Consider the following 57,081-nt stretch of genomic DNA (forward strand, 5'->3'; position numbering starts at 1 on the left):
CGGTAGCTACGTTCGGAACTGATAAGCGCTGAAAGCATCTAAGCGCGAAGCAGGCCTCGAGATGAGTTCTCACTAGACTTTTAAAGTCTCTGAAGGGCCGTTGAAGACTACAACGTTGATAGGCAAGATGTGGAAGCATAGTGATATGTTAAGCTAACTTGTACTAATTACCCGTGAGGCTTAACCATACAACGCCAAACGCGTTTTATGCGACAGTTTAAGCGAAGAAGTTAATATAACTAAAGTAGATTACTGAAGACTTTTTATTATCAGAAATTCCAAATTTTAGTAAGTTTGATTAAATCGAACTTACACCAAATTTGCTTGGTGACAATAGCGTTTTGGACCCACCTGACCCCATGCCGAACTCAGTAGTGAAACGAAACAGCGCCGATGATAGTGTAGCATTTGTTATGTGAAAGTAGGACATCGCCAGGCTCCAAATTAAAGAAACTCGTTACAGCGATGTGACGGGTTTTTTGTATTCTAAGCCGTCAGCTTTTAGTCGTACAGCGTCAACCTAGACACCGTAGCGTGGGTTGAGTATCTGACACCCACGGATAAAAGAACGCCACGAACTCCTCAGAGCGTAGTCATACAGGTTGCCCTTTTAACTCTCCCGCATTTTAATCTTGAAAAACCCGAAACCCGAAACCCGAAACCCGAAACCCGAAACCCGAAACCCGAAACCCGAAACCCGAAACCCGAAACCCGAAACTCGCACTTTTTATCAGACATAAGCAAACTCATTATAACACTTGCGTTTACTAGGCTATTTATGCGATAAACCATTTTTATTTATAATACAAATAGGCGGGGTTCACGTGGGTCGTAAAAAAACAACCAAATCAAAAGGCTCTTCAGGGCTCAATCGTAAAAACAGTGAAAGTTTTATTGCTAAGTTTAGTGCTCACCCTGATACTCAACTATGTGATTCAGGTTTAATGTATAAGGTTATTGATGAAGTGTCAGGCGAACGGGTAACTGACCTAGATACAGTTGTTATCAATCAACGTATTATGCTGGCAGATGGAAGTGTGATTGCAGACAGTTATAAAGCAGGCATGCCTGAAGTGTTTGCATTAGCTGAGGCAATTGAAGGGTTACGACAAGGCATTCTACTTATGTCGGTAGGATCTCGTTATGAATTTGTTATTCCAGCTGAACTGGCCTGGGGCCGTAAAGGTAATGGTGGTAAAATTGGGGCTAATGCGGTGCTGCATTTTGATGTTCGTTTGATACGTTTAGCCTAATAATTACTTAATTAGATCTGTGATTGAGCATTTACTCATCGATTGATTATCAAGCGTTCAGGTTAATTACATCCCCGGATAATTACTACTCATGTAAAGGATATTATGAAACCATTCTCTAGCCGTGTTTATTTATTGCGCCATGGAGAGCTTGCCGAGCAGGGAGTGTTGGCTGGACATACCGACTTTGCTTTAAGCGATATTGGAGTCGAGCAGCTAAATATTGCCTGTGCTGAACTTGTGAATATTGAGCGCATTATTAGCTCTACACTGAAGCGTTGCAGCGTATTTGCTACAGAGCTTGCCAATCGCCAACAAATTCCACTTATCCTAACGGATCAAATCAGAGAGTTTAACTTTGGCGACTGGGATGGTTGTAAATATGAATATTTATGGCAACAAACACATAGCCCAAGTATTGGTGATTTTTGGCAAGACCCATGGCATGTAACTCCACCCAGTGGAGAGTCTATGGCTGATTTCCATGAACGTGTTGCGACATGGTGGCAAACCCTATTAGTTGATATTGCTAAAACTGAGACTCAAGCGCAGTTGGTGATAACACATGCAGGAGTGATCAAGCAGCTGCTGGCTATAATTTGCCAGTTGCCTAAACAGTCTCAGCAGCAAGATATATTTTCTATCGGCTATGGCAAACTGGTTTGTATTGATATTTTTATTGATGAAAATGCTGTCTCGTGGCCAAAAATTGTATTCTAATCACCCCTATTGTAGCCGTCTAGAAAGATATTCATTGAAATATTTACTCACCTGCCCATAATAGGGCCTTATGTATTTTGGAATGAGGTGAAAGTCCTCAACTGTACCCGCAACTGTAAGTCACATGAGTGATAAGTCAGATACAAAATACGTTAATTTGAATCAATGAGCGGGTTAACTCTTCTATTATCACCATGAACATCATGGTTTGTAGTGCTGTGGGTTTGCTATCGCGAGAGAGAACAACACATTGCATACACCTGACGCAACAGCGCCTCCTTTACTAAAAGTCACTAACTTATCCTGGTCTGTAGCCAGTACTGCCATTTTGCAAGATATCGATTTTGCGATAAAAGCAGGACAATTTATAGGTCTGCTTGGCCCTAATGGTGCTGGAAAATCAAGTTTGTTGCGTTGCCTATATCGTTATAGCAAACCACAAAGTGGTGAGGTGCAATTTGCTGGGCGTAATATTTGGCAATTGAGCGCAGATGATTATGCCAAGCAAGTTGCCGTTGTACTGCAAGAGGCTCCCTCGCAATTTAATTTGTCAGTGTATGATGTTGTCAGTCTTGGCCTTACGCCACACAAAAGTTTATTTAGTGCTACCACAAAAGCAGATCAGCAAGTTGTTTTACAAGCGATAGAACAAGTGGGTTTAAGCCATCACTTAACACAAAATTTTGATTCACTCTCAGGGGGCGAAAAACAACGGGCATTAATTGCACGGTCAATTGTTCAAGGCCCTAAGTTATTAATAATGGATGAGCCAACCAGCCATTTAGATATCAAGTATCAAATCCAATTAATGGAACTTGCCAAGTCACTTAATCTGACCATTTTGGCGTCGTTTCATGATCTTAACCTTGCCGCAAGTATGTGTGATCAACTATTGGTACTTAAACAAGGCCAGTTAGTAGCATCAGGTACGCCAGAGCAAGTGATCACAGAAAAAATGCTCAGCGATGTATTTGGTGTCTGCGCTGAAGTATCGCAGCACCCGCAAAGCCAGCAATTACAGAAAGCGATTCCGCGTATTACCTATTTTTATGGTTATCAGGCGGGAGTGAATAATGGCAAGTAAGCACACTTTGGCAGTTATTGCGGCGCTGATAATAGCTGTTGTGAGTATTTTTGTGGCGTTGAGCTTTGGGGCTGCGCCGAGTAAGTTTATTGATGTATACCACAGTATTAGTGGCCAAGGACATGACTCGTTTATTGAACGGATCATCTGGCAATTACGCATGCCACGCACGTTACTCGCTTTTTTAGCTGGTTCGGGTTTAGCAATTGCGGGGTTAATTTTGCAAACCGTCACCCGCAACCCCTTAGCTGACCCTTATTTATTCGGCATCTCATCAGGTGCATCATTTGGGGTGGTGTGTTTTATTACAATCACAGGCGTAAGTGCTGGGATTACTATGTCTGCGGCCGCTTTTGTTGGCAGCTTAGTTACTATGCTATTACTGGTTTTTATTGCCGGACGTACTGGGCGCGGGCAAGTTGAAACCATGCTCTTGGCAGGGGTTGCTTTATCCTTTTTATTCAGCGCGTTTACCAGTTTGCTGTTGTATTTTAGTGATCCACAGGCGATCACGGCTATTTTGTTTTGGACTCTAGGCAGCTTTGCTCGCGCTCAGTGGACTACGCTCTGGCTACCTGCTTTAGTGATTTTAAGTTGTACAGCTGTAATGATGGGCTTTCGCCGTCAGCTCAATGCCATGTTACTAGGTGATGAAAGTGCCGTGACACTCGGTATCCCAGTGCAACGGTTTCGACTGTTAATGCTGATACTCAGCTCATTGATCACCGCAGTATTGGTAGCCATGTGTGGCGGCATTGGCTTTGTTGGTTTGATGATCCCGCATATTGTGCGCTTTTTTGTCTCTCAAGGTACGCCTAGTGGCTTAATGATGACTGCACTCGTTGGCGGCACATTTATGGTATGGGTCGATGTGTTATCGCGTATTTTGTTAGCGAATCAAGAGTTACCTATTGGGGTGATCACTTCTGCAATCGGCAGCGTGTTCTTTTTATCGTTACTTTATTTTCGCAAGCGAGAGAGTTAGTCAGATGTTTAATATACCTACAGTCACCAATCAATATAGCAACTTAATTGTGGATAAGATTAATCATAAAACCAAACCCCTTGGCGCACTAGGGAAATTGGAGCAATGTGCCAAACAATTGGTTACTTTATTTAGCCAAAACGTGGCTGACGAAGACGCCTTTAAAACATTTACTCCTAGTATCACTAAGCCTACTTTGTTGGTTTTTGCAGGGGATCATGGTGTGGCAGCACAAGGTGTATCGATAGCGCCAAGTGATGTAACTTCACAAATGGTTGCTAATTTTGTCAGCGGTGGTGCCGCTATTAATGTATTTTGCCAACAACTTGGCTGGCAATTAGAAGTGGTTGATTGTGGCATTTTGCATCCAGTCACAGCACCGAGTGTGCACAACTGCCGTTTAGGTAGCATCACTAAGCCATTAAATACTGAGATGGCGATGAATACTATGCAGGTTCAGCAAGGTTTTGATAACGCTAAGCAGCTTATACAGCAGCTTAGCCATAATGGCTGTAATACCATTGCCTTTGGCGAAATGGGCATAGGTAACACCACCAGTGCTGCAGCACTTATGGCAGCCATGCTTGATTTACCGGCGCAGCAGTGTGTAGGCAAAGGTACTGGAGTGAGCGATGATATTGTTAAGCGCAAAATAACGGTCGTAGAGCAGGCGCTGGCATTACATAAATCACAATTTGCCGATGCTATCACTTTGCTTGCTGCGTTAGGCGGTTTTGAAATTGTACATATTACCGGTGCTATGCTTGCTGCCGCTGAGCAGGGCATGGCGGTAGTCGTTGATGGCTTTATTTGTAGCGCCGCCGCTATGGTTGCTATCGCGATTAACCCAGCCGTGAAAGATTATTTAATTTTTGCGCATTGCTCAAACGAGCAAGGGCATCGACTGATGTTAGACGCGCTAAATGTTACGCCACTGCTGCAACTTGATTTACGTTTAGGTGAAGGCACGGGCGCGGCGTTGAGCCTTCCGCTATTGCAAGCCGCACTTGGTTTTTATAATCAGATGGCCAGCTTTGCTGATGCCGGTGTTGAGCAGGTTGTAAGTTGATGCAGCCAAGCTCTGTGCAAAACACGGTAACGCAAGGGCAGCTGCTGTTACTAGCAATTAGTTTTTTAACCCGTGTACCAGTGCCACTAAACTTTACAGTAACGGGCGCTCATTTAAATCAAGCAAGCCGCTACTTTGCCTTAGTAGGGTTATTACTTGGCGTACTATTAGCACTGCTATATAGTATTTTTCAGCTGTTATTACCTCCTTCAATTAGTGTATTACTAATGATGGCTGTGGGGTTATTATTAACTGGTGCTTTCCACGAAGATGGGTGGGCTGATGTATGGGATGGTTTCGGCGGTGGTTGGCAGGTAGAGCAGAAGCTTGCCATTATGAAAGACAGTCGTCTTGGCACCTATGGTGCGGCAGCATTATTTATCATACTGCTAGTGAAATTTCAAAGTCTCCTTTTTCTCAGTGGCTCATTATTAAATGTGCTAAGTGCAATAGTGATTGGGCAATGCCTAAGCCGTGCAATCGCAACTAGCTTAATATTCAGTATGAATTATGTAAGCGCTGATGCCACTGCAAAAGTAAAACCACTCGCGATGCATTTATCCGTCACTAGTTTAGCTATTTTGCTGTTAACAGCTGGCTTTGTACTGAGCTGTTTAATTGTATTTGGTGTATTGCTATGGCAAACCGCCATAGTGATGATCGTTGTGTTATTGATACTCAGACAGCTCTTAATTTACTGGTTTAAGCAGCAATTAGGTGGCTACACCGGCGATTGTTTAGGTGCGGCGCAGCAGCTAAGTGAAGTGACTATTTACCTTACTTTAGTGAGTCTATTATGAGCCGTAACTACACATTGATTTTGGGCGGCGCGCGCAGTGGTAAAAGTCGTTTTGCTGAACAGTTAGCGCTAAATAGTAATAAAGCGGTTATTTACCTCGCCACAGGGCAAGCCCATGATAGTGAAATGCAAGCACGTATTGCCCATCATCAACAACAGCGCCCCACCGATTGGCCGTTGGTTGAAGAGCCAATAACATTAGCCGATGCGCTACAAACATACAGTACTAAAGACAACTGTATTTTAGTTGATTGCTTAACCTTGTGGCTCAGTAACTGTTTATGCCATGCCAGAGCTGACTGCTGGAATGAGCAAAAAGCAGCGCTGTTAGCGGCCCTTGAACACTTACCTGGGCAAGTTATTTTTGTCAGCAATGAAGTGGGCCACGGTATTGTGCCGCTTGGTGAATTAAGTCGTGAGTTTGTGGATGAATCGGGTTGGTTGCATCAAGCCATTGCAGCTAACGCAGAGCGTGTTGAATTTATAATGGCAGGTCTTGCCTTAACATTAAAAGAGCAATCATGATGAAAACATTAATGGTGCAGGGCACAACATCAGACGCCGGTAAAAGCACCTTAGTGGCGGCGCTATGTCGGGTGTTTGTCGAGCAAGGCATTAAAGTTGCGCCATTCAAACCACAAAATATGGCTTTAAATAGCGCTGTAACCGAAGATGGCGGCGAGATTGGTCGTGCGCAAGCATTACAAGCAATTGCCGCTAAAGTAGCGTCACGGGTTGATTTTAACCCTATTTTACTCAAACCAAACAGTGATACTGGCGCACAAGTTATTATTCATGGTAAAGCAATTAGCAATATGGAAGCACAGGCCTATCACGATTATAAAAAAGTTGCGATGGATGCGGTGCTTACTTCACAGCAGCGTTTAAGTGAAGAGTTTGAGTTGTTAGTGGTTGAAGGGGCGGGCAGTCCCGCTGAAATCAATCTGCGTGCCGGTGATATTGCCAACATGGGTTACGCTGAAGCGGTTGATTGCCCTGTTATTATTATTGCCGATATCGACAAAGGCGGTGTGTTTGCGCATCTGGTCGGTACTCTTGCATTGTTAAGCGAGTCAGAACAAGCACGAGTAAAAGGCTTTGTGATCAACCGTTTTCGTGGCGATATAGGCTTATTGCAAGGTGGCCTTGATTGGCTTGAAGAGTACACCGCTAAACCTGTATTAGGTGTATTACCTTATTTGCATGATCTCGCCCTAGATGCCGAAGATGCGGTCGCGATAGATAACCAAGTCAGCCAAGCGAAAATTAAAATAGCCATTTTACTGTTGCCACATATTAGTAATCATACTGATTTTGATGCACTGCGATTAAACCCACACATTGATACTAATTACGTACGCCATACCCAAGCAATTCCAGATGTTGATCTTATTATTATCCCTGGTAGCAAAAATGTGATCAGTGATTTGACCTTTTTAAACAATGAAGGCTGGGGTGAACAAATTAAGCGCCACCTACGTTACGGCGGTAAACTACTCGGTATTTGTGGTGGGTTGCAAATGCTGGGAACCGATATTTTTGACCCTGATGGAGTTGAATCCAAGCAAACTCAATGTAAAGGCTTAGGTTTTGCTGATCTTGTTACTCATCTCGGGCAGCAAAAAGTACTAACCCAAGCCGAGGGAGTGATCACTTTACAGGGCCAGCAAGCCAAAGTGAGCGGTTATGAAATTCATGCCGGTAGCAGCCAAGGCCCCGCATTGGAACAGCCATTTTTAAAATTTACGCAACATCCTAATAATGTTGCGCAAGACGGTTTTATATCAAAAGATAATTGTATAGCAGGTACTTACTTACATGGCTTGTTTGATAGCAGCGCAGCCACGCAATTGATACTCGATTGGGTATTGCCAAATAGTGGGATTAGTCAATTAATCGATATCGACACGCACCGCGAACAGCAATTAACACGGCTAGCAACAATGTGTAAAGAACATTTAGATCTAGACAAAATCACACAAATTTACCAGAACTGGGAAGGAGTTAAACATGAGCGATAAAAATAACGATAAACACCAACAACGCCAACAAAAAGTAAAAGATAAAGTGGATGAACGTATCGCTGCTGCACAAACTGAAAAGGGGGTTTTTCAGGTTATCACCGGTAATGGTAAAGGTAAATCAACCTCTGGCTTTGGTACGGTAACTCGCTGTGTAGGCCATGGTATGAAAGCCGCTGTATGCCAGTTTATTAAAGGAACTTGGCCTTGTGGGGAGCGCAACATCTTGCAAGGCGCAGGCGTTGAATTTGCAATTATGAACACAGGTTTTACCTGGGAGACACAAAATAAAGAATCAGATACTGCCGCTGCTCAAACGACGTGGCAAGAAGCGAAACGCATGCTAGCTGATGAATCAATTAACTTAGTATTACTAGATGAAATAACTTACATGATCACCTACGGGTATATAGATTTAGACGAAGCGCTAGATGTTATTGCTAATCGTCCGCCAATGCAGTCTGTGATTGTAACAGGGCGCGGTGCACACCGTAAGTTAACTGATTTAGCTGATACCGTAAGTGAAGTACGTAATGTTAAGCATGCGTTTGATGCGGGCGTTAAAGCGCAAATAGGGTTTGACTACTAATGGTTAAGTTTAGGTTTATACTCGTTTTATCGCTGGCTTTGTGCTGCTTTAAGCTCGTGGCTGATCCTAAAAAACAGCAATTAAGGATCGTTGCACTTGCTCCACATATTGTTGAAAACCTCTATACCATCGGTGCAGGGGAGCAAATCGTTGGCACTGTTGAATATGCTGATTTTCCTGATGCTGCAAACGATATTGTCCGTATTGGTGGTCATCAAGGTATCCAGCTTGAGAAGCTATTAGCACTTAAACCAGACTTAGTGTTAGCTTGGAAAACTGGCAGCAAAGCGGAAGATTTAGCCCGTATAGAAGACTTTGGTATTGAGATTTCATACAGTGATGCCAGTGATGTAAATAAAGTGCCAACTGAACTGCGCCGTTTAGGTACACTCACAGGGCGAGAGCAAGCGGCTGAGCAAGCGGCAGTTGAATTTGAAAATAAAATTGCAGTCATTAAAGCCAAATATAGCGACAAGAGCACTGTTGCGGTGTTTTATCAATTGTGGCCAGAGCCGATGATGACGGTAGGGAAAAATACTTGGATCAATCAATTAATTGATATTTGCCAAGGGCGTAATGTATTTGCAAACAGCCGCACGGATTACCCGCAGATCAGCATTGAAAATGTGGTAGTAGCCAAGCCAGAAGTAATAATATTACCAGATGAAAAATCACAGCAGCAACAAGCGGTGATTGATTGGTCGCCATGGCCTGAAGTGCCAGCGGTAAAAAATAGCCAATTTTTGCATGTAAATGCCGATTTATTACATCGTTTTACTATGCGAATGCTGGATGGGCTTGATGATATGTGCATGAAAATTGATGCTTCGCGCGCCGTAATTAAGGAGCCACAATGAGCAATTGGCAAGACTTTTTAAACATCGAATGTGCAAAACCTTATATGCAGCAGACGCTTGATACAGTTACGCAAAAGCGTAGTCAGGGTATTGCTGTATATCCAGCACAATCGCAGGTGTTTAGCGCATTTGAAGCAACACCGCTGGAGAACATAAAAGTAGTGATCCTCGGGCAAGACCCTTATCACGGCGAAGGGCAAGCGCATGGTTTGTGTTTTTCAGTATTGCCAGAAGTCGCTAAACTACCGCCGTCATTAAAGAATATTTATAAAGAGCTGGCTACAGATATTGCAGGCTTTAGTATCCCTGAGCATGGTTACTTACAACGCTGGGCAGAGCAGGGCGTATTCTTACTCAATACAGTGCTGACTGTTGAGCAAGGCCAAGCACATTCACACAAGCACTTAGGTTGGGAGCAGTTTACTGATCAGGTGATTGCCCATATTAATCAACACTGTGAAGGTGTGGTGTTTATTTTATGGGGGGCGCACGCACAAAAGAAAGGTAAAGGTATTGATAGCTCAAGGCATCATGTTTTAAATGGCCCACACCCGTCGCCGCTGTCTGCGCATCGTGGCTTTTTTGGTTGTCAGCACTTTTCCAAAACTAATCAGCTACTAACGCAGCAAGGTAAGAGTGCGATTGATTGGCAAGTTTAACAATCGTAGGCGGGGTTTATCCCGCGCAGATTTGAGGCTTTGTCGCGATGTAAAATCGCTGCTACACAAATTGTAATTCAATGCATGTAGGTGAGCCTGCGAAAAATGTAGCTCATTTAATAAAAAACAAAGGCCCTTACAGCTAAGTAAGGGCCTTTTAGTTGGTTAGTTTTACTGCGCTGTGTAAATTAAAAATCTAATTCATCAATCGCAATATTGTCTGCAAAAAAATCTAATTCCTGTAGTTCTTTACGTAAACGATGCTTATCTTTTAAAGCTTCGATTTCGCGCCATTTTCTCTTTTTATTCTTCTGAGAGGTCTTTCTTGTTGTATCAGGACCTTCTAATATTTCTAAAATATCGTCTAGGCTATCCATGAACTTCTCCTATTGAATTTTTGAACCTCGGAAATACCTATACCACAGGCCAAACTAAAATAGAATAAAAAAGTGACGGTTATGTTACAGATAAGTGATAAATTAATGAATTGGGATTATTTTTTGGCATAAAAAAACGCCGTAAAAACGGCGTTTAATTTAATCAATGAAAGCGATTACATTGCTTTAAAACGTGCTTCTAGTTGTTCTTGGGCATCAGCAAATGAGCGAATACCTTCGGCTAGTTTTTCAGTCGCCATAGCGTCTTGATTGTGCAACCAGCGGAACTGTGCTTCAGTTAAAGGAGCTGGTTTTGGCTCTTTAGCAATATCACTTTCAAGTAAGTATTCTTGCGCACCTTCAAGGTTGCCTAAGTCTTCTAAAAGGTTAGGGCTGATCGTTAGCTTGTCACAACCAGTTAAGGCAATGATTTCACCGGTATTTCGGAAGCTTGCGCCCATAACCACGGTTTTATAATCATGGCGTTTGTAAAATTCAAAAATACTGCGTACAGATTGCACACCAGGATCTTGTAATGGATCGGTTGGTTTTTCCATACCGTTGGCTACGTGCCAATCTAAAATACGGCCAACAAATGGTGAGATTAAAAATACGTTAGCATCGGCACAAGCACGGGCTTGGGCATCACTAAATAGCAAGGTTAAGTTACATTTAGTGCCTTCTTTTTCTAGTTGCTCAGCAGCTTTAATACCTTCCCATGTTGAAGCAACCTTGATTAAGATTTTATCTTTGCTTACGCCTTCTTTCTCGTACAGGCTTAACAAGGTATGGGCTTTATTGATTGTTGCTTGTGTATCAAACGATAAACGTGCATCAACTTCGGTAGAAATATAGCCAGGTACAATCTCGCTTATCTCTTTACCTAGTAATACCGCAAAGTAATCACAGGCCAATTCTAATTGCTTAGCAGGGTCTTGCTCGGTTTCTTTAGCGTAACTCCACGCTTTATCTAAATATGGCTTGTAGGCTTCAATTTCGCTGGCTTTTAAGAGCAATGAAGGGTTAGTTGTTGCATCTTCCGGTTGGTGTTTTTTAATCGCTTCAATATCACCAGTGTCAGCCACGATAGATGAATGTTGTTTGAGCCTTTGTAGAGCTGAAGTCATTTGCTTTCCTCATTCCAAGCAAGTTAAAAGAAAAATCTACTGTAACTACCTTATACTGCAGCACTGTGACAGTGCTTTATAGGTCTTATGTCCGTATCAGTAAAGAACGAAGGTGCATTGCTTAATCTGCGATGCGAATAAGGTAGGTATCATACCAATCAATGCTGGCAGATTGATATAAACAAAACGTGCTTTTCGTTCCATTTAATGTTGAAATTGACATTAAATAATTTCCAAGTCAATAGCTAACTATGATCACTGTTATTTCACCTGCAAAAAATTTAGATTACGAGAGCCAAGCAAGTACCGATAAATTCACGCAACCTGAGTTACTTGAACACAGCGAAGAGTTAATGGCTGTATGTCGCGAGTTAACACCAGCACAAATTAGCAGTTTAATGAAAATTAGCGATAAGCTTGCAGGCCTTAATGCTGCGCGCTTTAGTGAATGGTCGCAGCCGTTTACAACAGATAACGCTAAACAAGCTGTGATGGCCTTTAATGGCGATGTATATGGCGGTTTAGATGCCAACAACTTAACTGCTGGGCAACTTGATTATGCACAAAGCCACTTACGTATTTTGTCAGGTTTGTATGGGTTATTAAAACCACTAGATTTAATGCAAGCGTATCGCTTAGAAATGGGCACAAAGCTCGATAATAGTCGTGGTAAAAACCTGTATGAGTTTTGGGGCAGTATTATTGCAGACAAACTTAATACTGTACTTGCAGAGCAAGATAGCAAATATTTAGTTAACCTAGCGTCAAACGAATATTTTAAAGCGGTTGATAAAAAAACCTTAAACGCGCAAATCATTACTCCGCACTTTAAAGACTGCAAAAATGGTCAATATAAAATTATCAGCTTTTACGCGAAAAAAGCCCGCGGCTTGATGGCTCGCTACATTATTGAGAATAAAGTTACCCAATTAAGCGATTTAAAAAAGTTTACTGTTGATGGTTACTACTATAGCAGTGAAGCAAGCCAAAAAGAGCTTGAGCCGGTATTTTTGCGTGATGAGCAAAACTAATTTCTACCAGCATTAAACGCTTAAAAAGCCATGCATTGCATGGCTTTTTAGTTTTGGCGCTGATTTTGCACGAACCTGATCCTATATGTAGAACAATCAGGGTTTAATAATGTTAAAAATACCTTCTATCAGTGAAGCTGAAAAATTAATAGAAGAAAAACTCGGTGGTTGGTTTGATGTTGTCATAAGCCATATCCCTAACTTCATTGTGGCAGTGATGATTGCCATTGTATTTTCCATCCTAGCGCGTTTTTTAGGTTCGATGATGCGTAATTTATTGCGCCGCTCTTTGGATTCCAAACAAATCGCTGATTTAATGGCCTCAATATTTAAGGTGCTGATACTGTGTGTGGGTTTATTTATCGCACTCGATTTTATGGGGCTAAAAGGCACAGTAACCTCACTGCTTGCAGGTGCCGGTATTGTGGGGCTAGCGATTGGTTTTGCCTTTCAGGATATGACCGAAAACCTTATAGCAGGTATTGCCATGGGTATTCGAAAGCCTTTTAAAACCGGCGATGTGATTAAAACCGATGATGTATTTGGTACTGTTAAGTCAATAAATTTGCGTAATACGCTGGTTGAGAACTTCTATGGACAATTAATTTTAGTGCCTAACAAAATACTGTTTCGCAATGTATTACGTAATTACAGCACCTTAGGTGTGCGCCGCATTGAAGTGCCAGTAGGAATTTCATACGCAGATGATCCAGAGCAGGCAGCCGAAGTGATCGTTAAAAAAATTAATGAATTTGATTTTGTCATTAAACAAGAGGAAACGGCCGTTTATGCCGACAGTTTTGGCGACAGCAGTGTCAATTTGCTGGTGTGGTTTTGGATCAAATACCCCGGCGAAGCTGATTTTATGACGGTCCGCCATAAAGCAATCGTGGCCGTTAAGCAGGCGCTTAATGACGCTGATATTAGCATTCCATTCCCAATTCGCACGCTTGACTTTGCTATTAAAGGCGGTGAAAAACTCGATGCGATGATCAGTGATAAACAACAGCAGACAGAGCAATAGACTGCTTTATTTAATAACTAACCTGAACTGTGGTGAACTATCAGCAGGTAAAAGTTACCTGCTGATAGGTCTGATTTACATAACGGTGTTAGATAATCATGAAGGCTTTAATAACTTTATGGATAATTAACTGCAACTTTTTAAAGACAGTTAGCACTAATAGGGTAAGATTGCTAAATTCTCGTTTATTAATCTATAAGGAAATTACGATGAAAAAGCTCATCGCAACGTGCACGCTATCATTATTAATATTAACCAACACCAGTTATGCAAAAGAGCAGCAAATAAGCTCAGTTGAAAGAATGTTTGCAGTAATGGGCATGGATAAGCAGATGACTGGCGGTTTTGAAGCCATGTTGCCAGTCATTGAGCAAATGGCATCACAGTTACAATTGGATGATGCGGCGAAAGAGGAGCTGAAAAATATTTATCGAGATTGGTTTAAATACGACTTTGACCAACAAGCAATTTTAACTAAATTGGTTGCAGTGTACTCAGAAAGTTTTACTGATAAAGAAATTCATGAGTTAATCGCATTTTATGAAACACCTACAGGGCAAAAATTTCTCGCTAAATCACCGCAACTAATGCAGATCGGTGCACAACTTGGTATGCAAGAAGGTCAGTTAAAACAAGCTCTACTGCTTGAAAGGCTACAACCTTTCTTAGCAAAGCATCAAGGTAAGTAAGAAACTACCGCCGTGATTGCGGCTGCTTTTTAAGCACTTATTAGACACAGCTTCAAACACACGCTAGTGTCTAGTAAGTGATAATAAAGCAGGCTTTAGTAATGGCTAGTCAAACACAGGGTACTGAACAGCCCGAAAATCCATGTATTCGCCACTGCTGTTTAGATGATAATGATATATGTCTTGGTTGCTTTAGAACACTCGCTGACATTTTAGCGTGGCATAGTGCTACTTTAGAGCAAAAACAGCAGATCCTTAATGAATGTCAAAATCGCAAAAGCGCTAAGCAAAAATAACCACTGCGTAGAACATCTTTGAGTCTGAAAAAGCGATTCCAAACTTCAATCTAATTAGCACGATTTAAGCAGCACCACTTACTCTCATAACGTAATCAATTGTATTTTGATTGCATACGTATTCAATTTTTATTCTGTTAGAACCATTCTATTGTTAATCGCTTGTAAATATAAAAGCACCTAAATGACAACATAATGGAAAACACAATGAAAATTAAAAAAATAGCAACCACGATAGGGCTAAGCGTTGGCCTAAGTACTGCATCGATTGCAAATGCTGCCCCCACCACATTCGTCCATTTATTTGAATGGAATTGGCAAGATGTCGCCCTAGAATGTGAACAATACCTAGGACCTAAAGGCTATGCCGCGGTTCAGGTATCGCCTCCTAATGAACATATCCAAGGCAGTCAATGGTGGACGCGTTATCAACCTGTCAGTTACCTGTTACAAAGCCGAGGCGGTAGCCGTGAGCAGTTTATTGATATGGTTAATCGTTGTGATGCCGCTGGCGTTGATATTTATGTAGATACCTTGATCAATCATATGGCGGCAGGCAGTGGAACAGGCACCGCTGGTAATACCTATGGTAATAAACAATACCCAATTTATAGCCCACAAGACTTTCATGCTAGTTGCACTATTAATGGCTCTGATTATGGAAACGATCGTTACCGAGTACAAAACTGTGAGCTAGTCGGCTTGGCCGACTTAGACACAGCTGCAACGTATGTTCAAAACACATTAGCGGCTTACATTAATGAATTACAAGCCATTGGTGTTAAGGGATTTCGGTTTGATGCAGCTAAACACGTTGCTGCCAGCGATATTCAAAGTTTAATGGCGAAAATAAATGGTTCGCCAGTAGTGTTTCAAGAAGTGATAGATCAAGGTGGCGAAGCAGTAACAGCTTCAGAATACTTAGCCACTGGTTTAGTCACTGAGTTTAAATACAGCACAGAGCTTGGCAATACCTTTAGAAATGGCTCGCTTGCATGGTTAAGTAATTTTGGTGAAGGCTGGGGATTTATGCCAAGTGCATCAGCTGTGGTATTTGTAGATAATCACGATAATCAACGTGGTCATGGTGGCGCTGGCAATGTAATTACCTTTGCCGATGGCCGTTTGTACGACTTAGCAAATGTATTTATGTTGGCTTACCCGTATGGTTATCCAAAAGTAATGTCTAGTTATGACTTTCATGGTGATACAGATGCCGGTGGCCCTAGCGTGCCAGTGCATAACAATGGGAACTTAGAATGCTTTGCAAGTAATTGGCAATGTGAACATCGTTGGTCATACATTGCCGGTGGCGTAGATTTTAGAAATAACACGACAGATAACTGGGCCACAACTAATTGGTGGGATAATACACATAACCAAATTGCGTTTGGTAGAGGAAGTTCAGGCCATGTCGCAATTAATAAAGAAGATTCAACACTTAATGCTACAGTACAAACAGATATGGCTCCAGGGCAGTACTGCAATGTGTTAAAGGGAGAATTAGCGAATGATGCAACAAGTTGTACTGGTGAAGTTATAACGGTTAATGCAAATGGCACTATTAACTTAAATGTAGCAGCGTGGGATGCAATGGCTATTCATAAAAATGCCAAAATAACCACAAGTACAACTCCAGATCCTACCAGTGATTGGCAACGCACCGTGGTATTTATTAAAGCGCAAACGCAAAGTGGCCAAGATATGTTTATCCGCGGCGGGATTGACCATGTTTATGCAAATACAAATCTTGGCCGTAACTGCCAAACAAGTAATTTTGCATGTGCGATGCCAATTCGCCACAATAATTTAAAAAATGCCACTACCAGTCCTTGGAAAGCAAACGACAACTACCTAGATTGGTACGGTGCTGAAAGTGGCCAAAGTAGTGAAGCGCAAGGCACGGCAACCGATTGGACCACTAATATTTGGCCCGCAGCTTGGGGAGCAGAAAAAACCGTTGCTAACGATGGCTTTGGTGTTACACCGCTAAATATTTGGGGAGAGCATTATTGGCTGCTCGATGTTGATATGGATTGCAGCAAAGCGGTTAATGGCTGGTTTGAAGTAAAAGCCTTTATTAAAAATGGCCAAGGTTGGGAAGGGGATATAACTCAAGAAAACGCTCCTTACGCCACTACTAATCATCTGGCGCAATGCGGCAAAATTAATATGTTCGAGTTTAATAATTCAACGGTAGAAATACGCAATTTCTAATTTTATTACAGATAAATCCCAGCTAAACCATAAGTATGCGTTTAGCTGGGATTTTACTTTGTAAGTCATGTTCTGGATATTTGCGTTTTCTGTGTTTTAAGTACACCTAAGTTGAACCATCAGAAAATCAGTTGCTTTAACTCTTTAATCTTTCACCTGCATTTTATTTTCTATTATGGCGATACCTTGAGTATTTTCTAAAAACTTTTGTGCCAACGCGCGTTCAAAGCCGGTTTCTGCTTGGCCGTATAAGGCTACTTTGTTGCCATCAACGTGGACTTGCAGTTGTGATAAGTTGAGGTTTGGATTGCTGCGCAGTTTATTAACAAGTGTTTGCTGTAGCGTTGGTTGAGGGGAAACGCTACTGATCATAATTGTGCTGGTGGCTGCACTGACTTGTGTTGCACAGGCGAGTAAAAATACACAGCAAAGTGATACCAAAGATATGGTTAATTTAAAGCGGTTCATGTTTCCCTCACAACGTTTATTGTATTTGCTTAGTAAATAGTAATCCTACTCTCTCAAAAACTGTTCCAATAACAAGTTATTGAAATTAAAAGTTATTAATTTTATAAAAACATGCAGCTGAGAATTTTTTACATTCCACTGGGTAAAAAAGTAAGGTGCTATGCAATCTGCTGCTTCGGAGTCACAGTCGATTACTAAGATTGGGGCTGTTGTGAAGCTTATCAGAGGTATCTCAATGAATTGGCTGGTATGAAAGGTTTAAAAGTTATTAGTATAAGGCAGCACAAAAACTAAAAAGCCGAGCTTAGGTAGTTGCTCGGCTTTGTTAATTATCCAAAATTTAGGTTAATTACTGTTATTTTTTCTTTTTGACTTTCGTTTTTGCTTTTTTACGGGCTTTTATTTTAGCCGGATCTTTAAGCTTTTTGATCGGTAATTTAGCTTCTTTATGTTGTGGCTCAAGACCTTTGATAACACGACGTTTCAGCTTTTGCTCTGTGTAACGCTCAACTTTGGCAACAATTGCAATATCGTGGGCTTCCACTAATGAAATCGCGATGCCTTTTTTACCGGCGCGGCCAGTACGGCCAATACGATGCACATACACATCTGCGGTACGCGGCATATCAAAGTTAATTACATGGCTGATGTCTGCAACATCAATACCACGGGCGGCAACATCGGTTGCGACTAAAATTTTAGTACGACCAGAATGGAAGTTTTCCATCGCTTTCATGCGCTTGTCTTGCGGCATTTCACCACGCAGCCATGCAGCTTTAACACCGTTGTTAGTTAACTCACCAATTAAGGTTTCAAGGCGCTCACGGGTTTTTACAAACACAATCGCTTTGCTAACATCTGGGCCATTCAGGGTATTAACCAGTAATTCCAGTTTATGATGGTAGTCATCAGCCAAATGGATCCACTGGTGAATTTTAGCTTTTTCTTTACGTGATGACTCAGCTTCAAGCAGTGCAGGGTCATTTAATATTTGTTCTGCAAAACGTTCAACACTGTCGCCTTCAAGAGTGGCTGAGAACAAAAAGCATTGGCGACGGTTTTTAGCTTCTTCACAAATGCGCATCATTTCTTTACGAAAGCCCATGTCTAGCATGCGGTCGGCTTCGTCTAAAATAAGCATTTCGACATTTTCTGCGTGGAAGTTTTCGGTTTCTAGGTATTCCATTAACCGCCCTGGTGTGGCAATTAAAATGTCGTTATTTTTTTCAAAAATTTCTTTGTGCGTACCATAGTTAATACCGCCGGTTACGACACCAATTTTAAGGTGCGTGCCTTTAGCAAGTAGTTCACACTGTTCATGAATTTGATAAGCTAACTCGCGCGTTGGGGTCATTATTAACACGCGGGCAAAACCAGGTTCACGACGCGGAAAATCAAGTAAGTATTGAATCGCTGGGATCAAAAATGCCGCTGTTTTACCTGTACCGGTTGGTGCAGAGGCTAAAATATCACGCCCTTGCAGCGCTTCAGGAATTGCTTGTTGTTGAATGCTGGTAGGGGTTTCATAACCCATTTTAGCAACGGCTTGTAGTAGCTTGTTATCAATATCAAAATCAGAAAATTGCATAGAGTGTCAAAAATAGAGGACAATTGCCGTTAATTATACGCGCTATCCGCCAGTTGGTGAATGAAAAGGTGAAAAAATGTCAGGCTTTGTGTTTAAACAATTTAAAGTAGCGCAAACTCGCAGCGCGATGAAAGTCTCAACGGATGGCATTTTACTGGGGGCATGGGCTGACTTAGCCACTGCACAGCGGTTGCTTGATATTGGCACGGGAACTGGCTTATTGGCACTTATGTGCAAGCAACGTAAGTCCAGTATGGCCGTTAGCGCCGTTGAAATTGATGGCAATGCATGTGCTGATGCACAGCAAAATTTTGCTAATAGCCCATGGCCAGATATTAGGTTGATGCAAAAAGCTATTCAGCAAGTAACCAGTGAGGTTAAATTTGATGTGCTGATCAGCAACCCACCGTATTTTAACGCCAGTTTAAAAGGGGAGGACTTAGCCCGTAATACCGCACGTCATACAGATAGCTTAAGTTTTAGTGAGTTACTCAGCGCATTTAAAAATTTGAGTCATCAAAATAGTTTTTTTAATGTTATTTTGCCGTGTCCTGAGGCGCAGTTATTTATCGCTCAAGCACAACGACAAGGGCTGCATTTAGTGCGTCATTGTTTGGTGAACACGACGAAAGCAAAAGTGCCAAGTCGCAGCTTAATGTGTTTTGCTTATCAGGCAGAGCCATGCGAGCAAACTAGTTTAACGATTCATGCTGAAGGTGGGCAATATAGCGATGAGTATATTGCCCTATGTAAGGATTTTTATTTAAAGATGTAGTTACTAGGCTATAACGTTGGGTTACAGTCTTGTTTTGATGCGATTAACGATCGTTTAACTGCTGGCTTATTTCGCTAAAAATACTGGCATCATCAATGGTTGATGGGATCTGCAGTTCATCCCCATCAATGAGCTGACGGAGGTTTTTACGTAAAATTTTACCTGAGCGTGTTTTTGGTAAACGTTCAACACTGACGATATTTTTTAAACAGGCGATAGCACCAATTTGATTACGAACGGCGAGGATCAATTGTTGCTCAACGTCAGTGGGGTTACCAATAAAATCGTTTTTTAATACGATCATCGCCATTGGCAATTGCCCTTTGAGTGAGTCATTTACGCCAAATACAGCACACTCTGCTACTGCGGGATGGGCGGCCACAATCTCTTCCATTTCACCGGTTGAAAGCCGATGACCTGCCACATTGATCACATCGTCGGTTCTACCCATAATAAACAGGTAACCGTCGTCATCTAAGTAACCGCCGTCACCCGTTAAATAATACCCAGGATATTCGCTTAAATAGCCTGCTTTATAGCGTTTTGTGTTTTGCCAAATAGTTGGTAAACACCCAGGTGGTAATGGCAATTTGATCACTACCGCGCCTTGTTCGTTTGCTGCACATTGGCTGCCATCGACATTTAGAATTTGCACATCAAAACCTGGAGTGGGGACAGTTGCACTACCGGGCTTTGTATTTAGTTGCTCAATGCCGATAGGGTTGCATGCAATTGCCCAGCCTGTTTCTGTTTGCCACCAATGGTCAAGCACAGGTAACTGAGTGTGTTCGGTTAACCATGCATAGGTTGCGGGATCTAACCGCTCACCAGCTAAAAATAATCGTTTTAAACTCGTGGTATCGTACTTTTTAAAGCCCTCAGCGGTGGGATCTTCTTTTTTGATCGCTCTAAAAGCGGTTGGCGCACTGAATAAAGCGTTTACTTGATACTCTTCAACTACTCGCCAAAATGCGCTGGCATCAGGTGTGCGTACGGGTTTTCCTTCATAAAGTACTGTGGTGCATCGAAACATTAATGGCGCATAGACAATATAAGAATGGCCCACCACCCAGCCAATATCAGACGCTGCCCAAAATACTTCTCCAGGTTGCATGCCATAGACTGTTTCCATACTGTAATGCATAGCAACAGCATGGCCTGCGTTTTCGCGTATTACGCCTTTTGGCGTGCCGGTTGTGCCTGATGTATATAGAATATAAAGCGGGTGATCACCTGCAACGGGAACTACATCGGCGGGTTCAGCTGTTTGCATAGCCTGCTCCCAATCGATGTCCGTAGCATTGAGCTTTGCTGTAATATGTTTGCGTTGATAAATAATACTGTGCGCAATTTTATGCTCGGCAAGCTTTATTGCATTATCAATAAGTGGTTTGTAAGCAATGACTGAATTCACCTCAACCCCACATGAGGCACTGAGGATTAATTTGGGTTTAGCATCATCAATGCGTACCGCTAATTCATGGGCGGCAAATCCACCAAATACCACAGAATGAATCGCTCCTAAGCGAGCGCATGCCAACATACCAATAACAGCCTGCGGGATCATTGGCATATAAATGACGACACGATCCCCTTTTACAACACCTAATGATTGCATTACACCGGCAAATTTAGCGACTTCTTGTTGGAGTTGTAAATAGCTATATGTGCACTTACTGTCAGTGACGGGGGAATCATAAATTAGCGCTGTTTGCTCACCAAACCCAGCTGCAACATGTTGGTCTAATGCCAGATAACAGCTATTGAGCTGGCTATCTGCATACCAATGATAAAGGCCGTCATTATCTTGTGTGTAAGCGTGTTGCGGGGCTTTGAACCAAGGGATGCGTTTTGCTTGTGTTAACCAAAATTCGCCTGGATCGTGAATAAACGACTGATATTGTTGTTGATAGTTGCCTTGCATAGCAGGATCCTGTGTATAAATGTGTGAGAGACCCTACAAAATGTAAGCCCTTTTCTATAAACCCGATATGCGACCATAGTCTGTTAGCTGTAATATTCACAGGGTTAAATACTACTGCCGTTAGCTGACATTCTCAGGCTTTATACTACGCTTTTAAAGCAGCTATATATTAGGAGAACAATAATGACAGTTTCAGCAATTCCAAAGGGGTATCATGCAATTACTCCTTACTTGATAATTAACGGTGCAGCAAAAGCAATAGACTATTACTGCAAGGTATTTAACGCGCAGCTTATTATGCAAATGCCTTTACCTGATGGTGGTATTGCCCATGCGGAGATTAAAATTGGTGATTCGCATATTATGCTTTCAGATATGTGCCCCGAAGTGCATTTTAAAAGCCCCGATGAGCTGGGCGGCACACCGGTTAGTTTAATGCTGTACGTTGCGGATGTGGATGCTGTATTTGCTCAAGCAATTGCAGAAGGTGCAACAGAAGTTCGCCCAGTGCACGACCAATTTTACGGTGATCGAGCAGGCACTTTACAAGACCCATTTGGCCATGTTTGGACAATCGGCACTCATAAGGAAGATCTCAACGATGATGAAATTAGTCAACGTATGGCCGATTTAATTAGCAAAGAAGAAGACGCATAAATTATTAACACGCATAAATTATGGGGCTCATATCTGATCTTACAGGTTTGAAAAATAGGTTTATATTTCATCTGACAGACAGCTATGAGCGATATATAGTCATTCAGGAGAGTTGTCATTAGCTTAGCAATAATAAGAGGAAGCTTTCCCCTTTGTCACATATTTAAATAAGCTACAGTAGGTATAATATATATAGCTGTCAATAATTTACAGTATTTGCTATTAATATAAGTTCATAAAACAAGGACGTTTTCACGCTAAAATAGAGAAAGTGTCCTCTGATAAAGTTGTTAGCCATAAATAGGATTTAGCATGAAAGCAAGGTTTCTACCTCCTAGAGAAAACTACTCTGGTAACTTACTTTGGAATAAAGAAAGTTTTTTGAGTAAGAAAGATGAAATAGATAAATCACTTAATAAGTTAAGAGAAATGGGATATTGGGCGAGTCCCTTTCCTGAAGGAGATGGTGTCACCTTTAATATTTATGATAAAAAAATAATTAGAAATAATGAACAGATGCTAGATGATTTTGTTTTATCTTTCGATTGGGTAGATATTGAAAAAGGGGTTTCATCTGATTCAAATAGTGAATTAGCAGACTTAGAAAGTGATGATCGTATGTTAAAGTGTATTGTAGTAGTTCCTTTGGATAAAATTTACATTCAAAAAACAATTCACCTAGATAAATACACTTTTGTCTGTAGAAAAGAATTTGACGAAGAACCTTACGAACGATTTGGAAATTTTGACTGTGAATACGTTCAATTTGAAGTTGAGCTAAATTATAAAGATTTGCTAAGACTCGATAAAACAATGGATCACAATGATTACGTTATAAATAAATGTTTAGCTCTCGCTGAACATGCATTAGATATCGTAAGATATTCTCATAGTTCTTTTAAAGTTAAAGAGTTCACTCCTAATCCAGCTGGTCAAATGAACAATGGTTTTTATTCAGTAAATATTATTCCCATGGAACAAACCCACATGAAAGCATTCGAATTAAGTGGGATTTCAAGGCCTATTTCTGTAAGTAATAATTGGCTTGGCCCTCAAGTGGATGGCTTCTATGTCCCTGGTGTGCAATACCTCTCTTTTATATATAGCAATGATATCAATAATGAAATTGCACAAGCCGTAATTTCAGCTTTGAGATCATGCCGTCAATCATTTTATTCAATTGGGGCTGAGTCGCAATTTTTGAACTTGGTCTTTACGCTAGATGGACTAACTGATCCTGCTGGTAATGGATGGAAGCATAGAACTTTTATTGCTGCATTATTATCTAAAGGCTCTGTAAATGTGTTTGCAAGAAAGCTAGAGAAATACGATTCATTATACACAGATGTCAGAAATAAACTGGTGCACGAGGGGAAGGACTTTTATGAACTGAATGTGGATCCTGATGACTGCTGTGAGGAGATGTTTACCTACATAAAAGATGTAATTGAGTTAATTGCTGATAAAGTTTTTAATCATAGAAATGAAATGGAAACTTATGCCATAGCCTTACTGAGAGATCCTGCTTATGTCGCTAATTATACTGCAGTAATTAATCGCGTATCGACAGCTCGGGGGAAAAGGCCACATATACCTACGTGGTAAATGGCTAGAAAGGCATTTAAAATAAACTAAAACAATGGGTTATACGCAGTATGAGCTACTATTTTAGTCCGTTTAATGCGGCGTTACTAATGACCGCTCATGGCGCTTTGCCGATATTGCGGCTGTGAGCGATAACCCTCAAGATTTCAAAAATGCTGTTTATATTTCATAGTGCCCATAACTGGAAAGCAGTGAATTATATTGAGAGTGTGACTACTTAAAAGATTTAGTTATTAAAATATTTTCAAATAAACTTTCTTGGAACATGTACAAGGCGTTTTTCACAATAGATGTTTTTCAATAACGTGATCCAAAGCACTGTCGCTTTTATAACCTTGCTAGGGTTATTGATTGTAGCCAATCCATAAAGACAGTTAGGCGTTTAGTTGGTTGTCTGCGTGATGAATAGAGTAAAGATACCGGCATTGGCTCTGCTTCAAATTGAGGTAAGACAGAAATGAGTAAGCCTTTCTTGATGAGGTGTTCTGCGCCAATTGCGGGGAGTTGGGCAATGCCAAGTCCTGCTAAACAAGCATCTAAATAAGCATCTGTGCCATTAACTGCGAGGCTACTTGGCATGGATTGTTGTTTTACCTTGTCGCCTTGCATGTATTCAAATTGGGCGTCGAGATTACCGAGCGTATGAGAATATTCGATCAGTTTATGATTGGCTAATTCTGCAAGACTCTGTGGAATACCATATTTTTCAACATAGCTTGGTGATACACAGTTTACGCTTCGGTACAGCGTTAATGGGCGAGCGATAAGGCTACTATCGTCAAGATTACCCACTCGAATGACGCAATCAATGCCTTCTTTAATCATATCTACTCGATAATCTGCGCTGCTGATCTTTAAGCGTATGTTCGGGTATTTTTCAAGGAAGTCGGATAAATGCGGAATGACAACCGTAGTGGCAAAACGACTCGGCATGTCGACTCTGAGTACCCCGCGCACATCATCAGAGTTGCGTTGGAACTGACTTGCCAAAGCGTCTAACTCGGCGAGCAGTACTTGACACTGTGGCAAGTAAGTCTCGCCGTCTTGAGTTAAGGTTACGCTGCGCGTGCTGCGATGAAAAAGTCGCGTGCCTAATTCACTTTCAAGCCCTTGAATAGCACTTGATATGCTTGATTTTGGCAGGCCGAGGGCGTCTGCCGCTTTGGTAAAACTGCCGAATTGAGCAACCAAAACAAAGCGCTGCATGGCTTCAAACTTATCCACATCTTCTACCTTTGTTTGTTTTATCCGAACAATGTTATCACTTTTGTCATGTATATCGAACACAATAAATTATCTACTCTGTTCTACGTGGCCAGAGCCGCTGTGGTTTAAGGTTTTAAAGTTCTTACAGAATAGATTGGAGAGAGTGATGAATAAATTAGCAATTATTACTGGTGCTAGCCGTGGGTTAGGAAGAAACAGTGCTTTAGCGTTAGCTGACAAAGGCATAGACGTTATTTTTACTTATCACAATAATGTTCAAGCGGCACAAAATGTGATTGAAGAGATTCAACAAAAAGGCCAAAAAGCCTTTGCCTTGCAATTAGATACACGCGATTTTGCTGCTGTTCCTGAATTTGTTAGTCAGATACAAAGCTTGTTAGTCAATGAATTCGTTAGAAGCGATTTTGATTATTTGTTAAATAACGCCGGCACAGGTTTACACACCAGCTTAGAAGAAACCACTTATGATGAGTTAGAAAACATGCTAGCTACTCATGTAAAAGGACCTTTCTTTTTAACTCAAGCTTTATTGCCAAGTATTAAAAATGGTGGTCATATTCTGAACGTTTCTTCTGGGTTAGCGCGTTTTAGCTTTCCGGGATACGGTGCTTATGCGATGGCTAAAGGTGCTGTCGAAGTGATGACACGCTATATGGCAAAAGAGTTCGCAAATCGACAAATTCGCGTAAATACCTTGGCACCCGGTGCTATTGCGACAGACTTTGGTGGGGGTAATGTGCGTGACAATCAACAAGTGAACCAAATGGTGGCATCTGTTACCGCTTTAGGTCGGGCTGGGGAGGCTGACGATATTGGTAAAGCTGTTGCCATGTTGCTTAGTGAAGACAGCGGCTGGATTACGGGACAGCGCATTGAAGCATCTGGTGGTATGTTTCTTTAATTTACCGCTAATCTTAGTGCTCTGCCGCATTATTTTCATAAGGATTCAAAGCCCTCTTCGTGAGGGCTTTCATCACTACTATAAAGCTCTTAATATATTGTCAGAATTAGTTAAACTCGAGCAGTGTTTACTGGCTCAGACTTGCTTTGACAGTTCAAGTTAAGATTTATTCACATAAATTACAGTGGTTTTTTTAACCTGAATTTTGCTTTAGCTTTTTGCATTAACCCAGCCCTATGATTACAGGCTGGGCAGAAGATAATTAAGGAAAGGTAATTTCAACTGTTGAGGTTTTATTCAATAGTGGTAATAAGGACTTTTCGCGTCTTAAGTCCTTTAACTCTCGTTCTAATTGGCGTTGCTGTGTATTTAACTCTTTGCGCTGCGTTTGCGTGATGTTATTGCTGTTTAACTGCTGGTTAATTTCAGAGAGTTGTTGTTTTAGCTCGGTTATACGGTTATCAACTGCTATGCGACGTTGTTGGATTTGTCCTTCATTAAGTTTAATTGCCACAGAGCGCATCTTAACTAGTGGTGCTTTTTACTGCGCGGAGCGCCAAGTATAATCGCCACTTGGCAAATACATACCGATAAGAATGCACTCACGCCCAAGGCGCCCCCAAAATTATTAAAGTAAGGGATTAAATTTTCAAACATTACAGCAAATATAATACTGGATGAAAATAGCGTATAGATACCAAAGCGTTTTGGCGCACTCATGCCAATAAAGGAGCCACCAAAAAAAATGCTGCTGTATAGCTCTGCGTTAAATTCAGTGGGGAGTAAAATAAGATAAGCAAGGATAGATAAAATAGCAGAGGCCCGAATAGCATCAAGACGATGGTGCTTAGCTAAATAAAAGGTCGAGAATGCGCCCAGTAACGCCAATAAGATTGATACTATGCTCATAATACAATCCCTTTAGCTAAGACAAATAAAGCCACGCTGATGAAGGCAATACTGCCTAACTTCCCGCCAAAACCAGTAAACATCTTCGCAGTCAGCACATATAACAAAGCACCAATGAAAGAAATAATGGCAAGTTCCCAATAACTAGTGATCAAACCTTCAGAGCACATACCGGCAAAACTGCCAGCATAAATAGCAGCGTAAGGGTGGTTTTCATACTGTTTTGGAAAAGGAATAAAACTACCCACAAGTCCGGTGATACATGACGCGATAACAGCGGGAATGGCAAATTGAGTATGCAAAATAAAACAACTCATACAACCGATAAAAAATGTGACGTACTTTAGGAGAAAAAATTTGCTCATGAGGGCAGCGGTTTCTTTAATGAGTTTAGTAATTGAGGGTGTGGCAGTGCTTAGCTATGTTACTAAACACTGTGCTGAAGTTATACGAGTTTTTCGTTAAAAAATGCGACCGTTCGTTGCCAAGCAAGTTCGGCGTTTTCTTTATCGTAGCGTCCGGTTGAGTCGTTATGAAAGCCATGATTGGTTTTCGGATACATATGCATTTTATAGTCAACACCGAGGCTTTTTAAGTCACGCTCATAATCGGGCCATGTTGCATTGACGCGCTCATCGAGCTCGGCAAGTTGGATAACTAAGGGGGCTTTAATATTTTTACGCAGCGCTTCGCTGGCAGGAGTGCCGTAAAAGGGCACGCCAGCATTTAACAGTGTTGAGTCAACAGCCGCTAAGTAATTAACAATGTAGCCGCCAAAACAAAAACCAACGGCGCCAAGTTTACCGTTACTTTGCGGGTGCGATTTTAAGAATCTAGCCGCAGCGATGAAATCGTTTTGGATTTTTTCTTGATCCATAGAGCGCTGCATTGCTCGTCCCTCGTCATCACTGCCTGGGTAGCCGCCAAGTGGAAATAGCGCATCTGGCGCAAAAGCAATAAAGCCTGCTTTTGCTAAACGACGGGCAACATCTTTAATATACGGATTTAAACCACGGTTTTCATGGATCACTAAGACCACTGGGCGTGTGCCAGTTAACCCAGTTGGAACGACCAAATAACCTTGGCCTTTACTGTGGCCATCGGGTGAATCAAAGGTTTGGTAAGTGGCTTTGATTGCTTCGTCATTAAACGAAACTTGTTCGGCCAGGGCATAATTTGGTAATAATGCAGATGTTAAAACGGCCATTGAATAACCAAGCGCGACTAAGCCACCCAGTTTTTTCATAAAGGTACGTCGGTCCATTTTGCCATGAGCGTATTCATCGTACCAATCAAACGCTTCTTGAGGAATGTGATCTGAGTGTGGGTTTTGCATGCCAGCGCCTATATGTTTATGAGAAACTGTTCATAACATAGCTGAGAGAATTTAAAATGTATATTATTGTCTGCTTAGTAACCAATAATGAGCGCGGACAATTTATTTTGCAAAAAATAATTAGCTCACTTCTTGGCCTTGATGCTTTGCGGCTAGTTCATCAAGTTCGGCACAAGTGTAGTCAAATCCTTCACCATCAAATTGATAACTTACTTTTACATCAAAACCACCATTGAGCAGTTTTGTTTTTACGCGAGCGATAGGCCAATGCTTTAATTCGTTTAAAAAACGATTCGCTATTTGAGCGGATTGAAAGTGGTAGCGTATTTCTGAATTCATATAAAGTAAGTATAATTTAGATAATTAACCTCGCAGTTTGTGGATTTAGCTGATTTAGTCAAGTTTTTTGTGCTTTTTGCTGTTTGAATAACTCGATTGTGCGGTTATTAGCATTGGTTTTCGTGTGCTTTTGCTTTAACGTAAGGGCCTGTCAAATAAAATAGTTTGCGAGAAGATTAAAAGGTATGCCTAAGTACGGTATAAACGTGTTATGAAAACGCCAAAACAGATTTTACCGTTGATCGAAGACGGTATCGTTGATGAAGTCATCAGCCAGTTAATGAGTGGAAAAGAAGCTTCGGTTTATGTTGTTCGTTGTGGCAATGATATTCGTTGTGCGAAAGTCTATAAAGATGTGCAACACCGAAGTTTTAAACAAGCTGTAAAATACCAAGAAGGACGCAAAGTACGTAATAGTCGTCGTGGTCGCGCGATGGAGAAAGGGTCGAAGTTTGGCCGTAAAGAACAAGAAAACGTGTGGCAAAATGCAGAAGTTGACGCACTTTTTACGCTGTCTCGGGTTGGTGTAAAAGTACCACAGCCACATGGTTGTTACGATGGTGTGCTGATCATGGATTTAGTCACTGATAATGACGGCGATGTTGCGCCGCGTTTAAACGATGTTAGTTTAACCGCTGAGCAGGCGATTGAAGATCACGCCACTATGGTGCATTACATTCGTTTAATGTTATGTGCGGGGATTGTGCATGGCGATTTATCTGAATTTAATGTGTTAGTTGACAGCTACGGCCCTGTTGTTATTGATTTACCGCAAGCGGTGAACGCTGCGGCGAATAATAATGCCCAAGAAATGTTTTTACGCGACGTACGCAATATGCGCTTGTATTACGGGCAGTATGCTCCAGAAATACTCGACACCCGTTTTGGTGAAGAGATGTGGGCTTTGTACCAAGCGGGTGAATTAACGCCTGAAACGGTGCTTTACGGTGAGATTGCTGATGATCATGCTGCAGCTGATGTAGATTCAGTACTTGATGAAATTAAAGCTGCGTTTGAACAAATGCAGGAGAATCAAGAGCGAATAAAGGCCGCACAAGCGCCTGACGAAGATTAGACCTACACTGTAGTCATGAGATATTAAAGTGGGCGCGCTAACAGCTTAAAACTCTGTTAGACTGCGCAGCCTTTAGCGACTCGCAGTGAGTTGCTGTAAACGACAGTTAGGAACGCCGGTGTCAAAATTTTTCTATCGTGGTAAGCCCGATATCATGGGCAAGCACAATCAAGGTACGTATCAACCTAAACCAAAAGTAAAGCCAGGCAGTGAAGAAAACCCACTGCAATTGTGCGTACCAAGCCATGAGCGTGAAAGTGAAATTATCGCTATCTTAACTGCCAATGAGCTGTTCGCAGAGATCACTATTGATAGTGAGCTTGCTGAAAACATCGCGCCATTAGAGATAGTGTTGAATAAACCCGTTACCCAAGTTTTTGCAAAAACGCCACAACGTAACGATCCTTGTCTATGTGGTAGCAATAAAAAATACAAAAAATGTTGTGGTTAACTAATTTAACGCTATGACTGCACCCCATTATGTATTTTTCTCACAACAATAGTGTTTACTATTTATCCCGCCTTGCAGCATATGTTCATATATTTGTGCTAAGGTTTGCCATTAAAGATGATAATTTAAGCACTGATAATTGCATATGGCATACTGTGAAAATGAGTTTAATCAACAAGTAGAAAGAAAGTGGATACAACGGGCATTTTCGTCGGTGTTTATACTGTCATTACTGCTGATTGTTGTTTTGTATTACACTTTTTTACCTGATCTTGATGAGCATATATTTTTAAACGGCGTACTCACCGATGCTATAAACTTTTTAATTGTTGTCGCTATTTTTGTGATCGTGCAAAAAGCCAATCTGTCGACGACGGCTTATGTCTACTTAAGCATCGGCTTGACGTTTTGGACTGCAGGATTAACGTTTGACCTACTTGATGAAATTTTAACTCAGCCGTTATTTATCGGTATTTATGTTGAAGATATTCTACGTACTGCGGGAATGCTACTTACCTGCTACGGGCTAAAGTTAACAATGGCTGATTTAAAGCGCATTCAGCAATGTTTATCAAAAGAGTTGACCACTGATTACTTAACGAAAATAGCAAATCGACGCTTTTTTTATCAACATATACAACAGCTAACAGACCAGCGGTTTACTCTGATTATTATAGATATCGACTTTTTTAAATCGATCAATGATGAATTTGGTCATGACGTTGGCGACAAAGTGCTAACTGAGTTGGCAGCGTTATATGCAAAAACACTGAGTCAAGACTGCGTATTTGCGCGCCTTGGCGGTGAAGAATTTGCCGTGTATGTGCCTGATGATAATCAGCAATATGCTATCGACCTCAGTCAGCAATTATTATCAATTGCGCGGACCATTGAATTGACTAAACAGCGCAATGTTACTGTGAGTATTGGGGTGTCCTTTAAGGCTGCTGATGAATCACTTGCTGCAGTACTTAAGCGTGCCGACCTAGCGTTGTATAAAGCTAAAAACAACGGGCGCAACCAATATAGCCTAGCTTAATATCTAAGCGATTGATTATAGTAAAATTTACAATTTTGACTGGGGTTTTTACAGCCTCAGCCATATTAGCTCTGCTGTTAATTGTCTTTTATAAAGAATAAGCTTTATGAAACAATGTGTTAATCTAACAGGTAGAACTGGTACTGAGTTTGCAAAGTATCGATAAGATCAACTTTTCCCCAAGGTAATACGATGGCTGTTATGCAACGTTTAAAGCAAAAAACGCGACAATTGATAGATTCAAAACACATGCTAACCAGCATAACAGCGGCCTCATTTTTAGAATCAACAATCGTTCCTATCCCTCTTGAGGCTGTGCTAGTGCCTTTGATGCAAGCTCGTCGTGATAAGCTTTGGCTGATAGCCCTAATGGCTACCATAGGCTGTGTAATTGGTGCGTTATTTGGTTATGCGTTAGGGTACTATTTGTTTGATGCGGTAGGTGATTGGGTGATCAATAGTTTTTCATCACCAGCGCAGTTTGAACAAGTAACAGAGCAAATGCAGCAACAGGGCTTTTGGTTTGTAATAACCCTTGGCATTGTGCCCATTCCATTTCAAATTGCGATGCTAGCTGCCGGTGCGACTAAATATTCGCTACTGATGTTTTTAATTGCCACCACAATTGCCCGTTCAATCCGCTATTTTGGTTTAGCGCTGGTGGTGTATTTTGCGGGTAATCAAGCTGAGCGAATTATTAAAAAACATAAAACCAAAGCGATGCTTGGCTTAACGGTATTAGTATTACTCATTTGGTGGTTAACAACTCTGCTTTAGCCGCTAAGTAGCGGCTAAAGCAGTCAGTTTATTGGCTTGAGCCATGTATGAGATCATGCACTTGGCGCCAATCAACCAGTTTAAAGTTTTGTGGTTGTTGTGGCATGCGGTTGTATCCGTCTTGCACTATTAATACGCCAAGCGGGTAACCCGGCAGCGATTTGGCGGTCACTGTTAAGCCATCGGTTTCTGATACACCATCAATGCCTTGCGCTAAATTGGCGATAATATTAAATTTGCTGGTAAATTCAAGGGTAGGGTGATTTTCCCCCTTGTTTATCCGATACACTACATAGCTATTATCACCTTGGCTTGATACCACTAAGAAGCGCTCATTTTCACCTTGATAAATTTCCATGCCTTCGACATCATCAATCAGCATTTCATCAATTGACTGTAATAAAATCGGCGCTTGTTTTGCGTCGGGCTCGGCATCGATAAACCAAATACCCGCATCTTCTTCACCGGCGAAAAGCTCGCCGTTATTATCGTCACTACTACAGCCTTCAGGTTGGCTCGGTAGCTTAAATTCGCGTACCAGTTCAGCTGCGACTTTTTGCTGTTGGTTGGTAATTTTGTATTGCTGATATAGCCCTGACTTATCATTTACAAAGACATAATTACCGGAGTGCGATGAGTACATACATAAGCCATAAATTTCACTTAGATTTGTCGCCACGCTGCCTAGCAGTTGTACGTTATTTTGCAGATCGACGGTGAATAAGCTAATGCTATTTTCACTGCGATTACTGGCTGCTATCAAGGTCTGAGTGGGGTTATCTATATTACTACTTTGACGGACATCAACATTATTAACTCTGCCAACTTCCAGCGCTTGAGTTTGCTCTCCCGCTAAGTTGTATACCATTAGGCCGCGGCGTTTATCGGTGCCTAGCACTAAGCTCTTGCTGGCATCTTTTGGGTGCACCCAAATAGCAGGGTCATCTGCGGCATCGCCAAAGGCAGCAACAGGTGTAGTTTGCATATTTGCATATACGTGTGCTGTTTTTGCCACAGTGTTAGTTGTGTGGCTACTCAGTGGAGCTAGGCTAAGTTGACTACTGAAGTACGCGCCAGTTTCATCATCATAGATAATGGCTTGCGTATCGGCTGGGTTATCCGTCACGGCTACAGCAGCTATGCTCTGTTCGCCAGCTAACTGCCATTTTTGCTGTAAGTTGTGCTCGGTATTGTATCTGTAAAGGCTATTATCGCTGCTAGTGGTAAACCATAAACTGCCATCTGTGCTGGTGGTTAATGCGCCAATACCACTGGCAAGCTCGCCAAATGGCGTAACCATGGCGACAGGGTGTTTAGCTGCGGTTGACTCTGCATTGGCATTCATTTGCCAAATGCCCAGCTCTTCTTCACTGATAAAGAGTTGTTGGCTTACATCATTAACCGCACAGCCTGCGGCTTCATTGACCGCTGCAAACTCTCTTACTGCAATGTTAGCGGTTTTTCCGCTGGCAAGATTATACACTATGGTTTCTGTCATTAAGCCACGCACATCAGCAACAAAAGCTGAAATACTGCCAGTATCGAGATTGTTAAATAGGCACACTGCGTCTGGTTTTGCTTGTGGGACGACAATGGCGGGGTGCTCTGTTAGTTGCCAATGGCCGTTATTTTTAGCAAGCGTAAACATCGCAACCTGATCATGCTCGTTATCAATACTAGCCACTAAAAAAGTATTATCGGCAATAGTGCGTACTGACAAAGTTTCAAAATTACCCGCTTTAACAACCTCACTGTGTTGGCCATTTTTTGAAACGACAATAAGGCCTTGGCTTTCACTTGCCAGTAACCAGGTATCGCCAACAAGCCAAGCGGCTTGTGAACCTTGAATATTATTTTGTTGCCAAAATGGCGTGCTGCTAAGCTTGAGCGTAGTTTGCTCTGCGAGTGAGGAGTGAGCATCTTGGCTGCTGCAAGCGCCTAATGTTGCTGTGAATGTAAGTATGCTTAATGCATAAGCAAGTGGTTTAAGTGTTGGCATGAATAAAGTCCTAGTTAACTTGGTATGCGATGCAAGCTAAATAACTTTTATGACAACGCCGTGACAAAATAAAGACTTTTCCCGTGGGTATTAAACTGACTAGTTTTATATAATGGCCATCGGTTTCAATGTAACCCTTTGTTTTAATTTTATTTAAATTTATTTGTGTGAGCTGTTATGCGCTCTTTTATTGTAAGGCTACAGGCTGAGCTGATTTGACCCTAAGCCATTATTGCTCTGTGATCGTGGTGCTTATTTGTGATTTAAGTTGTGTGAAAGCTTGCTGTACAGAGCGTTGCCAAATAACTTTAAATGCTTTACAAAATAAATATAAAAACAGTAAAGGCATTAAAAATAGTTTGATGATCAGTAGCGATACTAAGTTTAAAAACTCAATAAATAATCCTTCCAAAGAATCGGCCATCTCAGCTATACCGCTGCTAACGGTATCCACAACTTTGCTAATTAAGTTACCTGAATTACCGGTGAGTTGGTCATTATAATCACGCAGTAATTGCTGTTGCTGATTTTTTTGTTGATGTAGTGCTGCCAGCTGATTGTTGATAGACGCTTGTTGTTGCCTTAAATCTCGCTGCTTTTTGAGTAGAGGCTTGGCTTGTGGCAGCTCTGTTAAGGTAAGTTTTTCGGTTAAACTGCGGGTTGTTTGAATTGCCTCAATTTGCTTATCTAATTCATCAAGCTGTTGCTTATTATCTGTAATAACAGCTTTTAATTGCTGTTGTTGGACAGCAATGAGCTCAAGCTCATCTAGACTAGTTTGTTTTTGACTATTTATTTTTGCGCTTAATTGCGCTGATAGCGTAGAGGTTGTGTTTGCTTTCGCGCTGAGAGTGTCGACGGTGTTTTCAACATATTGATTTTGAGAATTAATCTCTTCATCTAAAAAAGCTTGGCTGGCAAGACCGGTTGCAAGCACGACCAGTGGAATTAAAAAGCGGACTAAAATAAGACTGGCCAGTAATTTACCCGTTAGCTGTTTGAAATAGCCAAAATGATTGCAAATCACATAGCCAATAGCGCTGGCGGTAAACAAACTACTAAAAAAGACGCCTGATGAAATCGTAAATAATATTCGTTGGATAAAGAGTGAGCCTAATGACATGCGCATGGCATCGGCAATGTATTCCGCTAAATCGTTAACGGGGTCAAGTAGTTGTGCAGGTGCAATACTGGCTATGCCGATGCCAACTTCAGCAGATTGCAATAATGAAATAATCCCATTCACGCTGCGAGCAGAGGCGTACACGAGTGAAGATTGTACTAAGGCTTGATCAAGAAACGCCATTATGTAGCCGTTAAATTGCTCTAACCAGCAAAGCACTAGTAGTATAAGTATGGCAATATACTTGATAATATCTCGTTGTTTGCGTTGCATGTATTCCTCGTTAACGTCGGTCCGCTTGCTTACGCTACACTAGTTAAGTGCAATTAAGCAATTGTGTAAGATTGAATTATTTTAGTAATTTACTGTCTATCAATGACTTTAAATGCTCTGTTGAGAATGTATGAAAGAACCCGCTTCACTTGGACAATGTTGTATAGATGATCTTGATCCTGTTCAAGATCTTGGTCGATTAGTGTCTTATTTACGATCGAATTTAGTGACGCACCTGGATACCGAGTTGATGCCAATGGATTTAACGTCAGCGCAGTACATTGTGGTGGTATTACTTGCTCGCGGTAAGGTGAATACCTTAGCTCAGTTGTGCGAACACATGGTGTATGACCGTGGTGCAATGAGCCGTTTGCTGTCACGTTTAGAGGAAAAGGGCTTAGTTGCTAGGCAACAATCTGCGGAAGATCGCCGCTCTACGTTACTCTGTTTGACCGAAAAAGGTCAACAGCTTTACCCTGAAATTTTGCCTATCGTAAATAATATTTACCGCACAGCTTTAAGCGACTTTTCTGACGATGAAAAGGCACAGTTAGCAAGTTTGTTGTTTAGAGCAATTCATAATTTAAAATCGTAAATTGATCTAACGGTTAGATTGCTGTGAATTCTGAGGTTTGATAATATAGTTGCCTAGGCATTTATATTTAACAAATCTCAGGACGTTATGATCGAAGCGACTTTATTACATCAGCTACAACAGCAATTTCCTGCTCATCAATTTACAGTTAATAACTTAAAAGTAATGCACAGGGGTCGTTTTGCTAATGCCATTGTGTACCGTTATACCGACTTGCAACTTGATTTAGTGATCAAAGATTTTCAACACAGTCCTTGGTGGGTGAGAAAAACCTTTGCACCTTTGTCGGTGAATCAAGAGTATAAAGGGCTGGCTCGTTTAGCGGGTATAACTGGAGTGAGCGGTCGATTTTTGCGATTATCGCCGATTGCTGTTGCCTATGATTATATTGAAGGCACGCCACTTAAGCAGTTAGTACAGCAAAATAAAGTGTTACCTGTAAGCTTTTTTAAAGACTTTGAACGACTGGTTGCGTTAATGCATCGTCGCGGGGTGGTGCATCTGGATTTACGTAATTTAGGCAATGTATTGTGTAGCTGTGATGGTAAACCGTATATTATCGATTTTCAGTCAGCGATACGATATGGACGCTTTCCCCGTTGGCTGCAGCGATTTATGCGCGGTGCTGATATGACTGGTGTTTATAAAGCATGGGCTAAACTATCTGAGCAACCGCTACCGGATGCTAAAGCAAATTATTTAAGTAATTTTAATCATGTTAGGAAACGTTGGATTTTCAGAGGTTATCCGCTTCATCGCGCGTATATGTGGGGCTGTGGGGTGGCTACGCAAATTGCCTCTGCCATTATGGAGCGTTTTTTATAAAGCGCGTAAACGCGCTTTATAAACTTGGTTGCTTTAAAATCTTGGCCAACCGTTTGAGTCCCAATTTAATGTACTGATCAGCAGCTTTGGCACACCGTTGTCACCTGCGTCATAGGCATGGCGAACCATCACATCAGTATTCAAGATATCTTGACCACCTGGGCCTACCCACTGACTGTTGCCTGCATCTAAAATACTGCCACCACCTGAGAGCATATTGTTGCCGTTTTTGTCTAAATAAGGGCCACGAATATCGCTGGCACGGCCATATGCGATACGGTAGGTACTATCGGTGCCCGCACAACATTTGCCCACAGAGACAAATAAATAGTAATAACCTTGGCGATAAACAATAGTCGGCGCCTCAATACCACCAGAACGACTTGCTAATGAGTAGAGCTGGCCAAATGGTTTCATGGTCATCGGGTTTATACGCATTAATTTGATGCCTGAATTCCATGAGCCGAAAACTAACCATGGTGCACCATCTTTTGCGACGACTAAGTCAGGGTCAATGGCATTGTAGTTATTGCTGTTAGTGGTATTAATCACTAAACCATCATCTCGCCAGCTACCTGCTGACACGCTAGTGGCAGAGGTTAAGCCTATTGCTGACACCCGAGAGCCGAAAGTTGATATTGAATAATAAAGCCAACTACGACCATTGTAGCTTTTAAGCTCCGGAGCCCAAACATCAATACCGTCATGCTCTGGCACATAGTTAGCCCACCAGTTTAAACCATTGGGGAAAATCGCTGCTGCGTCATTCCAGGCAACTCCATCATTTGACCACTTTCCGGCGATGCCAGGGCCAGTTTGAAATACCCACCACGTGCCATTTTCGTAACTTATAGTTGGATCGTGAGTCACTAAACTGCCTGTTAATGGCCAATGATCTGCTGCGCCATTGGTAGTTGAAGGATCGAAAGGCGCAGACTCGACGTTAGCGAGCTTGTTAAGCTGCCAAAGCTGTGCATCACTACCGTTATAGGCCCATTGGCTGATGTTAGCGCCATCGTTGCCGTTAAATTCAAACAAATCGAGCGCTTTGCCACTATTGGCATTGATAAAGCTAACATAACCACTGCCATTGTCATTGATTTGCCAGTGCTGAGTGGCAACACCTGAGTACTCATATTGTGCGACATTCGCGCCATCAGCCGTTGACCAGTCATATACTTCCATGGCTTTACCACTGTTTAGGTTGATCACCGAGTAGTTATTGCCGCCAACGTTGGTAATGATCCAGCGTTGAGTATTATGTTGATTTGCAGCCCATTGGCTTATATTTGCGCCATCATTGCTTTGCGCGCTACTAACTTCGACAAGTTTGGCGCTGTATTTTGATTGAATAGTGTAAACACCGTTATCAATTGCATAAGCACCATTAGCACAAAAACCAACGGCTATACATGCGGCGGCTATTCCTTTATTGGAAAATATCATTGTGTCTCCAAATTATTGTGTGTGAATTGTAGTGTTAGCGAAGGGGATAATTACCACCTCGCTATTTATAATACTTTATTATATTAATACATTTGTAAAGGGTTTGTTTTTGCAGTGTTTAATAAAGGTTAAAAAATAGTGATTTAGGCTGATTTTTATAGACGAGAATTGACTACGAGTAACGTTAAGGGGAAGAGGGGGGCAGCTTAGGGCAAGGCACCCTAAGCTAGCTGATTACTGTTGTATTAACTGACTTGGGATTGTCCAGTGTTGAACGAGTTCTTTACCTTGCCAAGTTTGAATAGTTACCCACAGTTTGTCACCTTTACTAATAGTTGCAGATGCAATTGCATGGGCGTGTTGCCCGTGATTGGTACCGTGCATAATGCCTTCATCTCCCTTTGCAAACTCACTCAGTGGCAAAGGTTGTGGGCCTATATTTAAATAAGCTTGGCGAATGTTACTGATGTCGCCTTGGTTAAACGCTAAAAAGAAATCTTTTACATATTCGTTATGGTGTGAATACGGTTGCTTCATATTTAGCGGCATCGGCGCTATTTTAAATTCACCTACTGTTTGTTCTTGCCATAGATCAGGAAAGGTTGGGTTCAAAGCCTGATAAATATAGATGCAAGGCAGCACTAAAATCAGTGCATTAAATAAATACTTGTTACGTTGCCACCAGGTTGTTTGTAAGCGTGCCATTAGTTAGCCTCCGCAGTATCGTTAATAGTTACAGGGCTCGGCAGCTTCGCTTTAACAAGTTTTTTTGAATACATCATAAAGCCGGTAATTGACATACCACTTAAAATTACGCCAAATAGGAACCAAATTATTTTGGTCCAGATACCACCAATTGTGCCGTAATGTAATGGATCTGCTATGTGTGACAGGGTTTGCAATGTACTCATGGTTTCCGGGCTTTTACTTGAAGCGATTTCAGCAGTCCACGGATTGATTGCTGTAGAATATGCATAGCCATCATAAAAAATAGTATCACCGGCACCCATGATGCTATACATACCGCGGTTATGCTCAGGAAGCATGATGTATGTAGGAGTAAACTCACTAAACCGGTTTTTAGTAATCGAAATTGCACTGTCTAAATCAATTGCTTTTGCAGTACTTGCACTTGGTAATTGAGCTTCGCTTACAATCGGTGCATGCTCTTCAATATCAATTTCGTTATGCCACATAATAGCTTGAGCTAAATACCACAGCCCAGTTAAACTCATAATCGCCATAAACCAAATAGACCAAACACCGCCCATTGTGTGTAAATCTTTTAATAACGTTTTACTGCCTTGATTAAAGCGGATTTTAGGTTGAATGAAAGCACGCCAAAAGCTTTTATAAATTATTAAGCCAGTTACTAAAGCACCCAAAGTCACAAATGCCATGGCACTGACAAGGTAGTAGCCAACGCTATAGCCTTCTTGCCATGGAAAATATAACCAGCTGTGTAAAGTGCGCATAAACTCGATGAATGAAGTTGTTTGATAGACCGCTTGTACTTCACCAGTGTATTGATTTACATAGGCTGTTGCGTATGGTTTATCGGTATCAGTAAAAATAATTGCATTGACCAAATAAGGCTCGTAGCTAAGCACACTCATAACATCAGCTGTTGGGTGCTCTTTTATTAAGCTGTCAATAAGCGCTTGCTTAGATTGTTCAGGTAAGTTATCAGGGTTACTCGCACGTGCTTGTGAATTTGTTAGCCAGGTTAATTCGTGGCTGATCACCGAAATAGTGCCTGTTACACAAATAAAACAGAATAACACCCACACTGGTAGCGAGAACCAGCCATGTAATTGAAACCAAAATCGCTTACTTAGTTTTGCCATTATCAACCTTTATCTAAATGATATTTATTATTGTTTGTGTTGTGTTTGAGTAATTGTACTATTAAACTATGGCAAATTTCAATTTATCGGTAGGGATAAAAATGCAGTTAAGCGGGATAAATACACGATTCAGTGCGGTTTCATTGGCTTTGTATACACTTTTTAATTCTTCTGTAGTGTTTGCAAATGACGTGAACGAAATAAAAAAAGATCAAGATTTAGAAGTTATCACCATCAAAAGTCAACGAGGTTTGATTTCATACATGAGTGCATCTGGGGCTAAATCAGATGTGCCAATTATTGAAACTCCATTATCTGTTTCTGTTTTAACGCAAGAGCGAATTGAAGATTTAGGCGCATTAACTATTCAAGATGCAATTGGTTATGTGTCTGGTTTATATAACGGTCCATACGGTGTTGATACCCGTGGCGATTGGTCGGTTATTCGTGGTGTATCGCCCGTACAATACCTAGATGGCTTAAAATCGTTGTATGGTAGTTATAATAATGTTCGTACTAACCCTTATGGATTGTCGCAAATTGAAATACTAAAAGGGCCGAGCTCAGTACTTTATGGACAGGGGTCAATTGGCGGAATTGTTAACTTAGTCAGTAAAAAACCAGAAGCTGAAACATCAGGGCAGCTTTGGGGGCAAGTTGGTAATTATTCGCGTAAACAAGTTGCGGGAGATATTACTGGTGCTTTAAATGACGATGAGTCAGTACTTGGCCGTGTTGTTGGTTTATGGCGTGAAAGTGACACGCAAACTGATTATGTGCCAGATAACAGTATTGTGCTTTCTCCATCATTAACCTGGTATGCCACTGATGATACAAAAATAACGCTATTAACTAATTGGCAAAAGAATGAATCAGGCACGAGTACCTCGTTCTTACCTCACTCAGGCACTATTTTAGAAAACGAAAACGGCAAAATTCCATCAAACCGTTTTGTTTCTGAGCCGGGTTTTGATCGTTATGATACTGAGCAAGCGTCAATCACTGCGATTTTAGAGCAAAATATTAATGCTGATTGGCAGTTTAAACTTGCTGCGCGTTACACCGATAGTCATGCTGATTATCATACGATTTATGGTTGGCCACCTAAATTTTTAGAAGATGGGCGCAGCGTCAAGCGAGTGTCTTATCTTAGCTCCGCTGATTCGCGGGCTATTGCCAGTGATGCCCAGTTTCATGGCAATATAATAACCGGTAATATTGAGCACACAATAGTGATGGGGTTTGATTATCAAAATGCGTATACCGATAACGATTCATACTCAGGGCTTGCTGGCACGTTAGACTTATTTGATCCGCAATATGGCCAAGTCGCTAATTTACCAACGGTAGATGATATCGTTGATTATGACTCGTCAAAGGTTTATCAAACTGGCTTATATATTCAAGACAGTATGAAAATTGCTGATAAGTGGATAGTCTCAACAGCATTACGTCGCGATAAAGCAACAACAAACCCTGAAAACGGCAAAAGTGAGTCACAGTATGCGACCACCGGTCGTTTAGGCTTGATGTATTTATTTGACTCAGGGGTTTCACCGTATGCAAGTTATAGTGAATCATTTGAACCATTAATAGGTCAAGATGCTTACGGTAATGCATTCGAACCAAAAACGGGTGAGCAAGTTGAAGCGGGCTTAAAATATCAACCCGCAGGCACAGAGCATTTATTAACGGCTGCGGTGTATCACATTGTTGAGCAAAACCGCACTACCAGCTTACCAGCTGACCAGGTGGGTAATGCAAATCTTATTGACCCTAATGGAAAAATTCAGCAAGGTGAGGTAACAGTTAAAGGTATTGAATTAGAAGCACAATTAGCGTGGGATACAGTCGATGTTTACGCATCTTATGCATATACCGACGGCTATGTAAGTCAAAGTAATACTCTTGGTGAAGATGGTGCAGAGTTAAGTGCATTACCAGATCAGCAAGCGTCTATTTGGAGTACTTGGCGACCAGAGTCATTGAACGGCTTTAAAATGGGCTTTGGAGCACGTTACGTTGGTGAAACATCAGATGGAAGTGCCTATGTTGAAATGAATAATATGGTTTTAAATGACCCTATTAAAACAGATAACTATACTTTATTTGATGCTATGGTTGGTTATGATTTTGATGACTATAGTTTTAGTTTACAAGCGCAAAACTTAACGGATAAAACAGTGATTACATCATGTTTAGCGCGTGGAGATTGCTTCTATGGTCAACGCAGAACTGTAACTGCGAATGTGCGCTATAAGTTTTAAAGCTGTACTATAACTAGCCGTAAAAAGGGAGCCGTCAGCGGCTCCCTTTTTATATACTGCATTTAACTATCAAGATCGTGTTTATTAATAGTAACAATGCGTTGTGGGAATGGAATTTCAATATCGGCACCTTGAATCGCACTATATACACCACCGTTTACGGCCAGCTTGGTTTCAATTATTTTCGTCGTTGGCACCCAGTAGCGATAGCTAATAGTTACGCCGCTGTCAGCAAAACGTTCAATACCAACTTGTGAAAGCGGTTCACTTGCGACTAACTCATGGTCTTTTAATACGTTTTCTATAAGCTCTATAGCATGCTCAGCACTGGCATTATAGGCAATATCAATTTCACCTTTTACTAATGAATAATTAAAGGAGTTATGCAGTATTTCGCCAACGATGTGTTTGTTAGGAATAGTAATTTCGACTTTTTCTTCGTTGATCAAAATGGTGTAACCTAACTCAATGGTTTTTACTTGACCGCTGACATTTTTAACTTCAATCGTGTCACCAACAACAAAGGGACGTGTCGCGATAATCGCTAAGCCCGCACCATAATTTGATAACATGCCTTGTAATGCTAAACCTGCGCCTAAAGATGCTGCGCCAATTGCAGCAACAAATGGGGTGACACTAATACCTATTTTACCCAACGCGATAATAACAAACATGATGATCAATAATACTTTGACTACATTACTGACAAAATTAGTGAGAGTGATATCGATATTATTGCGTGCCATTAATGCGGCGACCATCTTCGATATTTTTTGTGCTACCCATAAACCAAAAATCAAAATGAGTAATGCACCAACTAGCTGCATACTGTATTTAACAAGGTACTCGCTGATCATGGTGTAGTATTTTTCGACTTGCTGTATTTCTGAACTGATCATCACATGGCCATAAATAATTTGCTTGAAGTATTACTGCGTATCATAGCAGAGCTTGACTTAAAAATGGATAAAGTAACGGCACGATTAACGCGGTTAGTAATGCGCTTAATGCCATCGCCACAGACGCAAATGCGCCAATGCGTGGGTGCTCGACAAGTGCAGCAGCAGTGCCAATAGCATGAAACGCCGTGCCAATTGCGACGCCTTGTGCCTGATGATTATGAACTCCCAGCAAGCGTAAAATTAGTAAGGCGAATAAAGCGCCGAGTAAGCCGATAAAAATCACCATCGCTGCTGCTAATGAAGCAATACCACCAAGCGAATCTGTAACGAGTAGTGTAATAGGCGTGGTGACTGATAACGCAGCAACCGAAGCGGCTAATTGTGACTCTACTGAAAATGCCCAGCTAAGTAGTGTGGCAATAAAAGTGGCATTGATAATGCCTAAAGTGCAACTGCTGACGATGAGTAAAAAGTTTTTTCGTACATGCACAAACTGTTGATACAACGGCAGCGCCAAAGCAACAATCGCAGGCTCTAACAAGCTACTTAATAACTGACTATGCGAAGCAAACTGTGTGTAGGGCAGTTTTAAACTGACTAATAAAATGCCAATCAGTGTAATGGTAATAAAAACTGGGTTAGTTAATGCTTTATATAAAGGATTAGTGATCGATGAATTGAGTTTTTTTAGTCCTAGAAATAGCGAAATAATCACAGGAACACTTAACCACCAAAGCTCAATCATGTTCAACCCGACCTTTAAAAGCACAGATCAGTGTGGCAATCAGTAACAAGCTGGTCAATGGCACTAAAATGATCACGGCACTTAAAAACTGCCATTGTTGAGCAATGATGCCAAGATGCTCTATAAAGCCGACCCCCGCGGGAATGAAAAACAACGGCATAAAATTTAATAAAGGTTTAGCACAAGGTGCCAAATAATGTTCTTTAACAACCTTAGTTAACAATAAAATAAGCAGTATCAGCATGGCTAATAAAGGGGCAGGAAAACTGCCTTGTAGCCAATGCATAATTATTTTTGCTGCCGCTAAACAGCCCAAAATTAACGAGCTACTAAGCAAATAGGGGAACAGTTTTTTTAGCACAGTGGTTTACGTATCCATTGATAATTTACTTACTGGGTCGTACTAAACTTCATCATGTATCGTGATTTTACGCTATGCGACTTATTGCTAACCAGTCACTGCACAAAGTGACTGCGCAATTATGTTACCAGCGTTTACTGTTTTGATACTCAATGTTATCGGCGCCCTTGGCTCTAGCGATGGCTTTTTTGGTATTACTATTAACAAGTAGACGAATTTGGCTGATTGTTTCCTTGGCTAAAATTTGTCTTCTTGGAGAGTTAAAACTTTGTTGCGTCACACGCTTAATTGCCGCCAATGTATCTGGCGAACGAGCTAACAAAGTGTCTATCATAGCTAAACAGTGCTGTTTAGGATCGTCACTTACTTGCGTTATTAATCCCAATTGCAACGCTTTATCGGCACTGATGGGCTCGGCATGACTGGCAAGCCACATTGCATCATCACGTTTTATTAAGCTAGGCAAAATAACGTTCGCCCCCATATCCGGACACAGTCCCCAACGTGCTTCCATAATAGCGAGTTTGGCATCAGGATGAACAATACGGTAATCAGCGCCAAGGGCTATTTGTAGCCCGCCACCAAAGCAATTACCTTGGATCACCGCAAACACTGGCACACTTAAAGATTGCCAGCCAAGCACAACTTGCTGAGCTAAATTACAGTTTCCAGGCAACCATTTAAACAGCAGTTTTACTATATTAATCGGGTTTTTCATCACCGCAGTAATATCTAACCCAGCGCAAAAGTGCTCCCCCTCACCTTGAATAATAACGGCACGGATACTGGCATCTTTTTTTATTTGCTTAATAATTGTTGTTAGTTGTTTGAACATGACAAAGTTTAACGCGTTTTGTTTATCTTTTCGGGATAATGTCACGAAGGCAATAGATTGTTGTTTTTCAAAGTTTATCATGTCAACTCCTCTGACCTGTTTCAGTTCAGCTTACGAGTTAATTGAATTGATGTAAAGCATGGCTTTTAGTTGAAAAATAAGCTGTATAAGTGCTGATTATTGTTAATTTGGCGCACAAATGATTACAAAGTGGTGTATATTTTTAGCTGAACTAATTGTTATCTTATCGATCAATATAGCCACTGAGCGCAACGTTGCGTTTAAAGCACATTTTGCAAATAACCATAAAGGTAGTATGCGCAATCTACCAAGGAGAAAAACCATGCTAAAACGGTTCACGCCTAGCATTTTAGGATCTTACATGTCACTCGCGATTAAAGGCGTTGTGGGTACAACATTGATTGCATTGTTAGCTGGTTGTTCAGATGACAACGCGACGAAACAAGTAGTTCCTGCTCCGGCGGTTTCTGTATTTAATGTGGTGACTCAGGAAGTCGGTAATTACCGTGAGTTTGTTGCACGAACAGAAGCTCATCAGGAGGTTAAAATTCGTGCCCGTGTTGAGGGCGAGCTAATAGAGCGCCATTTTGATGAAGGTTCATTTGTTGAAAAAGGCCAGTTGTTACTAAAAATTGATCCAAGTGAGTACCAATCGACTGTCGCAGAAATCGAAGCGGACTTAAAAAGTAAACTTGCTGGACTAGATGGTGCATCCCGGGATTTAAAACGTGGTAAAGAAGTGGCCTCACAAGGTTTTATTTCACAATCTGATTTAGATAAATTAACCACTAAGTATGATCAAGCTGCAGCAGCGGTGACATCAGCAAGAGCAAGCCTTGAAAAAGCCAAACTAAATTTGAGCTATACCGAAATAAAAGCGCCGTTTGCAGGGCGCATAGGTAAAGTGAACTATGATGTGGGTAATATAGTGAGCCCGTCATCAAATGAGCTTGCTGAATTAACAGATGTAGATCCAATTTATGTGAGCTTCCAAGTTGAAGAAGCAGACTTCATTAATTATCGTCAGAAACATCAAGGTAATGCTAATAATCCACAAAATGTGCCAATCGATTTATCACTACGTTTACCAAATAACTCAGCTTTTGACTCTAAAGGGCGATTAGATTTTGCGGATACTAAGATTGATCGCAGTACGGGGACAGTCGAACTAAGAGCGACATTTGCAAATCCAAAAAATATCATTATGCCTGGTTTGTTTGTGACCTTAATTGTTGAAAGCAAAGACAAACAATTACAAGCACTGATCCCACAAGCAGCCGTACAAGAAAACCAGCAAGGTAAATTTGTCTTAGTTGTAGGTGCAGATAATAAAGTTGCAACGCGTATTGTTAAGTTAGGGCGCCGGATCAACGCAATGTGGGTCGTTGAATCAGGCCTTGAACAAGGTGAGCAAGTAATTGTTGAAGGCCTGCAAAAAGTGCGTCAAGGCGCTGAAGTCAAACCGGTCGAAAAACAGGTTGATCACAGCACTGGCACAATCTCAAACAAAACAGACACAGCGAGCTAAAGGGAACGCACATGATCAGTAAAACGTTTATCGCGCGGCCAAAGTTTGCCTTGGTGATTTCCATTGTGATCACCCTTGCGGGCCTGATCTCAATGGCACTACTTCCGGTGAATATGTACCCGGAAATAACGCCCCCACAAGTACAAATTACTGCCAGTTACCCTGGTGCTAGTGCACAAATTGTAGAAGAATCAGTGATTCGACCCATTGAAGAGCAAGTTAATGGCGTTGAAGATATGATGTATATCGAATCCAGCTCTACCAATAATGGCACTGCGAATATCACTGTCTATTTTAAAGTCGGTACTGATACTGACATTGCACAAGTGAATGTACAAAATCGAGTCGCCCTTGCTGAGCCAGGGTTACCTAATGAGGTAACACGTCAAGGCGTTTCGGTTAAGAAAAAGTCCAGCTCAATGTTACTCGGTATCAACTTGTACTCGAATCAAGAGAATATCGATGCAATATTTTTAAGCAACTACGCAACCAACTATCTTACGGAGCCGCTTGGGCGCATAGCCGGTGTTGCTTCTGCTGAAGTAATGGGTGAGAAAACCTATTCCATGCGGTTATGGTTACGGCCAGACAAAATGGCTGCTTTAGGGCTGACTGTAGGCGAAGTCCAAGCTGCGTTACAAGAGCAAAATACGATAGTGGCTGCGGGTAAACTCGGTGCCGCACCAAGTTTACCTAGCCAGCAGTTTGAGTATTCAATTCAAGCAAAAGGGCGCTTAAAAACTCCTGAAGAGTTTGGTGAAACCATTATTCGCGCGAATAAAGACGGTAACTTTGTACGTTTAAATGATATTGCCCGGATTGAACTTGGCTCTGCCGATTACAGTACTACTGCCAAGTTAAATCAACAAGACACGGCCTTTATCGTTATTTATCAATTAACTGATGCTAATGCAACGCAAGTCGCAACTGACGTTAAAGCAACCATGGCTGAGCTTGCAAAACAGCTTCCCGATGGTGTCGAGTATTCAATTCCTTACGATACGACTGAGTTTATCAATCGCTCTATTGAAGAGGTTGTTATAACGCTATTTCAAGCGGTTGGTTTGGTTGTATTAGTGGTATTTTTGTTCTTACAAAACTGGCGAGCGACCCTTATTCCAACCATTGCAATCCCTGTATCACTTGTCGGTACGTTTGCGTTTATGATGGCAATGGGTTATTCCATTAACTTAATCACCTTATTTGGTCTAGTGCTTGCTATTGGTATTGTGGTTGATGACGCGATTATTGTCATAGAGAATGTTGAACGGATCCTCAAAGAAGAAAAGTTGCCAATTAAAGAAGCGGTAACGAAAGCGATGGAGCAAGTGACAGGACCCATTATTGCAACCACACTAGTGTTGTTGGCTGTATTTGTACCGGTCGGTTTTATGCCCGGCATAACCGGTGAGCTTTATAAGCAGTTTTCGGTAACCATTTCGTTTGCGGTACTTATCTCGTCGGTTAATGCATTAACTTTAAGCCCTGCTTTATGTGCGTTATTGCTAAATGAAAAAGCCATGAAACCAATTAAGTGGTTGGCACCTATTGAAAGTGGTATCACTAAATCAACGTCAATTTACAGTAAAATAATTCACTTTATTTTAAAGCGTTCAGCACGGATGGCCATTTTTGCGCTAGTTATCTTTGTTGCGGCTGGTTGGTTGGCTAAAAGCGTGCCAACGGGCTTTGTACCAGCAGAAGACCAAGGTTTTGTATTTGTTGATGTGCAACTGCCAGATGCTGCGGCCTCTGGACGTACGCAGGATGTGATGCAAAAAATAGGTGAAATTGTAAAACAAGAGCCAGCGGCAACTGATTTTATTGCGGTATCGGGGTTTTCATTATTAGGTGGTGCAGGTTCGAATAATGCGCTCGGAATCGTTATTTTAAAAGATTGGGAAGAACGAACCGCACCAGAGCTTGGCTTAAAGTCAGTAATAGGGCGTTTGATGGGGCAATTGTGGGCGATGCCTGATGCACAGATTATGGTGTTCAATCCACCGCCCATTCCAGGGCTTGGTGCAAGTGCAGGGTTTGAATTTCGCTTACAAGACAGCGAAGGCCGAGATCCGACTGAGCTGGCGCAAGTACTTAATGGCTTAGTATATGAAGCGAACCAACACCCAAGCTTAAGTAATGTATACAGTACCTTTAGGGCGAATGTGCCGCAGTACTTTTTAGAGATAGACCGAAATAAAGCAAAAGCTCAAGGGGTTGCGTTAAGTGATATATTTTTAACCCTGCAAGCTCAGTTAGGTTCACTGTATATTAATGACTTCAATCAGTTTAGCCGAACTTATAAAGTCATCATGCAAGCAGAGAGCGAGTTCCGTAAAAACCCAGCCGATTTACAGCATTATTTTGTTCGTAATGACGAAGGTGACATGGTACCACTGACCACGCTGGCTAAACTGGAGCCAATTCTGGGTCCTACAACTTTAAATCACTTTAACTTGTACCGCAGTGCCAGTATCAGCGGTCAAGCTGCCGCTGGTTTTTCAAGTGGTGATGCAATTGCAGCAATGCAACAGCTTGCCGAACAATTGCCCAGTGGTTATATCTTTGAGTGGGCAGGGCAATCTAAGCAAGAGATTGAAGCGGGGAATATGGCACCAATCTTATTTGCTTTAGCTGTTATCTTTGTTTACTTATTCTTAGTGGCGCAATATGAAAGTTGGACTATTCCGTTTTCTGTCATTGCGGCAATTCCACTGGCAATGTTTGGTGCTATGTTAGCGCTTTACGTGTTAGGTATGGAAAATAATATTTATGCGCAGGTTGGTTTAGTACTGCTAATTGGTATGTCGACCAAGACCGCTATTTTGATTGTTGAATTTGCTATGGAAGAACGCCTTGCGGGAAAAAGCATATTCGATGCGGCATTGAGTGCAGCTAAAATGAGGTTTCGTGCAGTGTTAATGACGGCACTGTCATTTGTACTTGGTGTTTTGCCATTAGTATTTGCAACTGGCGCTGGAGCTGGAAGCCGTGTATCACTGGGTGTCACAGTACTTGCGGGGATGTTAGCTGCGACGATATTTGGCACCTTACTGGTACCGCTATTTTATAGTTTGGTGCAAGCAATGCGTGAAAAAGTAAAAGGCACAGCGACGACGCAACAGTAAAATAAGGCGCGTATAAAAAAAGTCAGGGAAACCTGGCTTTTTTTTGGCAAAAATTTGCTGAGGTTTGATACTATATCCCGCATTAGCATCATGAAAGGTTTATGGCGATGACAGGACCCCGTTTATACAGCGAAGAAGAAGTAACACATCAAGCTTACGATATCTTTTTAGAGTTAGCCCCAGACAACCTCAGTGAGCAAGATGTTGCAGACTTTAATCAACACCGTGAAGAACTTGGTTTCATTGAAGAAGGTGAACCGGATGAGCAATGGCATGACTTTGTTGCCTTGGAAATAGAACCGGAATTATTTATTCAGGTTTTGGTGGGTCTTGAATTCGATAATCAAGATATTTTATTTGCTAAGATTTTGATTAGCCGTGATAAAGATGCCCCGTTTTGCCATATTCTGTGGAAAGATAGCGAATAATATCGATGTCGTACTTGTGTGAAAGTCGCCGTATTTTTAACCTCAGTAAAGTGAGCGTACAGTGATCAGAATATTACTGTTATTGAGCTGTTTGCTGAGTTTAAACGTTTGGGCTGTTGACCCTTTTGAAGATTTTCATGAGTATGGACAACTCTCCGATGAAGAGATCCATAAAATCCATCAGGGTGAACTTTTATACGGTGATACGGAATTTGGTTTTATTGTGAGCCGCGGTAATACTAACTCGACCAGTTTGAAGTTCAAAGGTAATTTATATCAAGATCTCGAGAAGTGGCGCAATCAATTCAAAATCGATAGCTTATATAAACGTGACCGAAATGAAACCACAGGTAATGATGAAGTATCAGCTAACCGTATTTTTCTCTCAGCGCAGGGCAATTATAAGGTTGGGGTAAAAAATGCGTCGTTCTTTATGTATGGCGATTACGAAGAAGATGAGTTCAGTGGCCTTGATTTCAAAAGTACACTCGCAGCAGGTTATGGTAACCGTTTATATCAAGGAGTGAAAAACCAAGTCGATTTTGATATCGGACCTGGTTTATATCGCTCAGTGGCCGAACATGATGTCGAGCTTGAAGAGGATGAAGATAAAACTAAAACCGGTTATTTGTTACGGTTAGCGCTACAATGGGAGCGCACGGTATCGACACGCACTCGCTTTAATCAAGATGTAAGTATTGAGCAATCTTTATCAGGGTTAAACTCTCGGTTAAAGTCAGAAACTTCATTGATAAGCCAAGTTATGGGCTCAGTATCACTAAAATTTGCCTATTTGTATCGCTATAATTCCAAGCCGGAAGACGACAAGTTAAAGTTTGATTCAGAACTAAGTGCGACATTAGTTTATAGTTTTTAATAAGAGAGTGTTATGTATCAACACAAGCAATTTGCACTGTTCATTTTTGTTATTTTAAGCTGGATTGCCAGCTTTGTTGGTTTAGCCTGGTACTTGATTGGTGCAGATATGCCATTAATGGTGTTTGCTGCGATTTTACTGCTGGTGGGCTTTTTATTCCATGGTTTAACAATTAAAGTGGATAACAGCCAGATCAGTTGGGGTTTTGGACCAGGGGTATTTGGCGATAAGTTACAACTAGCGGATATTATTGAAGCGAAAGCCGTAGAAAACTCTTTTCGCCATGGTATAGGGCTGCGCATTACCCATGATGGCTGGATTTACACAGTGTCAGGGTTTAGTGCTGTGCAGCTAACTTTAAAAGATGGCAGCCAATATCGTTTAGGAACTAATGATCAAGCTGGTTTACTCGCAGCGTTAGCTGATAAGATTAGTCAGCCCAAGGCAACAGAAACGCTATAATTTGGACATAAAAAAAGCGCAATAGCGCTTTTTTTATTTTCAATGTAAGTCGCAATTAATGATCGTGACCACAACCGCCAGCACCATGAACATGGCCGTGCGCTAATTCGTCAGGCGTTGCATCACGCACTTCAAGTATTTCTACATCAAAGTTTAAGGTTATACCTGCAAGTGGGTTATTACCATCAACAATTACTTCATCTTCTTGAATATCAATGATCATAACTGATTGGTCACCGTCATCGGTTGAAGCTCGAAATTGCATGCCGACTTCAATTTCCATTCCTTCAAACATAGATTTTGGCACTGCTTGCATTAACTCATCATGACGTTCGCCATAACCTTGCTCTGGTGGCACAGTTACACTTAATGTGTCGCCAGCTTCTTTGCCTTGTAGAGCATCTTCTAGGCCTTGAATTAAGTAACCGGTACCAACGATAAAGATGAGTGGCTCACCATCAAATGAGTTATCGATAGAGTTTTTGTCATTATCCATTACTGAATAATGCATTTTTACCACTTTATTTGCTGCAATGATCATTGTCACTCCTGTTTATTCGTCTTCGAGAGAGTAGGGTAGAGGAAGAATTGATAGCTCTACCGTTGGGGCATGTTTTGCACGCAGCAACTGACTAGGTTCACTGTCGTTTGGCAACACAACAAGGCCAAATAAGGTTTTACTTTGTTGATTGTAGGCTTGGCTGATTAATTTTCCAGCGCGACGCCAGTTTTCACCCATTTGGGTTTCAAGCTCTGGCTCTGCAAGCTCTCCATCACTGTGTCCTGATACGATATACATGGCGCGTTTGTTTTTACCAAGGTACTTCATGCGAGCAACGGTTTCTTGGCCTGTGTAACAGCCTTTGCGGAAGCTTATTCCGCCAATTGCTTGCAGATTAACCATTTGTGGTACATATTCACCTAGCGCCGCTTCATTGAGCTCAGGCTCACCGGCTAAAATACTATGTTGGTGCCACAGTGCATCATTTTCAAGGACAATAACATCATCCGGCAGAGAGAAGTCAGCATTCACCATTAATAAAATGCGGTTATCTGCTAACCTAAGCGCTTTGCCACCATTAAAATTACATGCGTTATCTTGCTCATTAAATTGAATATTTAATGCAGATAATGTTGATGTTAAATCATCACCAATTAGGCCGATTAACTTGCTGCTATCAGTGTCAATTTCAACTTTTGAAAACACCGCATATTTTTTTAATTCAGTGAGAGACTGTGCCACTTCAACGGCTGATGCGACTAAATAGTAACTATCTTGATAAGCAAATAGCTTGGCAACGCTCCATAGTTTACCTTTGGCATTACAGTGTCCCGCCCACAAAAAATTTGTTTGACTGAGCTTATTAATATCTTGGGTAATTTGGCCATGAAGGTAGGCGAGTTTATCAACACCGCTTATGCGGATCAGCTGATGTGATAAAGGGCATGCGTGTACTGTTGACATAAAAACCTGCGTGACAAGAAATGTAGGCGCATATAATACCGTAGTTAGCGCTGCTGGTATAGGTGCATAAATAGCTGTTTATTCAGGTGCAATTTGTTAAACTGCAAAGCAACTAAGTTCGAGGTAGAAAATGACTGAAATTCACAATAAAGCGCGTATTCGCTGGGCTTGTCGTCGCGGCATGTTAGAACTAGATGTGTTATTTATGCCATTTGTAGATGAGGCATTTGATTCGTTATCTGTACAGCAGCAAGCGGTACTGCAACGTTTGTTAGAAGCTGATGATCCCGATCTATTTGCATGGTTTATGGGTCACCAAGAGTGTAAAGATCCAGAGCTTAAGCAAATGGTGCAGCTTATTTTAGATCGAGTTCGTGTATAGGTTTACCATTGACAATAATATTGCAGACCACAAGCCTTTTGTGGTCTACTTTAGCTTGTTTGCGGTGTGTTACAGCCTTTTTTTAACGACCTTTTATGCGCAAATTATTTGTTTGTTTAGTTGTGCAATTTGCGGTTTTATAAGTTGGCGATGGTATAAAAAATCCCACCCTCAGCAAGGCGTATTTATATTAGCGCCCCCGCAATGTCGGTTTGAAAACAATACGTTAAAAATAAATGGTCATATTAGCAATCGAAGCCGCGTTTATCAGCGCAGTGTTTGGCTTTATATTGAGGGGTTTACAAACTCCCACTGGCTGATAATTAACGCCAGCGGGGTTGATGAGCAAAGCTTTATTAGATTGAAGCGTGCTACTTTGGCTGCTCGTCGTGAGCAAAAGGAGTCAAAATAGTGGGCGTTGGGTTATCATTTAGCTGCGGGTAGTCAATGGTGTAATGTAAACCTCGGCTTTCTTTACGCTCCATCGCACTGCGAATGATAAGTTCAGCGACTTGCACTAAATTGCGTAGCTCAAGTAAATTATTGCTAACCCGGAAATTAGCATAATAGTCGCGAATTTCTTGCTGCAGTAATTCCACTCGGTGTAGTGCGCGCTCTAACCGTTTAGTTGAACGGACAATACCAACATAATCCCACATAAACAGCCGTAGCTCGTGCCAGTTATGGGTGATCACCACTTCCTCATCTGAGTTAGTAACGCGGCTTTCATCCCATACTGGTAACTCTTTTAATGCTGGGCTGTGTTGTATTTTAGCTAAAATATCTTTTGCCGCTGCATGTGCAAATACGATGCATTCAAGCAAGGAATTACTGGCCATACGGTTTGCGCCATGTAGGCCTGTGTAGGCAACTTCACCAATCGCATATAAGTTATCTAAATCGGTTTTACCATTAAAGTCAGTCATTACTCCGCCACAGGTATAGTGTGCAGCAGGAACCACTGGAATGGGATCTTTTGTTATATCAAGGCCGACACTTAAGCATTTTGCATAAATGGTAGGAAAGTGCTCAATTATAAAGTCTTTATCTTTGTGGCTTATGTCTAAATACACACAATTTGCACCTAAGCGCTTCATTTCAAAATCGATTGCGCGTGCAACAATATCTCGTGGGGCGAGTTCTTCACGCTCATCAAAGTCTTTCATAAAGCGTGTGCCATCTGGGCGCTTTAAATACGCACCTTCGCCACGCATTGCTTCCGTAATTAAGAAGTTCTGTAATTCAGGGTGATATAAGCTGGTTGGATGAAATTGATTAAATTCCATATTCGCTACCCGACAGCCCGCACGCCAAGCCATAGCAATGCCATCACCACTGGATACATCTGGGTTAGAAGTATATAAATAAACTTTACTGGCACCACCGGTCGCTAATGCAAAAAATTTGGCCGAAATAGTTTCAACCCGTTTAGCACAGCGGTTCCACATGTAGATACCATGAATATGTTTACCTGTTTGCGCTAATTTTTTATCACCAATTAAATCAATGGCATTATATTGCTCAAGTAAGGTGATATTGGCATGCGCTTGCACTTGGCTGATCAAGGTTGTTTGTACCGCACGGCCGGTAGCATCAGCTGCATGCAAAATACGGCGATGACTATGACCACCTTCACGGGTCAAATGAAAGCGCTCTTTACCTTTACTATCAAACTCCATATCAAAAGGCACGCCTTGCTCGATTAGCCATTGTAGGCAATCTGGGGCATTACTTGCGGTATAATGAACGGCATCGCGATCACATAAACCACCGCCTGCATCTAAGGTATCTTGCACATGTGATTCAATGCTGTCATTCTTTTTATCGAAAACGGCAGCAATACCACCTTGTGCATACAATGTGGAACCTTCCGTTAATTCACCTTTACTTATCACGGTAACGTTGCAGTGATTAGCTAAAGAAAGTGCTAATGAGAGGCCGGCAGCGCCGCTACCAATTATAGCGACATCCGCGATGTGGTGTTTATTTTGGTTCATGTCCGTGGTCTTTGCGGTTACAATGCCCACTACTCGTTTATAAATAGTAATGAGCAAATAATATTATGTTAGGCGTATATGTATCATATTTGGCGCGACACTATTAGTGATTTTCGTCGTTCACGCGCTTATTTATGGTCTATTCTATAAAAAAATAATATTAAACAGAACTTTTCATTCATACAGCAGTCAGAGTATTTGTAAACAATGGCAGGATATGAATGACAAGCAATAATCAGACAGAGGAGTACCGGCTCGAATGAGCGAGCAGGATTTGGATTTAGCGCTAGTAAAAAGGGTCCAGCAAGGCGATAAAAATGCCTTTAATCTTTTAGTAAAGAAGTATCAGAATAAAATAGCCGGTTTGATCTCACGTTATGTTTCAAATCAAGGCGATATTGCTGATGTTGCACAAGAAGCTTTTATTAAAGCGTACCGCGCACTTCCAAACTTTAGAGGGGACAGTGCCTTTTATACTTGGTTATACCGTATCGCCGTTAATTGTGCTAAAAATTACTTAGTGGCTCAGGGCCGCAAACCGCCAGCAAATGATATAGATGCTGACGACGCCGAGTTTTATGATGGCGCGGATGCAATGCGTTCAAATGCATCACCTGAGAACCTGTTATTAAGCGAAGAAGTTCGCGCAGTGATTTTTAACACCATTGATAGTTTGCCTGAAGATCTTAAAACTGCGATCACCCTGCGAGAAATCGAAGGGATGAGCTATGAAGAAATAGCCGTGGTGATGGATTGCCCAGTCGGGACGGTGCGTTCGCGTATTTTCCGTGCCCGTGAAGCAATTGATAACAAATTAAACCCATTAATAGGCGAGTCTTAATATGACAAAAGCACACGTTAACAAGTTGGATAATCAGCATCTATCCGCATTACTTGACGGCGAACAATCATTAACTGACGAGGTTATTGCGCAGCAAGATGCAGCAACCTTAGGACGTTATGCGCTAATCGGTGATGTAATGCGTGCTGAGTCTGAAGATGCCTTCGTCTTTGATATTAGTGATAGCGTAGCAAAAGCACTCGAAAGTGAGCCTGTTTACGCTGATTTTACGCAAAAAGAGTCACAGACTGCAGCCATCGCGGCAACTGGAACCGACAACGTCGTAGCATTTAATTGGCGTAAACCAGTGGCGCAACTAGCAATTGCAGCAAGTGTAGCAATGTTTGCCATCGTTGGTATTCAGACCTTGCCACAAGGTGAAAATTCGCCGAATAATGAAATTCCAATGTTACAAACAACACCTGTAACAGGCATGGCTTCACCGGTTAGTTACTCATCAGAACCTGCTTTACAAAATGCAGAGCAAGGTTTGCGTGAATTACAGCAACAGCGTATTGGCGCATTAGTTTTAGAGCATCAACGTCAAGCACGTGTTGCATATTCATTAGAAAAAGCTCACACTGAGGCGCAAGCCGAAGAGGAAAAAAACTAATTAAATGAAAGTAATTACTTTTATTTTGTCGTTGGTATTAATGGCTCCTGCCTTTGCTAACGACGAAAACCCTGCAAAACAGCTATTACTTAAAATGGCTGACGCCGTACATAACCGTAACTTTGACGCATCCTTTGTGGTCGTCAAAGGAAAATCAATGGAACCATACCGTTGGTTGCATGCCAAACAAGGTAATACCGAACTTGAACATTTGAGTTTACTCAATGGTGCAGGTCTTGAAATGGTACGTATC

The 57,081-nt window shown here is 41.5% G+C and carries 59 protein-coding genes, 2 rRNA genes and 1 riboswitch (1 of these 62 only partly in view); of the genes, 38 read left to right on the forward strand and 23 right to left on the reverse strand.

What is annotated here, in order from left to right:
* The 13 genes from A7968_RS09460 to ung form a co-directional block, all read left to right on the forward strand.
* Positions 1 to 188: ribosomal RNA gene (locus A7968_RS09460) — 23S ribosomal RNA — on the forward strand; the annotation flags it as partial.
* A 135-nt stretch (positions 189 to 323) separates the two neighbouring features.
* A 5S ribosomal RNA gene (gene rrf, locus A7968_RS09465) occupies positions 324 to 438 on the forward strand.
* Between the two features lie 386 nt (positions 439 to 824).
* Positions 825 to 1,253 (forward strand): FKBP-type peptidyl-prolyl cis-trans isomerase, encoded by a 429-nt coding sequence (locus A7968_RS09470; RefSeq protein ID WP_064666343.1) that lies wholly within the window; start codon positions 825 to 827, stop codon positions 1,251 to 1,253.
* Positions 1,254 to 1,358: 105 nt separating this feature from the next.
* Positions 1,359 to 1,973 carry a histidine phosphatase family protein gene (locus tag A7968_RS09475; protein WP_064666344.1) on the forward strand — a complete coding sequence of 205 codons (615 nt, stop codon included), beginning with the start codon at positions 1,359 to 1,361 and terminating at the stop codon, positions 1,971 to 1,973.
* Between the two features lie 41 nt (positions 1,974 to 2,014).
* A riboswitch (cobalamin riboswitch) is annotated at positions 2,015 to 2,139 on the forward strand.
* An 84-nt stretch (positions 2,140 to 2,223) separates the two neighbouring features.
* Positions 2,224 to 3,057, forward strand: a complete 834-nt coding sequence (locus A7968_RS09480; protein ID WP_064666345.1) for an ABC transporter ATP-binding protein — start codon at positions 2,224 to 2,226, stop codon at positions 3,055 to 3,057.
* Entirely contained in the window at positions 3,047 to 4,042 is a 996-nt protein-coding gene (locus A7968_RS09485) for a FecCD family ABC transporter permease (RefSeq protein ID WP_193330380.1), read from the forward strand. Before A7968_RS09480 ends, A7968_RS09485 begins: the two co-directional genes overlap by 11 nt.
* Positions 4,043 to 4,046: 4 nt before the next feature.
* Positions 4,047 to 5,111 (forward strand): nicotinate-nucleotide--dimethylbenzimidazole phosphoribosyltransferase, encoded by a 1,065-nt coding sequence (gene cobT / locus A7968_RS09490; protein WP_064666347.1) that lies wholly within the window; start codon positions 4,047 to 4,049, stop codon positions 5,109 to 5,111.
* Positions 5,111 to 5,911: an adenosylcobinamide-GDP ribazoletransferase gene (locus A7968_RS09495; protein WP_064666348.1), complete on the forward strand. Its 801-nt coding sequence runs from the start codon at positions 5,111 to 5,113 to the stop codon at positions 5,909 to 5,911. The genes cobT and A7968_RS09495 overlap by 1 nt, the downstream gene beginning before the upstream one ends.
* Complete coding sequence (gene cobU, locus A7968_RS09500) at positions 5,908 to 6,435, forward strand: bifunctional adenosylcobinamide kinase/adenosylcobinamide-phosphate guanylyltransferase (RefSeq protein WP_064666349.1); 528 nt, start codon at positions 5,908 to 5,910, stop codon at positions 6,433 to 6,435. The genes A7968_RS09495 and cobU overlap by 4 nt, the downstream gene beginning before the upstream one ends.
* Positions 6,435 to 7,931, forward strand: a complete 1,497-nt coding sequence (locus A7968_RS09505; RefSeq protein ID WP_064666350.1) for a cobyric acid synthase — start codon at positions 6,435 to 6,437, stop codon at positions 7,929 to 7,931. The genes cobU and A7968_RS09505 overlap by 1 nt, the downstream gene beginning before the upstream one ends.
* Positions 7,921 to 8,520 (forward strand): cob(I)yrinic acid a,c-diamide adenosyltransferase, encoded by a 600-nt coding sequence (cobO, locus tag A7968_RS09510; protein ID WP_064666351.1) that lies wholly within the window; start codon positions 7,921 to 7,923, stop codon positions 8,518 to 8,520. Before A7968_RS09505 ends, cobO begins: the two co-directional genes overlap by 11 nt.
* Positions 8,520 to 9,377: a cobalamin-binding protein gene (locus A7968_RS09515; RefSeq protein WP_064666352.1), complete on the forward strand. Its 858-nt coding sequence runs from the start codon at positions 8,520 to 8,522 to the stop codon at positions 9,375 to 9,377. Before cobO ends, A7968_RS09515 begins: the two co-directional genes overlap by 1 nt.
* Positions 9,374 to 10,036, forward strand: a complete 663-nt coding sequence (gene ung / locus A7968_RS09520) for a uracil-DNA glycosylase (protein WP_064666353.1) — start codon at positions 9,374 to 9,376, stop codon at positions 10,034 to 10,036. The genes A7968_RS09515 and ung overlap by 4 nt, the downstream gene beginning before the upstream one ends.
* Before the next feature lie 188 nt (positions 10,037 to 10,224).
* Here ung and A7968_RS09525 read toward each other — a convergent pair whose 3' ends face one another.
* On the reverse strand, positions 10,225 to 10,413 hold the full coding sequence (locus tag A7968_RS09525) for a DUF3545 family protein (protein WP_064666354.1): 189 nt from the start codon (positions 10,411 to 10,413) through the stop codon (positions 10,225 to 10,227).
* Between the two features lie 176 nt (positions 10,414 to 10,589).
* Complete coding sequence (gene tal / locus A7968_RS09530) at positions 10,590 to 11,540, reverse strand: transaldolase (RefSeq protein ID WP_064666355.1); 951 nt, start codon at positions 11,538 to 11,540, stop codon at positions 10,590 to 10,592.
* 251 nt (positions 11,541 to 11,791) lie between these two features.
* Between tal and yaaA the strand changes: the two genes are divergently transcribed.
* From yaaA to A7968_RS09555, 5 genes are all read left to right on the forward strand, one after another.
* Positions 11,792 to 12,571, forward strand: a complete 780-nt coding sequence (gene yaaA, locus A7968_RS09535; RefSeq protein WP_064666356.1) for a peroxide stress protein YaaA — start codon at positions 11,792 to 11,794, stop codon at positions 12,569 to 12,571.
* A gap of 109 nt (positions 12,572 to 12,680) precedes the next feature.
* Positions 12,681 to 13,595, forward strand: a complete 915-nt coding sequence (locus A7968_RS09540; protein WP_064666357.1) for a mechanosensitive ion channel family protein — start codon at positions 12,681 to 12,683, stop codon at positions 13,593 to 13,595.
* Between the two features lie 209 nt (positions 13,596 to 13,804).
* A complete protein-coding gene (locus A7968_RS09545; RefSeq protein ID WP_064666358.1) occupies positions 13,805 to 14,284 on the forward strand; it encodes a DUF2059 domain-containing protein in 480 nt (159 codons plus the stop codon).
* Between the two features lie 101 nt (positions 14,285 to 14,385).
* Complete coding sequence (locus A7968_RS09550; protein ID WP_064666359.1) at positions 14,386 to 14,580, forward strand: DUF1289 domain-containing protein; 195 nt, start codon at positions 14,386 to 14,388, stop codon at positions 14,578 to 14,580.
* 207 nt (positions 14,581 to 14,787) lie between these two features.
* A complete protein-coding gene (locus A7968_RS09555; protein ID WP_084448127.1) occupies positions 14,788 to 16,797 on the forward strand; it encodes an alpha-amylase in 2,010 nt (669 codons plus the stop codon).
* A gap of 144 nt (positions 16,798 to 16,941) precedes the next feature.
* Here the strand turns inward: A7968_RS09555 and A7968_RS09560 are convergent, their stop codons facing one another.
* Positions 16,942 to 17,265, reverse strand: coding sequence for a BON domain-containing protein (locus tag A7968_RS09560; RefSeq protein WP_064666360.1), 324 nt, complete (start codon positions 17,263 to 17,265; stop codon positions 16,942 to 16,944).
* 355 nt (positions 17,266 to 17,620) lie between these two features.
* Positions 17,621 to 18,853, reverse strand: a complete 1,233-nt coding sequence (gene srmB, locus A7968_RS09565; protein WP_064666361.1) for an ATP-dependent RNA helicase SrmB — start codon at positions 18,851 to 18,853, stop codon at positions 17,621 to 17,623.
* Positions 18,854 to 18,929: 76 nt separating this feature from the next.
* On the opposite strand from srmB, the gene A7968_RS09570 reads away from it, so the two are divergent.
* Complete coding sequence (locus tag A7968_RS09570; RefSeq protein ID WP_064666362.1) at positions 18,930 to 19,628, forward strand: tRNA1(Val) (adenine(37)-N6)-methyltransferase; 699 nt, start codon at positions 18,930 to 18,932, stop codon at positions 19,626 to 19,628.
* 43 nt (positions 19,629 to 19,671) lie between these two features.
* Here A7968_RS09570 and A7968_RS09575 read toward each other — a convergent pair whose 3' ends face one another.
* Entirely contained in the window at positions 19,672 to 21,552 is a 1,881-nt protein-coding gene (locus A7968_RS09575; protein ID WP_064666363.1) for an AMP-binding protein, read from the reverse strand.
* A gap of 183 nt (positions 21,553 to 21,735) precedes the next feature.
* Between A7968_RS09575 and A7968_RS09580 the strand changes: the two genes are divergently transcribed.
* Positions 21,736 to 22,209: a VOC family protein gene (locus A7968_RS09580; RefSeq protein ID WP_064666364.1), complete on the forward strand. Its 474-nt coding sequence runs from the start codon at positions 21,736 to 21,738 to the stop codon at positions 22,207 to 22,209.
* A 312-nt stretch (positions 22,210 to 22,521) separates the two neighbouring features.
* Positions 22,522 to 23,814 (forward strand): hypothetical protein, encoded by a 1,293-nt coding sequence (locus A7968_RS09585; RefSeq protein WP_064666365.1) that lies wholly within the window; start codon positions 22,522 to 22,524, stop codon positions 23,812 to 23,814.
* A gap of 327 nt (positions 23,815 to 24,141) precedes the next feature.
* Here A7968_RS09585 and A7968_RS09590 read toward each other — a convergent pair whose 3' ends face one another.
* Positions 24,142 to 25,038, reverse strand: coding sequence for a LysR family transcriptional regulator (locus tag A7968_RS09590; protein WP_064666366.1), 897 nt, complete (start codon positions 25,036 to 25,038; stop codon positions 24,142 to 24,144).
* 148 nt (positions 25,039 to 25,186) lie between these two features.
* On the opposite strand from A7968_RS09590, the gene A7968_RS09595 reads away from it, so the two are divergent.
* On the forward strand, positions 25,187 to 25,942 hold the full coding sequence (locus A7968_RS09595; RefSeq protein WP_064666367.1) for an SDR family NAD(P)-dependent oxidoreductase: 756 nt from the start codon (positions 25,187 to 25,189) through the stop codon (positions 25,940 to 25,942).
* Between the two features lie 262 nt (positions 25,943 to 26,204).
* Here A7968_RS09595 and A7968_RS09600 read toward each other — a convergent pair whose 3' ends face one another.
* The 5 genes from A7968_RS09600 to A7968_RS09620 all read right to left on the reverse strand — a co-directional run bounded on the left by A7968_RS09600 (position 26,205) and on the right by A7968_RS09620 (position 28,526).
* Positions 26,205 to 26,456 carry a hypothetical protein gene (locus A7968_RS09600; RefSeq protein WP_157586710.1) on the reverse strand — a complete coding sequence of 84 codons (252 nt, stop codon included), beginning with the start codon at positions 26,454 to 26,456 and terminating at the stop codon, positions 26,205 to 26,207.
* 14 nt (positions 26,457 to 26,470) lie between these two features.
* Positions 26,471 to 26,851, reverse strand: a complete 381-nt coding sequence (locus A7968_RS09605) for a hypothetical protein (RefSeq protein ID WP_064666369.1) — start codon at positions 26,849 to 26,851, stop codon at positions 26,471 to 26,473.
* Positions 26,848 to 27,216 (reverse strand): hypothetical protein, encoded by a 369-nt coding sequence (locus A7968_RS09610; RefSeq protein ID WP_193330379.1) that lies wholly within the window; start codon positions 27,214 to 27,216, stop codon positions 26,848 to 26,850. Before A7968_RS09610 ends, A7968_RS09605 begins: the two co-directional genes overlap by 4 nt.
* A gap of 80 nt (positions 27,217 to 27,296) precedes the next feature.
* On the reverse strand, positions 27,297 to 28,187 hold the full coding sequence (locus A7968_RS09615) for a dienelactone hydrolase family protein (RefSeq protein ID WP_064666370.1): 891 nt from the start codon (positions 28,185 to 28,187) through the stop codon (positions 27,297 to 27,299).
* A gap of 120 nt (positions 28,188 to 28,307) precedes the next feature.
* Positions 28,308 to 28,526, reverse strand: a complete 219-nt coding sequence (locus tag A7968_RS09620) for a hypothetical protein (protein ID WP_064666371.1) — start codon at positions 28,524 to 28,526, stop codon at positions 28,308 to 28,310.
* A 211-nt stretch (positions 28,527 to 28,737) separates the two neighbouring features.
* Between A7968_RS09620 and A7968_RS09625 the strand changes: the two genes are divergently transcribed.
* The 4 genes from A7968_RS09625 (at position 28,738) to A7968_RS09640 (ending at position 31,868) form a co-directional block, all read left to right on the forward strand.
* Complete coding sequence (locus A7968_RS09625; protein WP_064666372.1) at positions 28,738 to 29,601, forward strand: PA4780 family RIO1-like protein kinase; 864 nt, start codon at positions 28,738 to 28,740, stop codon at positions 29,599 to 29,601.
* A gap of 118 nt (positions 29,602 to 29,719) precedes the next feature.
* Positions 29,720 to 30,052, forward strand: coding sequence for a PBPRA1643 family SWIM/SEC-C metal-binding motif protein (locus A7968_RS09630; RefSeq protein WP_064666373.1), 333 nt, complete (start codon positions 29,720 to 29,722; stop codon positions 30,050 to 30,052).
* Between the two features lie 145 nt (positions 30,053 to 30,197).
* Positions 30,198 to 31,091 (forward strand): GGDEF domain-containing protein, encoded by an 894-nt coding sequence (locus A7968_RS23545; RefSeq protein WP_227008851.1) that lies wholly within the window; start codon positions 30,198 to 30,200, stop codon positions 31,089 to 31,091.
* Positions 31,092 to 31,283: 192 nt separating this feature from the next.
* Complete coding sequence (locus A7968_RS09640) at positions 31,284 to 31,868, forward strand: YqaA family protein (protein WP_064666374.1); 585 nt, start codon at positions 31,284 to 31,286, stop codon at positions 31,866 to 31,868.
* 28 nt (positions 31,869 to 31,896) lie between these two features.
* Here A7968_RS09640 and A7968_RS09645 read toward each other — a convergent pair whose 3' ends face one another.
* Together A7968_RS09645 and A7968_RS09650 are read right to left on the reverse strand one after the other, a co-directional pair.
* On the reverse strand, positions 31,897 to 33,867 hold the full coding sequence (locus A7968_RS09645) for a phytase (RefSeq protein ID WP_064666375.1): 1,971 nt from the start codon (positions 33,865 to 33,867) through the stop codon (positions 31,897 to 31,899).
* A gap of 229 nt (positions 33,868 to 34,096) precedes the next feature.
* Positions 34,097 to 35,263: a hypothetical protein gene (locus A7968_RS09650; protein WP_064666376.1), complete on the reverse strand. Its 1,167-nt coding sequence runs from the start codon at positions 35,261 to 35,263 to the stop codon at positions 34,097 to 34,099.
* 130 nt (positions 35,264 to 35,393) lie between these two features.
* Here A7968_RS09650 and A7968_RS09655 point away from each other — a divergent pair, with 130 nt between their 5' ends.
* Positions 35,394 to 35,858: a MarR family winged helix-turn-helix transcriptional regulator gene (locus A7968_RS09655; RefSeq protein ID WP_064666377.1), complete on the forward strand. Its 465-nt coding sequence runs from the start codon at positions 35,394 to 35,396 to the stop codon at positions 35,856 to 35,858.
* 87 nt (positions 35,859 to 35,945) lie between these two features.
* A complete protein-coding gene (locus tag A7968_RS09660; RefSeq protein ID WP_064666378.1) occupies positions 35,946 to 36,683 on the forward strand; it encodes an RIO1 family regulatory kinase/ATPase domain-containing protein in 738 nt (245 codons plus the stop codon).
* Positions 36,684 to 36,716: 33 nt separating this feature from the next.
* Here A7968_RS09660 and A7968_RS09665 read toward each other — a convergent pair whose 3' ends face one another.
* The 3 genes from A7968_RS09665 to A7968_RS09675 all read right to left on the reverse strand — a co-directional run bounded on the left by A7968_RS09665 (position 36,717) and on the right by A7968_RS09675 (position 39,976).
* Positions 36,717 to 38,129: a family 43 glycosylhydrolase gene (locus tag A7968_RS09665; RefSeq protein ID WP_064666379.1), complete on the reverse strand. Its 1,413-nt coding sequence runs from the start codon at positions 38,127 to 38,129 to the stop codon at positions 36,717 to 36,719.
* A gap of 234 nt (positions 38,130 to 38,363) precedes the next feature.
* Positions 38,364 to 38,834 (reverse strand): PA2404 family protein, encoded by a 471-nt coding sequence (locus tag A7968_RS09670; protein ID WP_064666380.1) that lies wholly within the window; start codon positions 38,832 to 38,834, stop codon positions 38,364 to 38,366.
* On the reverse strand, positions 38,834 to 39,976 hold the full coding sequence (locus A7968_RS09675) for a PepSY-associated TM helix domain-containing protein (protein WP_064666381.1): 1,143 nt from the start codon (positions 39,974 to 39,976) through the stop codon (positions 38,834 to 38,836). The genes A7968_RS09670 and A7968_RS09675 overlap by 1 nt, the downstream gene beginning before the upstream one ends.
* A gap of 101 nt (positions 39,977 to 40,077) precedes the next feature.
* Here A7968_RS09675 and A7968_RS09680 point away from each other — a divergent pair, with 101 nt between their 5' ends.
* Positions 40,078 to 42,243, forward strand: coding sequence for a TonB-dependent siderophore receptor (locus tag A7968_RS09680; RefSeq protein ID WP_084448129.1), 2,166 nt, complete (start codon positions 40,078 to 40,080; stop codon positions 42,241 to 42,243).
* Positions 42,244 to 42,305: 62 nt separating this feature from the next.
* Here A7968_RS09680 and A7968_RS09685 read toward each other — a convergent pair whose 3' ends face one another.
* The 4 genes from A7968_RS09685 to A7968_RS09700 form a co-directional block, all read right to left on the reverse strand.
* The gene (locus A7968_RS09685; RefSeq protein WP_064666382.1) at positions 42,306 to 43,142 is read right to left on the reverse strand and encodes a mechanosensitive ion channel family protein; all 837 of its coding nucleotides are present in this window, start codon (positions 43,140 to 43,142) and stop codon (positions 42,306 to 42,308) included.
* 40 nt (positions 43,143 to 43,182) lie between these two features.
* Complete coding sequence (locus A7968_RS09690) at positions 43,183 to 43,890, reverse strand: LrgB family protein (protein ID WP_064666383.1); 708 nt, start codon at positions 43,888 to 43,890, stop codon at positions 43,183 to 43,185.
* Entirely contained in the window at positions 43,883 to 44,239 is a 357-nt protein-coding gene (locus A7968_RS09695) for a CidA/LrgA family protein (RefSeq protein ID WP_264373501.1), read from the reverse strand. Before A7968_RS09695 ends, A7968_RS09690 begins: the two co-directional genes overlap by 8 nt.
* A gap of 136 nt (positions 44,240 to 44,375) precedes the next feature.
* A complete protein-coding gene (locus A7968_RS09700) occupies positions 44,376 to 45,167 on the reverse strand; it encodes a crotonase/enoyl-CoA hydratase family protein (protein WP_064666385.1) in 792 nt (263 codons plus the stop codon).
* A gap of 118 nt (positions 45,168 to 45,285) precedes the next feature.
* On the opposite strand from A7968_RS09700, the gene A7968_RS09705 reads away from it, so the two are divergent.
* The 5 genes from A7968_RS09705 (at position 45,286) to A7968_RS09725 (ending at position 51,530) form a co-directional block, all read left to right on the forward strand.
* Positions 45,286 to 46,635: an efflux RND transporter periplasmic adaptor subunit gene (locus tag A7968_RS09705; protein WP_244270407.1), complete on the forward strand. Its 1,350-nt coding sequence runs from the start codon at positions 45,286 to 45,288 to the stop codon at positions 46,633 to 46,635.
* 11 nt (positions 46,636 to 46,646) lie between these two features.
* Complete coding sequence (locus A7968_RS09710) at positions 46,647 to 49,763, forward strand: efflux RND transporter permease subunit (protein WP_064666386.1); 3,117 nt, start codon at positions 46,647 to 46,649, stop codon at positions 49,761 to 49,763.
* Between the two features lie 107 nt (positions 49,764 to 49,870).
* Complete coding sequence (locus tag A7968_RS09715) at positions 49,871 to 50,191, forward strand: HI1450 family dsDNA-mimic protein (RefSeq protein ID WP_064666387.1); 321 nt, start codon at positions 49,871 to 49,873, stop codon at positions 50,189 to 50,191.
* Between the two features lie 61 nt (positions 50,192 to 50,252).
* The gene (locus A7968_RS09720) at positions 50,253 to 51,068 is read left to right on the forward strand and encodes a DUF481 domain-containing protein (RefSeq protein WP_064666388.1); all 816 of its coding nucleotides are present in this window, start codon (positions 50,253 to 50,255) and stop codon (positions 51,066 to 51,068) included.
* 12 nt (positions 51,069 to 51,080) lie between these two features.
* Positions 51,081 to 51,530 (forward strand): hypothetical protein, encoded by a 450-nt coding sequence (locus A7968_RS09725; RefSeq protein WP_064666389.1) that lies wholly within the window; start codon positions 51,081 to 51,083, stop codon positions 51,528 to 51,530.
* Positions 51,531 to 51,585: 55 nt separating this feature from the next.
* Here the strand turns inward: A7968_RS09725 and A7968_RS09730 are convergent, their stop codons facing one another.
* Together A7968_RS09730 and ygfZ are read right to left on the reverse strand one after the other, a co-directional pair.
* The gene (locus tag A7968_RS09730; protein WP_064666390.1) at positions 51,586 to 52,071 is read right to left on the reverse strand and encodes an FKBP-type peptidyl-prolyl cis-trans isomerase; all 486 of its coding nucleotides are present in this window, start codon (positions 52,069 to 52,071) and stop codon (positions 51,586 to 51,588) included.
* Positions 52,072 to 52,083: 12 nt separating this feature from the next.
* Positions 52,084 to 52,995, reverse strand: a complete 912-nt coding sequence (ygfZ, locus tag A7968_RS09735) for a tRNA-modifying protein YgfZ (protein ID WP_064666391.1) — start codon at positions 52,993 to 52,995, stop codon at positions 52,084 to 52,086.
* Between the two features lie 130 nt (positions 52,996 to 53,125).
* Between ygfZ and A7968_RS09740 the strand changes: the two genes are divergently transcribed.
* Complete coding sequence (locus A7968_RS09740; protein ID WP_054205400.1) at positions 53,126 to 53,377, forward strand: FAD assembly factor SdhE; 252 nt, start codon at positions 53,126 to 53,128, stop codon at positions 53,375 to 53,377.
* Positions 53,378 to 53,748: 371 nt separating this feature from the next.
* Here the strand turns inward: A7968_RS09740 and nadB are convergent, their stop codons facing one another.
* On the reverse strand, positions 53,749 to 55,374 hold the full coding sequence (gene nadB / locus A7968_RS09750; RefSeq protein ID WP_064666392.1) for an L-aspartate oxidase: 1,626 nt from the start codon (positions 55,372 to 55,374) through the stop codon (positions 53,749 to 53,751).
* 259 nt (positions 55,375 to 55,633) lie between these two features.
* On the opposite strand from nadB, the gene rpoE reads away from it, so the two are divergent.
* The 3 genes in view from rpoE to A7968_RS09765 are tightly spaced (at most 4 nt apart) and all read left to right on the forward strand, a layout consistent with a single transcriptional unit that may run on beyond the window.
* Positions 55,634 to 56,215, forward strand: a complete 582-nt coding sequence (gene rpoE / locus A7968_RS09755) for an RNA polymerase sigma factor RpoE (protein ID WP_064666393.1) — start codon at positions 55,634 to 55,636, stop codon at positions 56,213 to 56,215.
* A 1-nt stretch (position 56,216) separates the two neighbouring features.
* On the forward strand, positions 56,217 to 56,828 hold the full coding sequence (locus A7968_RS09760; RefSeq protein ID WP_064666394.1) for a sigma-E factor negative regulatory protein: 612 nt from the start codon (positions 56,217 to 56,219) through the stop codon (positions 56,826 to 56,828).
* A 4-nt stretch (positions 56,829 to 56,832) separates the two neighbouring features.
* Positions 56,833 to 57,081 carry the beginning of a MucB/RseB C-terminal domain-containing protein gene (locus A7968_RS09765; protein WP_064666395.1) on the forward strand. The gene runs 708 nt beyond the window's last position, so only the first 249 of its 957 coding nucleotides appear in the window; the start codon lies at positions 56,833 to 56,835; its stop codon lies beyond the right edge, outside the window.

It is taken from the genome of Pseudoalteromonas prydzensis (assembly GCF_001661495.1).
Taxonomy (GTDB): Bacteria; Pseudomonadota; Gammaproteobacteria; order Enterobacterales; family Alteromonadaceae; genus Pseudoalteromonas; species Pseudoalteromonas prydzensis.

Excerpts from the sequence above, each read along its gene's own strand:
- cobT (WP_064666347.1), top strand. The coding sequence starts at position 4,047 with ATGTTTAATATACCTACAGTCACCAATCAATATAGCAACTTAATTGTG.
- A7968_RS09640 (WP_064666374.1), top strand. The coding sequence starts at position 31,284 with ATGGCTGTTATGCAACGTTTAAAGCAAAAAACGCGACAATTGATAGAT.
- A7968_RS09560 (WP_064666360.1), bottom strand. The coding sequence starts at position 17,265 with ATGAACCGCTTTAAATTAACCATATCTTTGGTATCACTTTGCTGTGTA.
- A7968_RS09515 (WP_064666352.1), top strand. The coding sequence starts at position 8,520 with ATGGTTAAGTTTAGGTTTATACTCGTTTTATCGCTGGCTTTGTGCTGC.
- A7968_RS23545 (WP_227008851.1), top strand. The coding sequence starts at position 30,198 with ATGGCATACTGTGAAAATGAGTTTAATCAACAAGTAGAAAGAAAGTGG.
- A7968_RS09665 (WP_064666379.1), bottom strand. The coding sequence starts at position 38,129 with ATGATATTTTCCAATAAAGGAATAGCCGCCGCATGTATAGCCGTTGGT.
- A7968_RS09610 (WP_193330379.1), bottom strand. The coding sequence starts at position 27,216 with ATGAGCAAATTTTTTCTCCTAAAGTACGTCACATTTTTTATCGGTTGT.
- A7968_RS09730 (WP_064666390.1), bottom strand. The coding sequence starts at position 52,071 with ATGATCATTGCAGCAAATAAAGTGGTAAAAATGCATTATTCAGTAATG.
- cobO (WP_064666351.1), top strand. The coding sequence starts at position 7,921 with ATGAGCGATAAAAATAACGATAAACACCAACAACGCCAACAAAAAGTA.
- nadB (WP_064666392.1), bottom strand. The coding sequence starts at position 55,374 with ATGAACCAAAATAAACACCACATCGCGGATGTCGCTATAATTGGTAGC.
- A7968_RS09485 (WP_193330380.1), top strand. The coding sequence starts at position 3,047 with ATGGCAAGTAAGCACACTTTGGCAGTTATTGCGGCGCTGATAATAGCT.
- A7968_RS09675 (WP_064666381.1), bottom strand. The coding sequence starts at position 39,976 with ATGGCAAAACTAAGTAAGCGATTTTGGTTTCAATTACATGGCTGGTTC.
- yaaA (WP_064666356.1), top strand. The coding sequence starts at position 11,792 with ATGATCACTGTTATTTCACCTGCAAAAAATTTAGATTACGAGAGCCAA.
- A7968_RS09505 (WP_064666350.1), top strand. The coding sequence starts at position 6,435 with ATGAAAACATTAATGGTGCAGGGCACAACATCAGACGCCGGTAAAAGC.
- A7968_RS09655 (WP_064666377.1), top strand. The coding sequence starts at position 35,394 with ATGAAAGAACCCGCTTCACTTGGACAATGTTGTATAGATGATCTTGAT.
- A7968_RS09660 (WP_064666378.1), top strand. The coding sequence starts at position 35,946 with ATGATCGAAGCGACTTTATTACATCAGCTACAACAGCAATTTCCTGCT.
- A7968_RS09495 (WP_064666348.1), top strand. The coding sequence starts at position 5,111 with ATGCAGCCAAGCTCTGTGCAAAACACGGTAACGCAAGGGCAGCTGCTG.
- A7968_RS09700 (WP_064666385.1), bottom strand. The coding sequence starts at position 45,167 with ATGATAAACTTTGAAAAACAACAATCTATTGCCTTCGTGACATTATCC.
- A7968_RS09525 (WP_064666354.1), bottom strand. The coding sequence starts at position 10,413 with ATGGATAGCCTAGACGATATTTTAGAAATATTAGAAGGTCCTGATACA.
- rpoE (WP_064666393.1), top strand. The coding sequence starts at position 55,634 with ATGAGCGAGCAGGATTTGGATTTAGCGCTAGTAAAAAGGGTCCAGCAA.
- A7968_RS09595 (WP_064666367.1), top strand. The coding sequence starts at position 25,187 with ATGAATAAATTAGCAATTATTACTGGTGCTAGCCGTGGGTTAGGAAGA.
- A7968_RS09725 (WP_064666389.1), top strand. The coding sequence starts at position 51,081 with ATGTATCAACACAAGCAATTTGCACTGTTCATTTTTGTTATTTTAAGC.
- A7968_RS09555 (WP_084448127.1), top strand. The coding sequence starts at position 14,788 with ATGAAAATTAAAAAAATAGCAACCACGATAGGGCTAAGCGTTGGCCTA.
- A7968_RS09550 (WP_064666359.1), top strand. The coding sequence starts at position 14,386 with ATGGCTAGTCAAACACAGGGTACTGAACAGCCCGAAAATCCATGTATT.
- A7968_RS09680 (WP_084448129.1), top strand. The coding sequence starts at position 40,078 with ATGCAGTTAAGCGGGATAAATACACGATTCAGTGCGGTTTCATTGGCT.
- A7968_RS09575 (WP_064666363.1), bottom strand. The coding sequence starts at position 21,552 with ATGCAAGGCAACTATCAACAACAATATCAGTCGTTTATTCACGATCCA.
- A7968_RS09585 (WP_064666365.1), top strand. The coding sequence starts at position 22,522 with ATGAAAGCAAGGTTTCTACCTCCTAGAGAAAACTACTCTGGTAACTTA.
- A7968_RS09475 (WP_064666344.1), top strand. The coding sequence starts at position 1,359 with ATGAAACCATTCTCTAGCCGTGTTTATTTATTGCGCCATGGAGAGCTT.
- A7968_RS09705 (WP_244270407.1), top strand. The coding sequence starts at position 45,286 with ATGATTACAAAGTGGTGTATATTTTTAGCTGAACTAATTGTTATCTTA.
- cobU (WP_064666349.1), top strand. The coding sequence starts at position 5,908 with ATGAGCCGTAACTACACATTGATTTTGGGCGGCGCGCGCAGTGGTAAA.
- A7968_RS09540 (WP_064666357.1), top strand. The coding sequence starts at position 12,681 with ATGTTAAAAATACCTTCTATCAGTGAAGCTGAAAAATTAATAGAAGAA.
- ygfZ (WP_064666391.1), bottom strand. The coding sequence starts at position 52,995 with ATGTCAACAGTACACGCATGCCCTTTATCACATCAGCTGATCCGCATA.
- A7968_RS09760 (WP_064666394.1), top strand. The coding sequence starts at position 56,217 with ATGACAAAAGCACACGTTAACAAGTTGGATAATCAGCATCTATCCGCA.
- A7968_RS09685 (WP_064666382.1), bottom strand. The coding sequence starts at position 43,142 with ATGATCAGTTCAGAAATACAGCAAGTCGAAAAATACTACACCATGATC.
- A7968_RS09670 (WP_064666380.1), bottom strand. The coding sequence starts at position 38,834 with ATGGCACGCTTACAAACAACCTGGTGGCAACGTAACAAGTATTTATTT.
- A7968_RS09580 (WP_064666364.1), top strand. The coding sequence starts at position 21,736 with ATGACAGTTTCAGCAATTCCAAAGGGGTATCATGCAATTACTCCTTAC.
- ung (WP_064666353.1), top strand. The coding sequence starts at position 9,374 with ATGAGCAATTGGCAAGACTTTTTAAACATCGAATGTGCAAAACCTTAT.
- A7968_RS09605 (WP_064666369.1), bottom strand. The coding sequence starts at position 26,851 with ATGAGCATAGTATCAATCTTATTGGCGTTACTGGGCGCATTCTCGACC.
- A7968_RS09615 (WP_064666370.1), bottom strand. The coding sequence starts at position 28,187 with ATGCAAAACCCACACTCAGATCACATTCCTCAAGAAGCGTTTGATTGG.
- A7968_RS09645 (WP_064666375.1), bottom strand. The coding sequence starts at position 33,867 with ATGCCAACACTTAAACCACTTGCTTATGCATTAAGCATACTTACATTC.
- A7968_RS09625 (WP_064666372.1), top strand. The coding sequence starts at position 28,738 with ATGAAAACGCCAAAACAGATTTTACCGTTGATCGAAGACGGTATCGTT.
- A7968_RS09690 (WP_064666383.1), bottom strand. The coding sequence starts at position 43,890 with ATGATTGAGCTTTGGTGGTTAAGTGTTCCTGTGATTATTTCGCTATTT.
- A7968_RS09740 (WP_054205400.1), top strand. The coding sequence starts at position 53,126 with ATGACTGAAATTCACAATAAAGCGCGTATTCGCTGGGCTTGTCGTCGC.
- A7968_RS09710 (WP_064666386.1), top strand. The coding sequence starts at position 46,647 with ATGATCAGTAAAACGTTTATCGCGCGGCCAAAGTTTGCCTTGGTGATT.
- A7968_RS09620 (WP_064666371.1), bottom strand. The coding sequence starts at position 28,526 with ATGAATTCAGAAATACGCTACCACTTTCAATCCGCTCAAATAGCGAAT.
- A7968_RS09545 (WP_064666358.1), top strand. The coding sequence starts at position 13,805 with ATGAAAAAGCTCATCGCAACGTGCACGCTATCATTATTAATATTAACC.
- tal (WP_064666355.1), bottom strand. The coding sequence starts at position 11,540 with ATGACTTCAGCTCTACAAAGGCTCAAACAACATTCATCTATCGTGGCT.
- A7968_RS09570 (WP_064666362.1), top strand. The coding sequence starts at position 18,930 with ATGTCAGGCTTTGTGTTTAAACAATTTAAAGTAGCGCAAACTCGCAGC.
- A7968_RS09715 (WP_064666387.1), top strand. The coding sequence starts at position 49,871 with ATGACAGGACCCCGTTTATACAGCGAAGAAGAAGTAACACATCAAGCT.
- A7968_RS09650 (WP_064666376.1), bottom strand. The coding sequence starts at position 35,263 with ATGCAACGCAAACAACGAGATATTATCAAGTATATTGCCATACTTATA.
- srmB (WP_064666361.1), bottom strand. The coding sequence starts at position 18,853 with ATGCAATTTTCTGATTTTGATATTGATAACAAGCTACTACAAGCCGTT.